Source organism: Thiomonas sp. FB-6, assembly GCF_000377645.1.
Lineage (GTDB): Bacteria > Pseudomonadota > Gammaproteobacteria > Burkholderiales > Burkholderiaceae_C > Thiomonas_A.
On the sequence record NZ_KB898481.1, the window covers coordinates 55,185 to 102,906 of the forward strand.

Annotated in this window: 47 protein-coding genes and 1 tRNA gene (1 of these 48 running past the window's edge); 19 read left to right on the plus strand and 29 right to left on the minus strand. The window is 70.3% G+C overall.

All coding sequences use genetic code 11. From position 1 onward, the window contains the following. The 8 genes from ftsW to lpxC form a co-directional block, all read left to right on the plus strand. Positions 1-101, plus strand: the final stretch of a protein-coding gene (ftsW, locus tag D466_RS0110665) for a putative lipid II flippase FtsW (protein WP_018913707.1). The gene continues 1,129 nt to the left of window position 1, outside the view; only the last 101 of its 1,230 coding nucleotides appear in the window; the start codon falls outside the window, past its left edge; it ends in the stop codon at positions 99-101. Beyond that, positions 101-1,180, plus strand: a complete 1,080-nt coding sequence (murG, locus tag D466_RS0110670; RefSeq protein WP_026285141.1) for an undecaprenyldiphospho-muramoylpentapeptide beta-N-acetylglucosaminyltransferase — start codon at positions 101-103, stop codon at positions 1,178-1,180. Before ftsW ends, murG begins: the two co-directional genes overlap by 1 nt. After that, positions 1,177-2,586 carry a UDP-N-acetylmuramate--L-alanine ligase gene (gene murC, locus D466_RS0110675; RefSeq protein WP_018913709.1) on the plus strand — a complete coding sequence of 470 codons (1,410 nt, stop codon included), beginning with the start codon at positions 1,177-1,179 and terminating at the stop codon, positions 2,584-2,586. The genes murG and murC overlap by 4 nt, the downstream gene beginning before the upstream one ends. A 5-nt stretch (positions 2,587-2,591) precedes the next feature. After that, positions 2,592-3,566, plus strand: coding sequence for a D-alanine--D-alanine ligase (locus D466_RS0110680; protein ID WP_026285142.1), 975 nt, complete (start codon positions 2,592-2,594; stop codon positions 3,564-3,566). 5 nt (positions 3,567-3,571) lie between these two features. Next, the gene (locus D466_RS0110685; protein WP_231385699.1) at positions 3,572-4,408 is read left to right on the plus strand and encodes a cell division protein FtsQ/DivIB; all 837 of its coding nucleotides are present in this window, start codon (positions 3,572-3,574) and stop codon (positions 4,406-4,408) included. Next, positions 4,409-5,656, plus strand: a complete 1,248-nt coding sequence (gene ftsA / locus D466_RS0110690; protein WP_018913712.1) for a cell division protein FtsA — start codon at positions 4,409-4,411, stop codon at positions 5,654-5,656. It begins immediately after the preceding gene. Positions 5,657-5,746: 90 nt separating this feature from the next. After that, the gene (gene ftsZ / locus D466_RS0110695) at positions 5,747-6,943 is read left to right on the plus strand and encodes a cell division protein FtsZ (protein WP_026285143.1); all 1,197 of its coding nucleotides are present in this window, start codon (positions 5,747-5,749) and stop codon (positions 6,941-6,943) included. 428 nt (positions 6,944-7,371) lie between these two features. After that, entirely contained in the window at positions 7,372-8,301 is a 930-nt protein-coding gene (gene lpxC / locus D466_RS0110700; protein ID WP_018913714.1) for a UDP-3-O-acyl-N-acetylglucosamine deacetylase, read from the plus strand. 10 nt (positions 8,302-8,311) lie between these two features. On the opposite strand, the gene D466_RS21435 is transcribed toward lpxC, so the two are convergent. Next, entirely contained in the window at positions 8,312-8,674 is a 363-nt protein-coding gene (locus D466_RS21435) for a DciA family protein (protein ID WP_018913715.1), read from the minus strand. Between the two features lie 250 nt (positions 8,675-8,924). Here D466_RS21435 and secA point away from each other — a divergent pair, with 250 nt between their 5' ends. From secA to D466_RS0110725, 4 genes are read left to right on the plus strand one after another with little or no spacing between them, the layout of a single operon-like run. Next, positions 8,925-11,726: a preprotein translocase subunit SecA gene (gene secA, locus D466_RS0110710; RefSeq protein WP_018913716.1), complete on the plus strand. Its 2,802-nt coding sequence runs from the start codon at positions 8,925-8,927 to the stop codon at positions 11,724-11,726. Between the two features lie 28 nt (positions 11,727-11,754). Beyond that, positions 11,755-12,990 (plus strand): bifunctional glutamate N-acetyltransferase/amino-acid acetyltransferase ArgJ, encoded by a 1,236-nt coding sequence (argJ, locus tag D466_RS0110715; RefSeq protein ID WP_018913717.1) that lies wholly within the window; start codon positions 11,755-11,757, stop codon positions 12,988-12,990. A 2-nt stretch (positions 12,991-12,992) separates the two neighbouring features. Further along, entirely contained in the window at positions 12,993-13,931 is a 939-nt protein-coding gene (locus D466_RS0110720; RefSeq protein WP_018913718.1) for an ATP-binding protein, read from the plus strand. Next, positions 13,928-14,374, plus strand: a complete 447-nt coding sequence (locus D466_RS0110725; protein ID WP_018913719.1) for an NUDIX domain-containing protein — start codon at positions 13,928-13,930, stop codon at positions 14,372-14,374. The genes D466_RS0110720 and D466_RS0110725 overlap by 4 nt, the downstream gene beginning before the upstream one ends. A 28-nt stretch (positions 14,375-14,402) precedes the next feature. Here the strand turns inward: D466_RS0110725 and D466_RS0110730 are convergent, their stop codons facing one another. The 10 genes from D466_RS0110730 to D466_RS0110775 all read right to left on the minus strand — a co-directional run bounded on the left by D466_RS0110730 (position 14,403) and on the right by D466_RS0110775 (position 21,746). Beyond that, on the minus strand, positions 14,403-14,642 hold the full coding sequence (locus D466_RS0110730; protein ID WP_018913720.1) for a DNA gyrase inhibitor YacG: 240 nt from the start codon (positions 14,640-14,642) through the stop codon (positions 14,403-14,405). After that, the gene (gene zapD / locus D466_RS0110735; RefSeq protein WP_018913721.1) at positions 14,633-15,385 is read right to left on the minus strand and encodes a cell division protein ZapD; all 753 of its coding nucleotides are present in this window, start codon (positions 15,383-15,385) and stop codon (positions 14,633-14,635) included. The genes D466_RS0110730 and zapD overlap by 10 nt, the downstream gene beginning before the upstream one ends. Before the next feature lie 183 nt (positions 15,386-15,568). Then, the gene (gene coaE, locus D466_RS0110740) at positions 15,569-16,210 is read right to left on the minus strand and encodes a dephospho-CoA kinase (RefSeq protein ID WP_051083736.1); all 642 of its coding nucleotides are present in this window, start codon (positions 16,208-16,210) and stop codon (positions 15,569-15,571) included. After that, the gene (locus D466_RS0110745) at positions 16,203-17,042 is read right to left on the minus strand and encodes an A24 family peptidase (RefSeq protein WP_018913723.1); all 840 of its coding nucleotides are present in this window, start codon (positions 17,040-17,042) and stop codon (positions 16,203-16,205) included. Before D466_RS0110745 ends, coaE begins: the two co-directional genes overlap by 8 nt. Next, entirely contained in the window at positions 17,039-18,262 is a 1,224-nt protein-coding gene (locus D466_RS0110750; protein WP_026285147.1) for a type II secretion system F family protein, read from the minus strand. The genes D466_RS0110745 and D466_RS0110750 overlap by 4 nt, the downstream gene beginning before the upstream one ends. Positions 18,263-18,295: 33 nt before the next feature. After that, a complete protein-coding gene (gene pilB, locus D466_RS0110755) occupies positions 18,296-20,038 on the minus strand; it encodes a type IV-A pilus assembly ATPase PilB (RefSeq protein ID WP_026285148.1) in 1,743 nt (580 codons plus the stop codon). Between the two features lie 148 nt (positions 20,039-20,186). Then, a complete protein-coding gene (locus D466_RS0110760; protein WP_018913726.1) occupies positions 20,187-20,720 on the minus strand; it encodes a heme-binding protein in 534 nt (177 codons plus the stop codon). Beyond that, complete coding sequence (locus tag D466_RS0110765; RefSeq protein WP_018913727.1) at positions 20,705-20,890, minus strand: 4-oxalocrotonate tautomerase; 186 nt, start codon at positions 20,888-20,890, stop codon at positions 20,705-20,707. The genes D466_RS0110760 and D466_RS0110765 overlap by 16 nt, the downstream gene beginning before the upstream one ends. A 129-nt stretch (positions 20,891-21,019) precedes the next feature. Beyond that, positions 21,020-21,403, minus strand: coding sequence for a c-type cytochrome (locus D466_RS0110770; protein ID WP_018913728.1), 384 nt, complete (start codon positions 21,401-21,403; stop codon positions 21,020-21,022). A gap of 10 nt (positions 21,404-21,413) precedes the next feature. Continuing rightward, positions 21,414-21,746 (minus strand): c-type cytochrome, encoded by a 333-nt coding sequence (locus tag D466_RS0110775; protein ID WP_018913729.1) that lies wholly within the window; start codon positions 21,744-21,746, stop codon positions 21,414-21,416. A 242-nt stretch (positions 21,747-21,988) separates the two neighbouring features. Between D466_RS0110775 and D466_RS0110780 the strand changes: the two genes are divergently transcribed. Further along, the gene (locus D466_RS0110780; RefSeq protein ID WP_018913730.1) at positions 21,989-22,819 is read left to right on the plus strand and encodes an undecaprenyl-diphosphate phosphatase; all 831 of its coding nucleotides are present in this window, start codon (positions 21,989-21,991) and stop codon (positions 22,817-22,819) included. A 51-nt stretch (positions 22,820-22,870) separates the two neighbouring features. On the opposite strand, the gene D466_RS0110785 is transcribed toward D466_RS0110780, so the two are convergent. Next, positions 22,871-23,644, minus strand: coding sequence for a LytTR family DNA-binding domain-containing protein (locus D466_RS0110785; protein WP_018913731.1), 774 nt, complete (start codon positions 23,642-23,644; stop codon positions 22,871-22,873). 3 nt (positions 23,645-23,647) lie between these two features. Beyond that, positions 23,648-24,664 (minus strand): sensor histidine kinase, encoded by a 1,017-nt coding sequence (locus D466_RS21440; protein ID WP_018913732.1) that lies wholly within the window; start codon positions 24,662-24,664, stop codon positions 23,648-23,650. 84 nt (positions 24,665-24,748) lie between these two features. On the opposite strand from D466_RS21440, the gene argH reads away from it, so the two are divergent. Further along, positions 24,749-26,143, plus strand: coding sequence for an argininosuccinate lyase (gene argH / locus D466_RS0110795; RefSeq protein ID WP_018913733.1), 1,395 nt, complete (start codon positions 24,749-24,751; stop codon positions 26,141-26,143). Positions 26,144-26,167: 24 nt separating this feature from the next. Here argH and dcd read toward each other — a convergent pair whose 3' ends face one another. The 10 genes from dcd to D466_RS0110845 form a co-directional block, all read right to left on the minus strand. Beyond that, complete coding sequence (gene dcd / locus D466_RS0110800) at positions 26,168-26,737, minus strand: dCTP deaminase (protein ID WP_018913734.1); 570 nt, start codon at positions 26,735-26,737, stop codon at positions 26,168-26,170. A gap of 28 nt (positions 26,738-26,765) precedes the next feature. After that, positions 26,766-27,086 carry a DUF167 domain-containing protein gene (locus tag D466_RS0110805; RefSeq protein ID WP_018913735.1) on the minus strand — a complete coding sequence of 107 codons (321 nt, stop codon included), beginning with the start codon at positions 27,084-27,086 and terminating at the stop codon, positions 26,766-26,768. 56 nt (positions 27,087-27,142) lie between these two features. Continuing rightward, on the minus strand, positions 27,143-27,664 hold the full coding sequence (locus D466_RS23325) for a histone H1-like DNA-binding protein (RefSeq protein WP_038165986.1): 522 nt from the start codon (positions 27,662-27,664) through the stop codon (positions 27,143-27,145). 432 nt (positions 27,665-28,096) lie between these two features. Further along, a complete protein-coding gene (locus tag D466_RS0110815) occupies positions 28,097-29,314 on the minus strand; it encodes a ribonucleotide-diphosphate reductase subunit beta (protein ID WP_026285152.1) in 1,218 nt (405 codons plus the stop codon). 118 nt (positions 29,315-29,432) lie between these two features. Next, positions 29,433-32,321, minus strand: a complete 2,889-nt coding sequence (locus D466_RS0110820; protein WP_038166019.1) for a ribonucleoside-diphosphate reductase subunit alpha — start codon at positions 32,319-32,321, stop codon at positions 29,433-29,435. Positions 32,322-32,777: 456 nt separating this feature from the next. After that, positions 32,778-33,374, minus strand: coding sequence for a 1,6-anhydro-N-acetylmuramyl-L-alanine amidase AmpD (gene ampD, locus D466_RS0110825; protein ID WP_018913739.1), 597 nt, complete (start codon positions 33,372-33,374; stop codon positions 32,778-32,780). After that, a complete protein-coding gene (locus tag D466_RS0110830) occupies positions 33,364-34,821 on the minus strand; it encodes a sigma-54 dependent transcriptional regulator (protein ID WP_018913740.1) in 1,458 nt (485 codons plus the stop codon). The genes ampD and D466_RS0110830 overlap by 11 nt, the downstream gene beginning before the upstream one ends. Before the next feature lie 24 nt (positions 34,822-34,845). Further along, on the minus strand, positions 34,846-36,534 hold the full coding sequence (locus D466_RS21450; RefSeq protein ID WP_018913741.1) for a PAS domain-containing sensor histidine kinase: 1,689 nt from the start codon (positions 36,532-36,534) through the stop codon (positions 34,846-34,848). Continuing rightward, positions 36,518-36,745 carry a PP0621 family protein gene (locus tag D466_RS0110840; protein ID WP_018913742.1) on the minus strand — a complete coding sequence of 76 codons (228 nt, stop codon included), beginning with the start codon at positions 36,743-36,745 and terminating at the stop codon, positions 36,518-36,520. Before D466_RS0110840 ends, D466_RS21450 begins: the two co-directional genes overlap by 17 nt. A gap of 9 nt (positions 36,746-36,754) precedes the next feature. After that, positions 36,755-37,576 (minus strand): inner membrane protein YpjD, encoded by an 822-nt coding sequence (locus D466_RS0110845; protein ID WP_018913743.1) that lies wholly within the window; start codon positions 37,574-37,576, stop codon positions 36,755-36,757. Positions 37,577-37,673: 97 nt separating this feature from the next. Here D466_RS0110845 and ffh point away from each other — a divergent pair, with 97 nt between their 5' ends. Continuing rightward, positions 37,674-39,035, plus strand: coding sequence for a signal recognition particle protein (gene ffh, locus D466_RS0110850; protein ID WP_018913744.1), 1,362 nt, complete (start codon positions 37,674-37,676; stop codon positions 39,033-39,035). Positions 39,036-39,085: 50 nt separating this feature from the next. On the opposite strand, the gene D466_RS0110855 is transcribed toward ffh, so the two are convergent. Together D466_RS0110855 and D466_RS0110860 are read right to left on the minus strand one after the other, a co-directional pair. Then, on the minus strand, positions 39,086-39,799 hold the full coding sequence (locus tag D466_RS0110855) for a transglycosylase SLT domain-containing protein (protein ID WP_018913745.1): 714 nt from the start codon (positions 39,797-39,799) through the stop codon (positions 39,086-39,088). 16 nt (positions 39,800-39,815) lie between these two features. Continuing rightward, positions 39,816-41,537 carry a proline--tRNA ligase gene (locus tag D466_RS0110860; protein ID WP_018913746.1) on the minus strand — a complete coding sequence of 574 codons (1,722 nt, stop codon included), beginning with the start codon at positions 41,535-41,537 and terminating at the stop codon, positions 39,816-39,818. A 152-nt stretch (positions 41,538-41,689) separates the two neighbouring features. Between D466_RS0110860 and D466_RS0110865 the strand changes: the two genes are divergently transcribed. Further along, positions 41,690-42,256 carry an RNA pyrophosphohydrolase gene (locus D466_RS0110865; RefSeq protein WP_018913747.1) on the plus strand — a complete coding sequence of 189 codons (567 nt, stop codon included), beginning with the start codon at positions 41,690-41,692 and terminating at the stop codon, positions 42,254-42,256. After that, the gene (locus D466_RS22820; protein ID WP_081629920.1) at positions 42,253-42,816 is read left to right on the plus strand and encodes a CNP1-like family protein; all 564 of its coding nucleotides are present in this window, start codon (positions 42,253-42,255) and stop codon (positions 42,814-42,816) included. The genes D466_RS0110865 and D466_RS22820 overlap by 4 nt, the downstream gene beginning before the upstream one ends. 49 nt (positions 42,817-42,865) lie before the next feature. Here the strand turns inward: D466_RS22820 and proB are convergent, their stop codons facing one another. The 4 genes from proB to rplU all read right to left on the minus strand — a co-directional run bounded on the left by proB (position 42,866) and on the right by rplU (position 45,753). After that, the gene (proB, locus tag D466_RS0110875) at positions 42,866-44,020 is read right to left on the minus strand and encodes a glutamate 5-kinase (RefSeq protein WP_018913749.1); all 1,155 of its coding nucleotides are present in this window, start codon (positions 44,018-44,020) and stop codon (positions 42,866-42,868) included. Further along, positions 43,998-45,080 (minus strand): Obg family GTPase CgtA, encoded by a 1,083-nt coding sequence (gene cgtA / locus D466_RS0110880; RefSeq protein WP_018913750.1) that lies wholly within the window; start codon positions 45,078-45,080, stop codon positions 43,998-44,000. The genes proB and cgtA overlap by 23 nt, the downstream gene beginning before the upstream one ends. A gap of 79 nt (positions 45,081-45,159) precedes the next feature. Further along, entirely contained in the window at positions 45,160-45,429 is a 270-nt protein-coding gene (rpmA, locus tag D466_RS0110885; RefSeq protein ID WP_018913751.1) for a 50S ribosomal protein L27, read from the minus strand. 12 nt (positions 45,430-45,441) lie between these two features. Continuing rightward, positions 45,442-45,753, minus strand: a complete 312-nt coding sequence (gene rplU / locus D466_RS0110890; RefSeq protein ID WP_018913752.1) for a 50S ribosomal protein L21 — start codon at positions 45,751-45,753, stop codon at positions 45,442-45,444. A gap of 278 nt (positions 45,754-46,031) precedes the next feature. On the opposite strand from rplU, the gene D466_RS0110895 reads away from it, so the two are divergent. Further along, positions 46,032-46,961: a polyprenyl synthetase family protein gene (locus D466_RS0110895; RefSeq protein WP_018913753.1), complete on the plus strand. Its 930-nt coding sequence runs from the start codon at positions 46,032-46,034 to the stop codon at positions 46,959-46,961. A gap of 115 nt (positions 46,962-47,076) precedes the next feature. Next, a tRNA-Pro gene (locus tag D466_RS0110900) sits at positions 47,077-47,153 on the plus strand. Positions 47,154-47,722 lie beyond the last annotated feature (569 nt).

Below are 47,722 nucleotides of genomic sequence, written 5' to 3' on the forward strand. Positions count from 1 at the left end.
GCTACGGCGGCTCGGCCACGCTGGTCTCGCTGGTCGCGCTGGCCCTGCTGCTGCGCGTGGACTACGAGAACCGCGTGCTCATGCGCGGGGGGCACGCATGATGGCGGCCACGGCGATCAAGCGCGCCCTGATCATGGCCGGCGGCACCGGCGGGCACATCTTCCCCGGGCTGGCGGTGGGCGAGGGCCTGCGCGCGGCCGGCTGGGACGTGGCCTGGATGGGCGCGCCCGGCGGCATGGAGTCGCGCCTGGTGCCGGCGCAGGGCTACCGCATGCGCTGGGTGGATTTCGGCGGCGTGCGCGGCAAGGGCGCGGCGCGCTGGCTGCGCCTGCCGGCACAGCTGCTGCGCGCGCTCGCGCAGGCGGCACGCGCCCTGCGCGAGGAGCGTCCGCGCGTGGTGCTGGGCATGGGCGGCTACATCACCGTGCCGGGCGGCCTGCTGGCGCGCCTGTTCGGCGCGCGCCTGGTACTGCACGAGCAGAACGCCGTGGCCGGCATGAGCAACCGCCTGCTGGCGCGCCTGGCCGCGCGTGCGCTGTGCGCCTTCCCGGGCGCGTTGCCCGGCGCCGAGTGGGTGGGCAATCCGGTGCGCCGCGCGATCCGCGAGCTGCCCGAGCCGAGCCAGCGCTATGCCGCGCGCGGCGGCCCGTTGCAGCTGCTGGTGGTGGGAGGCAGCCTGGGCGCGCGCGCCCTCAACGACATGCTGCCGCGCGCGCTGGCGCTGATCGAGCCGGCCCTGCGCCCGCGCGTGGTGCACCAGAGCGGGCGCGGGCAGCTGCAGGCGCTGCGCCAGGGCTACGCCGAGGCCGGCGTGGAGGCCGACTGCCGCGAGTTCATCGACGACATGGCCGAGGCCTATGCCCAGGCCGACCTGGTGGTGTGCCGCGCCGGCGCGTCCACCGTCACTGAAGTGGCGTGCGCCGGCGTGGCCGCGCTGTTCGTTCCCTTTCCCTTCGCGGTGGACGACCACCAGAGCGCCAACGCGCGCTACCTGGCGGGCCCGGGCGCGGCGCTGCTGGTGCAGCAGTCCGAGCTCGACGCGCCCCGCCTGGCCGCGCAGTTGCGCGCGCTGGACCGCGCGGCGCTGCTCGCCATGGCCTGCAAGGCGCGCGAGCTCGCGCGCAGCGACGCCGTCGAACGCATCGTGGCCGTCTGCGAGGCGCTGGATACCCCGACATGAAACACGCCATCCATCACATCCATTTCGTCGGCATCGGGGGGGCCGGCATGAGCGGCATCGCCGAGGTGCTGCTCAACCTGGGCTATCAGATCAGCGGCAGCGACCTGGGCGAGAGCGCCGCGGTGCGGCACCTGCGCGAGGCCGGCGCGAAGGTGTCCATCGGGCACGACGCCGCGCACGTGGCCGGAGCCGACGCCGTGGTGGTGTCCACCGCGGTGGGAGCCGACAACCCCGAGGTGCGCGCGGCGCGCGCGCGCCGCATTCCCGTGGTGCCGCGCGCGGTCATGTTGGCCGAGCTGATGCGCCTGAAGCGGGGCATCGCCATCGCCGGCACCCACGGCAAGACCACCACCACCAGCCTGGTGGCCAGCGTGCTGGCCGAGGGCGGGCTCGATCCCACCTTCGTCATCGGCGGGCGACTCAACAGCGCCGGCACCCACGCCAAGCTGGGCGGGGGCGAGTACATCGTGGTCGAGGCCGACGAATCCGACGCTTCCTTCCTGAACCTGATGCCGGTGATGGCGGTGGTCACGAACATCGACGCCGACCACATGGACACCTACGGCCACGACATGGCCCGGCTGCGCCAGACCTTCGTGGAGTTCCTCGGGCGCCTGCCCTTCTACGGCGCGGCGGTGCTGTGCATCGACGACCCCGGCGTGCGCGCCATCCTGCCCTTCCTGTCCAAGCCGGTGACGCCCTACGGCCTGGGCGAGGATGCGCAGGTGCGCGCGGTGGACGTGCGCGCGGTGGGCACCGGCATGGAGTTCACCGTGCTCAGGCGCAACGGCGTGGTGCTGCCGCCGCTGCAGGTACGCCTGAACCTGCCGGGGCTGCACAACGTGCGCAACGCGCTGGCGGCGGTGGCGGTGGCCGCCGAGCTCGGGGTGGACGACGCGGCCGTGTGCAAGGCGCTGGCCGAGTTCCGCGGCGTCGGCCGCCGCTTCCAGCGCCTGGGCGAGATGCCCGCGGCGGCCGGCGGCAACTACACCCTGATCGACGACTACGGACACCACCCGGTGGAAATGGCTGCCACCCTGGCCGCGGCGCGCGGCGCCTACCCGGGGCGGCGCATCGTGCTGGCCTTCCAGCCGCATCGCTACACCCGTACGCGTGACCTGTTCGAGGACTTCGTGAGCGTGCTCGGCAGCGCCGACGCCGTGCTGCTGACGGAGGTGTACGCCGCCGGCGAGGCCCCGATCGTGGCCGCCGACGGGCGCGGGCTGGCGCGCGCGCTGCGCGTGGCCGGGCGCATCGAGCCGGTGTTCGTGGAGGACGTGCGCGCGCTGCCCCAGGCCATCGCCGAGTTCGCGCGCGACGGCGACGTGGTGCTGTGCATGGGCGCGGGCTCGATCGGCGCGGTGGCGGGGCAGATCGCCGCGCAGGCGCGGGAGGGACAGGCGTGAACACCATGGCGACTTCCGCCCAGGCGAGCGAGTTCGGGCGCGTGGCGGTGCTGTTCGGCGGACGCTCGGCCGAGCGCGAGGTCTCGCTCATGTCCGGCGAAGGCGTGCTGCAGGCGCTGCGCAGGCGTGGGGTCGACGCTTTCGGCTTCGACCCCGCCGAGCAGTCCCTGGACCGCCTGCCGGCGCTGGGCGCGCAGCGCGTGTTCATCGCGCTGCACGGCCGTTACGGCGAGGACGGAACGGTGCAGGGCGCGCTGGAACTGCTGGGCCTGCCCTACACGGGCTCCGGCGTGCTGGCCTCGGCGCTGGCCATCGACAAGCACATGACCAAGCGCCTGTGGCATTGCGAAGGCCTGCCGACGCCCCCGTGGCGCCTGGTGGGCAGCCTGGAGCAGGCGCGCGAGGCCGCGCGGGAGCTGGGCCTGCCGCTGATCTTCAAGGCCAGCCACGAGGGCTCCACGCTGGGGCTGGCGCGCGCCGACACCACGGCCGAGGTGGACTGCGCCTACGCCGAGGCCGCCCGCTACGACAGCTCCGTGCTGGCCGAGAGCTTCATCTCCGGCGACGAGGTGACCTGCGCCGTGCTGGGCGAGGGCGAGCAGGCGCACGCGCTGCCCCTGGTGCGCATCCAGGCCCCCGGCGGCAACTACGACTTCGAGCACAAGTACTACAGCGACGACACGCGCTACTTGTGCCCGGCGCAGCTGCCCGAGGGCGAGGAAGCGGTCATCGCCGAGCTCGTGCTGCGCAGCTACCGCGCGCTGGGCTGCCGCGGCTGGGCGCGCGCCGACGTGATGATCCGGGCGCGCGACCGCGCGCCCTTCCTGCTGGAAATGAACACCAGCCCGGGCATGACCGGGCACTCGCTGGTGCCCATGGCCGCGCGCGCGGCCGGCATCGGCTACGAGGATCTGTGCCTGCGCATCCTGGCCGGCGCGCGCCTCGACCAGGCGCCGCGCGCCGGGGGGGATCTCCGGTGAACACCATGCTGCGCCAGGAACTTCCGCTGGACATCCGGCTGATGCATTTCACCAGCCGCGCGCTGGTGTGGCTGTTCGTGCTCGGTGCGCTGGCGGCGGGCGGCAACTGGCTGCTGCAGCGCCCGTGGTGGTCCATCCGCAGCGTGCGCGTGGAAGGCGTGCTGCAGCATGTCAGCGCCACCTCGCTGCGCAGCCAGGCCTTGCCCAGGGTGCAGGGCAACTGGTTCACGGTCAGCCTGGGGGCGGTTCAGCAGGCCTTCGAGCAGGTGCCCTGGGTGCGCAAGGCGGTGGTGCAGCGCGTATGGCCGCTGTCGCTGCTGGTGCGCCTGCAGGAGCAGCAGCCGGTGGCGCTGTGGCTGGATGCTTCCGGCAGCGCGGTGAGCCTGGTCAACGCCCAGGGCGAGAGCTTCGAGGCCAACCTCGGCGAGGTGCAGGACCTGGGGCTGCCGCGCTTTTTTGGCCCGCCCGCCAGCCAGCAACAGGTCACCGCGATGTACCGCGACCTGCAGCAGCGCTTCGCGCCGCTGCGCTGGCGCATCGCTTCGCTTGGGCTGGGCGCGCAGGGCGACTGGCAGGTGCAGGTCGCGCAGGGTCCGAGCATCGACCTGGGCAACGACGACGATCCCCAGGCCTTCGCCGAGCGGCTGCAGCGCTTCGTGCGCCTGGAGCCCGGCGTGGCCGCGCACTACGGCCGTGCCGTGGTGTCGGCCGACCTGCGGTATGCGAACGGCTTCGCGGTGAAGCTGGCGAAGGACGACAGCGGCGCGGGCGTGGCCGCGCATGGAGCCCGCGGCGCGTCGCGAGGCACGGGCAGCAAGAGCAAGTCGAGGGGAGCTCGGTAAATGGCGAAGGAATACAAGGATCTGGTGGTCGGCCTGGACATCGGCACTTCCAAGGTGTCGGCCATGGTCGGCGAGATCCTGCCCGGGCAGGATCAGGCAGCCGGCACGCTGAAGATCGTCGGCATGGGGCAGGCCTCGACCGCCGGCATGCGCCGGGGCGTGGTGGTCGACATCGAGGCGCTGGTGCAGTCCATCCAGTTCGCGCTGAAGGAAGCCGAGCTGATGGCCGACTGCCGCATCACGCGGGTGATCACGGGCATCACCGGCAGCCACATCCGCGGCCAGAACTCCGAGGGCATGGTGGCGATCAAGGACCGCGAGGTGGCGCCCAACGACGTCATGCGCGTGATCGAGACCGCCAAGGCGGTGAACATCCCGGCCGACCAGCGCTTGCTGCTGGTGGAGCCGCAGGAGTTCATCATCGACGGCCAGGAGGTTCGCCAGCCGGTGGGCATGAGCGGCATCCGCCTGGAGACCAAGGTGCACATCGTCACCGGCGCGCAGACAGCGGCCGAGAACGTGATCAAGTGCGTGCGCCGCTGCGGCCTCGAGGTGGACGCGCTGGTGCTGCATCCGCTGGCCTCCAGCCACGCCGTGCTGACCCCCGACGAGAAGGAACTCGGCGTGGTGCTGGTGGACGTGGGCGCCGGGGTCACCGACGTGGCCATCTACACCGGCGGCTCGATCCGCCACACCGCGATCATCCCGATCGCCGGCGAGCTCATCACCAGCGACATCGCCATGGCGCTGCGCACGCCCACCAAGGACGCCGAGGACATCAAGATCGAGCACGGCGTGGCCAAGCAGCTGCTGGCCGGCGTGGACGAGCGCCTGGAGGTTCCGGGCCTGGGAGACCGCGGCCCGCGCATGTTGTCGCGCCAGGCCCTGGCCGGAGTCATCGAGCCGCGCGTGGAGGAGATCTTCTCCCTCGTGCAGCAGGTGGTGCGCGAATCCGGCTACGAGGAGGTGCTGTCCTCCGGCGTGGTGCTCACCGGAGGCGCGTCCCTGATGCCCGGCATGGTCGAGCTGGGCGAGGACATTTTTCTCAAGCCGGTCCGCCTGGGGCTGCCGCAGTACAGCGGCCCGCTGGCGGACATGGTGCGCAGCCCGCGCAATTCCACCGCCATGGGCCTGTTGCTGGAGGCGCTGACCCAGCGCCAGCGCGGCGCCCGCGCGGCGGGGACGAAGTCGGGAAGCGCAGGGGGGCTTTTCACCCGCGTACGCGAATGGTTCGCGGGGAATTTCTGAATCGTGATCGTTTCACGGGGGCCCGCCGTTCGCGGCGGGCGAATGGCAGCAGGTAGTTGAAGTCTTTCCTTATCCGGACGGAGGTGCATCATGGCGTTTGAAATGATCGAGGACCTTGGCGACAGCGGGTTCGACAGCGGCACCAACATCAAGGTGATCGGCGTGGGCGGCGGCGGCGGCAACGCCGTCGAGCACATGATCGCCAGTGGCGTCAAGGGCGTGGAGTTCATCTGCGCCAACACCGACGCGCAGGCGCTCAAGAGCTCGAACTCGCAGCGCTTCATCCAGCTCGGCCGCACCGGCCTGGGCGCCGGCGGCAAGCCGCAGGTCGGGCGCGACGCCGCCGAGCAGGCGCAGGCGCAGATCCGCGAGACCCTGACCGGGGCGCACATGCTGTTCATCACCGCCGGCATGGGTGGCGGCACCGGCACCGGCGCGGCGCCGGTGGTTGCGCGCATCGCGCGCGAGATGGGCATCCTGACCGTGGCCGTTGTGACCAAGCCCTTCGAGTTCGAGGGCACCAAGCGCCTGGGCCACGCCGAGAGCGGGCTGGAAGAGCTGGAGAAGAACGTCGACTCGCTGATTGTGGTGCTCAACGAGAAGCTGCTCGAGGTCTACGGCGACGACATCTCGCAGAAGGAAGCCTTCGCGAAGGCCAACGACGTGCTGAAGAACGCCACCGGCGGCATCGCCGAGATCATCAACGTGCCGGGCATGATCAACGCCGACTTCGAGGACGTGAAGACGGTGATGGGCGAGCCCGGCAAGGCGATGATGGGCACGGCGGTGGCCAGCGGCGCCGACCGCGCGCGCCTGGCGGCCGAGCAGGCCGTCGTGTGCCCGCTGCTCGACGGCGTGGACCTGTCGGGCGCCAAGGGCGTGCTGGTGAACATCACCGCCGACGACTCGCTCAAGCTGAGCGAGACCCGCGAGGCGATGAACGCGATCCGCGCCTACGCGTCGCCGGATGCCCACATCATCTTCGGCACCGTCAACGACCCGTCGATGGGCGACTCGCTGCGCGTGACCGTGCTGGCCACCGGCCTGTCGCGCGCCAAGGCCGCCGCGAAGGCGGCGCCGACGCTGACCGTGCTGCGTACCGGCACGGACGCGACGCCGCTGAGCATGGGCGCGGCGCTGGGCGGCAACGGCGTGGACAGCAGCCAGATCCCGGCGATCTGGCGCAACCCGCGCGGCAACGCTCCGTCCGCGCACGTCAACGCCCTGATGCAGGGAGGCATGGAGGAAATGGAAATTCCCGCCTTCCTGCGCAAACAGGCTGATTAATGGACGACCCCCACGCTCGCTGCGCTCGCTGTTCCACGTCGCCGCCTGCAGGCGGCTCCGATTCGCCACCGTCCAAGCTGCCGCAGGGCAGCTCGGAGCCGCGGGGCTCATCCCCCGCGGGGCTCGGCCGGCTTGGGGCGGCCCTGCGCCGACCGAGGTCGCCGCGGCGAACGTAGCGGCGTTCGAGGGATCGCCCATCCGTCCGCAAGGCGCGTCATCGGCGCGCCGTCAGGGCCTCTCCCCGTGGACCTGACGGCGCGTCGCCGCCACGCCAGCCCCCGCGCCCCCGGCGCGCGCACTGCCTCCTGCGCGCGCAACGGGGGCGCCGGCGTCGCCGGCAGGCAGGCGAGCGCGAGTTTGGTTACAATAAACGAAAACAATAAGAAAGTAGATTCCGATTGAAAAAACCAGAGTCCAGAGGCCCGTCGATGCTCGCGCAGCGCTCGATTCGTTCCGCCACCCGCGCCGTGGGCGTGGGCCTGCACAGCAGCGAGCGCGTGGAACTCAGCCTGCTGCCGGCGCCGCCCGACAGCGGCATCGTGGTGCGCCGCGTGGATCTGCCCCAGCCGGTGAGCATCCCGCTGAGTCCGCAGGCGGTGGTCGACACCCGCATGGCCACCACGGTGGGTGCAGGTGGCGTCAAGGTGCACACGGTCGAGCACCTGCTGTCGGCCTGTTGCGGCCTGGGCGTGGACAATCTGGTGATCGAGGTGGACGCCGAGGAGATCCCCATCCTCGACGGTTCGGCCTCCTCCTTCGTCTATCTCCTGCAGTCCGCCGGGCTGCAGGACCAGGACCGGCCCCGGCGCTTCGTGCGCGTGCGCAAGCCGGTGGAAGTGCGCGTGCAGGAGCGCGACGGCGAGAAATGGGCCCGCCTGGAGCCGCATGACGGCTTCCGGCTGGATTTCGCCATCGAATTCGGCCACCCGGCCATCGACCGCACCGCGCAGGACTTCCGTTTCGAGTTCTCCATGCCCGAGTACGTGCGCGAGATCGCCCGCGCGCGCACCTTCGGCTTCATGCGCGACGTCGACGCGCTGCGCGAGATCGGGCTGGCCCAGGGCGGAAGCCTGGAAAACGCGATCGTCATGGACGAGTCACGCATCCTCAACCAAGGCGGGCTGCGTTTCGATGCCGAATTCGTCAAGCACAAGATGCTCGACGCCATCGGAGACCTGTACGTGATCGGCCACCCCATCCTGGGCGCCTACAGCGCCTACCGCAGCGGCCACGCGCTGAACAACGCGCTGCTGCGCGCCCTCGGCAGCGACCCCGAGGCCTTCGAGATGGTGGTGTTCGACGACGAGACCGAGGCCCCCGCGGGTTTCCGCGCCTCGGCGCGCAGCCTGCTGTACTGATTCGGGGCCTTCACAGCCGTTCGCGCAGCGCCCGCAGGCGCTCGCGCACGGCGGCCGGAGCGGCGCTGGCCTGCGCCGGCGCCTCGGCACGCACGCCGCCGCCCTGGGACTGGGGAGCCGCCACGCGAACCTGGATGCGATCGACGGCCCAGCCGGCCTGGCGCAGGCGGCGCAGCAGCAGCGGCACGTACAGCTTCAGCTTGGCCGCCACCGCCGAGGAACTCGCGCCGAGGGTCCAGCAGCCGTCGGCGAAACGCCCGGGCTGCACCGCGCCGGCCATGTCCGCCCCCAGGGCGCGTGCCAGTTCCTCGCCCATGCGCCGCGAATCCAGCGCCTGTTGCTGCAGGCTCAGCAGCAGCGGGGTGCGCTGCATCCATTGGTGAAGCGTTGCGGTGCGCACGGCGCTGCCCGCCGCCGTGCGGCGCCTCGGGCCGGGGGGCTTGGCGGGAAGCTTGGCAGGGACGGGTTCGCGGGCCATTTGCCCCGTATTGTCGCCCGAGCGGCCATGACGACGGGCATGCAGCGCTGGCGACTAGAATGGCTGTTTTGCGTCCAGGCCGTAGGGGTCCGAACCCCTGGCGCGAGGCGGTCGCCGCCCTGCGTGGCCGCCCATGCCCAGATCCATGCCCGCCACCTTCCTGACCCGCCTGTTCGGCAGCCGCAACGAACGCCTGCTGCGCCAGTACCGGCGCAATGTGCAGCGCATCAATGCGCTGGAGCCGCAATTCGAGAAGCTCAGCGACGAGCAGTTGCGCGCCAAGACGGTGGAGTTCCGCGAGCGCGTCGCCGCCGGCACCAGCCTGGACGAGATCCTCTGCGAGGCCTTCGCGGTGGTGCGCGAGGGCGGCAAGCGCGCGCTGAAGATGCGCCACTTCGACGTGCAGCTCATCGGCGGCATGGCGCTTCACTCCGGCAAGATCGCCGAGATGCGCACCGGCGAGGGCAAGACCCTGGTGGGCACGCTGGCGGTGTACCTGAACGCGCTGTCGGGCACGGGCGTGCACGTGGTCACGGTCAACGACTACCTGGCCCAGCGCGACGCCGAGTGGATGGGTCGCCTGTACCGCTTCCTCGGCCTCAGCGTGGGCATCAACCTGCCCAACCAGTCGCGTGAGGACAAGCAGGCCGCCTACGCGGCCGACGTGACCTACGGCACGAACAACGAATACGGCTTCGACTACCTGCGCGACAACATGGTGTTCGAGCCCGCCGAGCGCGTGCAGCGCGGGCTGAACTACGCGCTGATCGACGAGGTCGACTCGATCCTGATCGACGAGGCGCGCACGCCGCTGATCATCTCCGGCCAGGCGGAGGACAACACCGATCTGTACCTCAAGCTCAACGGCGTGGTGCCGCTGCTGGACCGCCAGATCGGCGAGGAGGATCCGGTGACCGGCCAGGGCGTGGAAAAGCCCGGCGACTTCACCGTGGACGAGAAGAGCCACCAGGTCTACCTGACCGAGTCGGGCCACGAGAAGGCCGAGGACATCCTCACCCGCATGGGCCTGATCCCCCCGGGAAGCACCCTGTACGACGCGGGCAACATCGCGCTGGTGCACCACCTGTACGCGGCGCTGCGCGCCCACCACCTGTACCACCGCGACCAGCACTACGTGGTGCAGGGCGGCGAGGTGGTGATCGTCGACGAGTTCACCGGGCGCATCATGTCCGGGCGGCGCTGGTCCGACGGCCTGCACCAGGCGGTGGAGGCCAAGGAAGGTGTGACGGTGCAGAGCGAGAACCAGACCCTGGCCTCGATCACCTTCCAGAACTATTTCCGCATGTACGCCAAGCTGGCGGGCATGACCGGCACCGCCGACACCGAGGCCTACGAATTCCAGGAGATCTACAACCTGGAAACCGTGGTCATCCCGACCAACCGCTCCAGCCAGCGCAAGGACCACCAGGACAAGGTGTACAAGAGCGCCGCCGAGCGCGACCGCGCGGTGGTCGAGGACATCAAGGACTGCTATTCCCGCGGCCAGCCGGTGCTGGTGGGCACCGGCTCCATCGAGGCCAGCGAGCACCTGTCGCAGTTGCTCAACCGCGAGAAGCTGTCGCACCAGGTGCTCAACGCCAAGCAGCACGCGCGCGAGGCCGAGATCGTCGCGCAGGCCGGGCGCCCGGGCATGATCACCATCGCCACCAACATGGCGGGTCGCGGCACCGACATCGTGCTCGGCGGTAACGTCGAGAAGCAGTGCGAGTTCATCGTCGCCGATGCGAACCTGGACGACGAGGAGAAGCAGCGCCGCGTGACCGCGCTGCGCTCCGAGTGGCAGTCGCTGCACGACCAGGCCATCGCGCAGGGCGGCCTGCACATCGTCGGCACCGAGCGCAGCGAGTCGCGCCGCGTGGACAACCAGCTGCGCGGGCGTTCGGGCCGCCAGGGCGACCCGGGCTCCTCGCGTTTCTACCTGTCGCTGGACGACCCGCTGATGCGCATTTTCGCGGGCGATCGGGTGCGCGCGATCATGGACCGCCTGAAGATGCCCGAGGGCGAGGCCATCGAGGCCGGCATGGTCACGCGTGCGATCGAATCCGCGCAGCGCAAGGTGGAGGCGCGCAACTTCGACATCCGCAAGCAGCTGCTGGAATACGACGACGTCTCCAACGAGCAGCGCAAGATCCTCTACCAGCAGCGCAACGCCATCCTGGACAGCCAGGAGGTGGCCGAGCAGGTCGCCGACCTGCGCACCGGCAGCGTGGCCGACCTGGTGCACACCCACGTGCCCGAGCAGAGCATGGAGGAGCAGTGGGACGTGCCCGCGCTGGAGCGCGCGCTGCGCGAGGAGCTGCAGGCCGACATCGAGCTCAAGGCCTGGATCGAGGCCGACCAGACGGTCACCGACGAACAGGTGCTGGAACGCGTGCTGGGCGAGGTGAACGCGCGCTACCAGGCCAAGGTGGAACTGGTGGGGGCGCCCAACTTCGCCGGCTTCGAACGCATGGTGCTGCTGCAGGCGCTGGATCAGCACTGGCGCGAGCACCTGGCGGCGCTGGACTACCTGCGCCAGGGCATCCACCTGCGCGGCTACGCGCAAAAGCAGCCCAAGCAGGAATACAAGCGCGAGGCCTTCGAGCTGTTCGGCCAGATGCTCGACGCGGTCAAGAACGAGGTCACGCGCACCCTGATGACCGTGCAGGTGCAGACCCAGGAGCAGGCGCAGAGCGCGGCCGAGACCATCGAGCAGCGCGCGCAGAGCCTGCACAACCTGGCCTACCAGCATCCGGAGGCCATGGGCGGCATGCTCGTCGGCGACGAGGGCGACGACGCGCAGGCGCAGGCCGAGGCGGCGATCGCCGCGGCCGCCGCTCCCGGCGTGCAGCAGGTGGTGAACGAGCTGCCCAAGGTCGGCCGCAACGACCCCTGCCCCTGCGGCAGCGGCAAGAAGTACAAGCAGTGTCACGGCCGACTGTCGTGATCATCCAGACTTCCAGGGAGGGGCGGCGATGGCCGTGAATCTGCAGGCACCCGATCCGGCCGCGCTGCACGCGGTGGCCGGCGTGCGCATCGGCGTGGCCGAGGCGGGCATCCGCAAGGCCGGACGCCGCGACCTGACCCTGCTGGCCTTCGATCCCGGCACCCGCGTGGCCGGCGTGTTCACGCGCAACCGCTTCTGCGCCGCGCCGGTACAGGTGTGCCGCGAACACCTGGGCGAGGCGCGTTGCGCCGAGGTGCGCGCGCTGGTGGTGAACACCGGCTGCGCCAACGCCGGCACCGGCGCGCAGGGCCTGGCCGACGCCCGCGCGAGCTGCGAGGCGGTGGCCCGGCTGATGGGCGTGTCCGCGCGCCAGGTGCTTCCCTTCTCCACCGGCGTGATCCTCGAGCCGCTGCCGCTGCAGCGCCTGCGCGACGGCCTGCCGCGCGCGCTGGCCGACCTGCGCGAGCAGGCCTGGGCCGACGCCGCCGCGGCCATCATGACCACCGACACCGTGCCCAAGGCCGCCAGCGAGCGCGTGCTGATCGACGGCGTGGCGGTGCACGTCACCGGCATCGCCAAGGGCGCCGGCATGATCCGCCCCGACATGGCGACCATGCTGGGCTTCATCGCCACCGACGCGGCGGTGGCGCCGGCGCTGCTGGCGCAACTGGTGCGCGAGGTGGCCGACGGCTCCTTCAACTGCGTCACGGTGGACGGCGACACCTCCACCAACGACTCGCTGGTGGTGGCGGCCACCGGAGCCTGCGGGCTGCCCGAGATCGCCGACGCCGCGTCGCCGCAGGCGCGTGCGCTGCGCGCCGCGCTGCTGGGCGTGGCGCAGCGCCTGGCGCAGGCCATCGTGCGCGACGGTGAGGGGGCCACCAAGTTCATCACCATCGAGGTGCAGGGCGCGCGCAGCGTGGCCGAGGCGCGCCGCGTGGGGTACGCGGTGGCTCATTCGCCGCTGGTCAAGACGGCCTTTTTCGCCAGCGACCCCAACCTGGGACGCATTCTCGCGGCGGTGGGCTATGCCGGCGTGGACGACCTGGACGTGGACGGCGTGGAACTGTTCCTCGACGAGGTGCACGTGGCCACGCGCGGCGGGCGCCATCCGGACTACCGCGAGGCCGACGGCCAGCGGGTGATGGCCAAGCCGGAGATCCTGGTGCGCATCGTGCTGGGCCGCGGCGAGCACGCCGCCACGCTGTGGACCTGCGACCTGTCGCACGACTACGTGTCGATCAACGCCGATTACCGGAGCTGAGCATGGCACGCAAGCCTGCCGCTTCGGCGCGTGCCGCTTCGGCGCCTGCAGCCGCCGCCCCGGTGGCCGATCCCATGGCGCGCCTGGCCGGCCTGCTGGAGCAGGCCGAGCGCGTGCTCGGCCGCCTGGAACAAACGCTGGCCCCCGGCCTCGCGGCGCCCGACTGGGAGGCCGCCAGCGCCTTCCGCTGGCGCCGCCGCGGCTCGCAGGCCTGGCTGCAACCGGTGCCGCAGCCGGCGGTGATGCGTTTCGCCGACCTGCAGGGCATCGAGGAACAGAAGGCGCGCCTGGAGCGCAACACCCGCCAGTTCGTGGCCGGGCGACCGGCCAACAACGCGCTGCTGACGGGCGCGCGCGGCACCGGCAAGAGTTCGCTGGTGAAGGCCTGCCTGCATGCCTTCGCGCCCAAGGGGCTGCGCCTGATCGAGATGGACAAGGCCGACCTGGTGGACCTGCCCGAGCTGGTGGAGCTGGTGCGCGCTCGGCGCGAGCGGTTCATCGTGTTCTCCGACGACCTGTCCTTCGACCAGGGCGAGCCCGGCTACAAGGCGCTGAAGTCGGTGCTCGACGGCTCGGTGGCGGGCACCGCCGACAACCTGCTGATCTACGCCACCTCCAACCGGCGCCACCTGCTGCCCGAGTACATGCACGAGAACCTGGAAGCCACGCACAGCGAAAGCGGCGAGGTGCATCCCGGCGAGGGCACGGAGGAGAAGGTCTCGCTGTCCGACCGCTTCGGTCTGTGGCTGAGCTTCTATCCCTTCGACCAGGAGCATTACCTGCGCATCGCCGAGCACTGGCTGCAGGTGTTCGGGCTGAGCGAGCAGCAGGCGCGCGCCGCGCACGCCGAGGCCTTGCTGTGGGCGCTCGAGCGCGGCTCGCGCTCCGGGCGCATTGCCTGGCAGTTCGCCCGCGACTACTGCGGGCGGCGCAGGAAGTGAAGCCGCCGGGCGACGCCGAGGCGCCGCGCACACCGGTGCCGGTGGCCGTGGGCGTGCTGCTGCGCGAGGACGGGAGCTTCCTGCTGGGCAGCCGCCCCGAGGGCAAGCCCTGGGCCGGCTATTGGGAATTCCCCGGCGGCAAGATCGAGCCGGGCGAAACCCTGGTGCAGGCGCTGCGCCGCGAGCTGAGCGAGGAACTGGCCATCGACATCGAGGACGGCGAGTTCTGGAAGTCCTGCATCGTCGACTACCCGCACGCGCGCGTGGACCTGCGCTTTTGCAAGGTGCGGCGCTGGAGCGGCGAGCCCAGGCCCTGTGAGGGCCAGCAACTGGCCTGGCAGCAACTGCCGGTGCAGGTGCGCCCGGTGCTTCCGGGCACGCTGCCGGTGCTGCGCTGGCTGGCCGAGGAACGCGGCCACCAGGGCCCCACCCACCACGAGTAGCCAGCCCGGCCCCGCAGGCCGGCTGCGCTCAATGCCTGGGCGCGCCCAGGCGCGCGGCCGGCGCATCGGGCATGTCGTCGTCTGCCTCGGTGGGCTTGGCGGCCACCCGGTAGCTCTCGCTGGACCAGGCGCCGAGGTCGCCGTTGCGGCAGCGCTCGGAGCAGAAGGGGCGCCAGGGGTTGTCGACAGAGTAGGGCGTGGGCGTGCCGCAGCCGGGGCAGGGCACGATACGCGCGGCCGGGCCGGGGCGCTGCGGATTCACGGACATAGGGCCAGCTCGAATTGCACGTCGCTGTCCACCGGCTTGAGCTTCCAGTCGGAGTCGGGACGCATGAAGCGCACCGAGACCATCAGGCGGTGGCCGGTGATCTCCGGGATCACGCCCAGGGTTCCGTCCACGCGCAGGCGCATCAGCTGGTAGCTGCGTCCGCCCAGGTTCTGCTGGTAGCTGCCGCTCTGGGCCACGCTCTTGTGGGGCATGCCCCCATCACGCAGCATGCGCAGCAGCACCTCCACGGCCGTGGCCATGGGGTTGAACACCTCCATCCAGCGCATCAGGTCCTCGCGCCGCTGTTCTTCCGGCAGGTGCTGCCAGGCGTAGTAGGCGGGAAGATCGAATTCGCAGGTGCCGCCGGGAATGCCCGCGCGGCTGCGGATGGACATCAGCCATTCGTTGTCCAGCAGGCTCTGGCCCGGCTTGCCCAATTGCTGGCCCAGGCGCTGGAAGGAGGAGTCGATCTCCGCCAGCACCTCTTCCAGCGTGATCTCCGACACCGACGGATTGCCGCGGTAGCTCAGGTATTGCTGGCGCTGGCGCTCGAGGTCCTTGAGGATGTCGCTCTTGAGGTCCTGGCGCGAGGTGACGTCCATGATCTCGAACATGGACAGCAGCGCGTGGTGATGGTCGAAGGGGTGGCCCCTTTGCATCAGGAAGGCATTTCGACGCAGCAGGTATTCGAGCCTGAGCAGGGTGCGAACACGCTCGGTCAGCGGATATTCGTACAGGATCACGGGCCAGGACGAGTTGGGGCCCGGCGGGCGGCCGGGCAGGGTGCGGCGAAAGCAGCTGTGAGGATAGTGGGTAACGGCACCGATGCGTCGCCCTGCGGGCGCCTCATCGGCAAGGGTGGCCAGGCGGTTGCGCGGCGCGGGCAGGCCTGCCGCGGGTCATTGTCACGCATGTGCCGCGGGAATTCAAATGCGGGGCCGGCCGGCCAGCATGCGGTGGTGCAAATCCAGCGCCTGCCGGCGCAGCGAGTCGAGGTCGCCCGAGTTGTCGATGACCTCGTCGGCAGCGGCCAGGCGGTGTTCGCGCGTCGCCTGCGCCTGCAGGATGCGCCGCACCTGCAGCGCCGACAGCCCGGATCGCCGCATGACGCGCTGCACCTGCAGTTCGGGCGCGCAATCCACCACGACGATGCGGTCCACGCGCTCGCGCCAGCGCCCCAGCGATTCCACCAGCAGCGGCACCACGAACACGAGGTAGGGGCCCGGCAGCTTGTCGGCCAGCTCGCGCAGGCGCGCGCCGATCAGCGGATGCAGGATGGATTCCAGGCGCGCGCGTTGGGTGGGGTCGGCGAAGGCCAGCTCGCGCATGCGCGAGCGGTCGAGCGCCCCGTCGGCTCCGATCGCGGCCTCGCCGAAGGCTTCGCGGATGGCCTCGATCGCCTCGCCTGCGGGCGCGGTCAGCGCGTGGGCGATGGCGTCGGCGTCGATCACCGCCGCGCCCCATTCCCGCAGCATGTCGGCCACCGCGGACTTGCCCGAACCGATGCCCCCGGTCAGCCCCAGGCGGGCTCGCCGCGCGGGCGCCGGCCGCGCGCCGGGCTCAGACACCGCCCAGCACCCAGCCGACCAGGCGCTGCGGGCCCAGGAACAGGGCCAGCAGCCCGGCGGCGGCCAGGAAGGGGCCGAAGGGCATCGGGCGGCCGCGCTGCAGGGCGCCGGTGGCCTGCAGGGCCAGGCCGATCACCGCGCCGCAGATGGCCGACAGCAGGATGATGGGAAGCAGGGCCATGGCGCCGAACCAGGCGCCGAGCATGGCGAACAACTTGAAGTCCCCGAAGCCCATGCCTTCCTTGCCGGTGAGCAGCCGGAAGCCCTGGTACACGCACCAAAGGCTGGCATAGCCGATGGCCGCGCCCGTCACCGCCTGCGGCAGGAAGCCCGGGTCCAGCCAGGCGTGCAACAGCAGGCCCAGCCACAGCAGCGGCAGCGTGATGCCGTCGGGCAGCAGCGTGGTGTCGAAGTCGATCAGCGCCAGCGCCAGCAGCCCCCAGGCCAGCACCACGCCGCCGGCGGTCCAGGCCGACACGCCGTGAAGCGCCACCAGCGCCGCGGCCAGCACGGCGCCTGCGATCTCCACCAGCGGGTAGCGCGGCGAGATGCGCGTGCCGCAGGCCGAGCAGCGCCCGCGCAGCAGCAGCCAGCTGAGCACGGGGATGTTCTCCCACCAGGCGATGGCGTGGCCGCAGGCGCCGCAGCGCGAGCCCGGGCGCACCAGATCGAAGGCCTCGGCTTCCTCGGGCGGCAGCTCCAGCGTGGCACGTGCCTCGTCGCGCCAGCCGCGCTCGAGCATCACCGGCAGGCGCAGGATCAGGACGTTCAGGAAGGAGCCGACCAGCAGCCCGAGCAACGCGGCGACGAAGACCGCGAAGCCCACGCTCACCCCACCACCTTGCCGAGGTTGAAGATCGGCAGGTACATGGCGATCACCAGGCCGCCGATGAGGACGCCCAGCACGACGATGATGATCGGCTCGAGCAGGCTGGACAGCGCCTTGACCAGTTCGTCCACCTCGGACTCGTAGATGTCGGCGACCTTGCCGAGCATCGAGTCCAGCGAGCCGGATTCCTCGCCGATCGAGGCCATCTGCAGCACCAGCGGCGGAAACACGCGGGAGTTCTGCATCGACAAGGTCAGGCTGGTGCCGGTGGAGACTTCCTGCTGGATCTTCTCGGTGGCCCGCTGGAACACGATGTTGCCGGAGGCGCCCGCCACCGAGTCCAGGGCTTCCACCAGCGGCACGCCGGCGCCGAACATGGTCGACAGCGTGCGCGTCCAGCGAGCCAGCGCCCCCTTGAGCACCAGTTGCCCGAACACCGGCAGGCGCAGCAGGCCGCGGTCCACCAGTTCCTGCACGCGTTCCGAGCGTTTCCAGCTCTGGAAGCCGAAATAGCCCCCCAGCACCAGGACGCCGGCCATCACGTACCAGTAGTGCACGAAGAAGTTCGACATCGCGATGACGATCAGCGTCGGCCCCGGGAGCTGGGCGCCGAACTGGGCGAACACGTCCTGGAAGGTGGGCACCACGAACAGCATGATGATGGTGACCACGATCATCGCCACGATCATCACTGCGATCGGGTAGGTCAGCGCCGACTTGATCTTCGACTTGATCGCCTGGGTCTTCTCCTGGTAAGTCGCCAGGCGGTCGAGGATCAGCTCCAGCATGCCCGCCTCCTCGCCGGCCTCGACGAGGTTGCAGTACAGGTGGTCGAAGTACTTGGGGTACTTGCGGAAGGCCGCCGACAGGCTGGTGCCGGTCTCCACGTCGTTTCGGATGTCGGTGACCAGGCGCGCCATCGAGGGGTTGGGATGGCTGCGCGCGACGATGTCGAAGGACTGCAGCAGCGGCACGCCGGCGCGCAGCATGGTGGCCATCTGGCGCGTGAAGGTGGTCAGGTCCTTGGACTTGATCGAACGCCCGCCGCCGACCTTGCGCTTCTTGAGCTTGGTCACCAGGATGCCCTGGCGGCGCAGCGAGGCGTTGACGATGTTCTCGCTGCCGGCACGCATCTCGCCGCGCTGGATGCGCCCCTGGCGGTCCTTGCCCTCCCAGACGTAGAGGAATTCCTTGGCGCTACGCACCGCAGCTGTCGTGCTCATCGTTCCCCCCAGCGGCGCGTCGCCCGCGTCCCGTTATTCATTGGTCACCGCGAGCACCTCCTCCAGGGAGGTCAGGCCCAGGCGCACCTTCACCAGCCCGGATTCGCGCAGCGTGCGCACCCCCTCGACCCTGGACTGCGCGGCGATGTCCAGCGCGGTTCCATGGTTCAGGATGATGCGCTGGATCTCCTCGCTGATCGGCATGGCCTGGTAGATGCCCAGGCGCCCCTTGTAGCCGCTGCCGCCGCAGGCGCTGCACTTGCCCGGCTTGTAGGGCTTCCAGCTGCCGTCCAGTTCGGACTCGGCGAAGCCGGCCTCGATCAGCGCCGCGGCCGGCACGTCCGCCGGCGTGCGGCACTGCTGGCACAGCTTGCGTGCCAGGCGCTGCGCGGTGATCAGGATCACGCTGGAGGCGATGTTGAAGGCCGGCACGCCCATGTTCATCAGGCGGGTCAGCGTGGTCGGCGCGTCGTTGGTGTGCAGCGTGGAGAACACCATGTGGCCGGTCTGCGCGGCCTTGATCGCGATGTCGGCCGTTTCCAGGTCGCGGATCTCGCCCACCATGATGATGTCCGGATCCTGGCGCAGGAAGGCGCGCAGCGCGGTGGCGAAGTTCAACCCCGCCTTCTCGTTCACGTTGACCTGGTTGATGCCCGGCAGGTTGATTTCCGCCGGGTCCTCGGCGGTGGAGATGTTCACGCCGGGCTGGTTCAGCAGGTTCAGGTACGAATACAGCGAGACGGTCTTGCCGCTGCCGGTGGGGCCGGTGACCAGCACCATGCCGTAGGGACGGCGGATGGCGTGCATCACCCGCTCCTTCTCGTCCGGCTCGTAGCCCAGGCTTTCGATGCCCATCTTGGCCATCGAGGAGTCCAGGATACGGATCACGATCTTCTCGCCGTGCAGGGTCGGCAGCGTGCTGACCCGGAAGTCGATCGCGCGGTCCGGGCCGAAGCGCAGCTTCATGCGCCCGTCCTGGGGCACGCGGCGCTCGGCGATGTCCAGGCGCGAGATCACCTTGATGCGCGAGGCCAGCTTCTCCTTGATGGCCACCGGGGGCTGCGCGATCTCGCGCAGCTCGCCGTCGACGCGGAAGCGGATCCGGTAGAAGCTCTCGAAGGGCTCGAAATGCAGGTCGGACGCGCGCATGTTCACCGCGTCCACCAGCATCTTCTGCAGGAAGCGCACGACCGGAGCGTCGTCGACGTCGGCCGCGTTGTCCTTCTCGGCCGCCGACTCCGTGCCGTCGTCCAGGTCGGCCAGGTCGAAGTCGTCGCCGGCCAGCGCGGCGATCTGCGAACTGGCGCTCTGGGTGTTCTGGTCGATCCAGCGCTGCAGCTTGTCGAACTCCACGACCACCAGGTCCACGGCCGACTGCGACTGGAACTTGATCTTGTCCTCGGCCTCGTGGTCGGCCGGGTCGGCGGTCGCCACCACCAGCTTGTTGCCGCGCTTGATCAGCGGCATGACCTTGTAGGCCTTGATGATCTGGGTGTCGATCAGCCCGCTGGGCACGCGCGCCGGGTCGAAGGCGTCGAGGTCGAGCAGCGGCAGCGCGAAGGTGCGGCTGATCCAGTGCGCCAGTTCCGAGGCCCCCATGCCGCCGCTGCCGATCAGCTCGGCGATGAAGCTGCTGCGGCTCTCCACCGCGCGCTTCTGGATCTGCTCGGCCCCGGCGCGCGCCAGATGCCCGGATTGCACCAGGGCGTTGGCCAGCCCCGATAGTTGCAAGGGGGACCGGCTGTTGGGAGGCGAGGCTTGAAGTACGGTGGACATGGCGCGGGAGGGGCGACCCTCACATGATGCTGGCTGGCGCCCGGCTTGTAAATCCGGCCACTCCGCCAGCGGATCGAATCCTCAAATTATGTCGCAGGATCGCAAGAATGCCCCATTTTGCCGCGTGATGGCCCGATTCGTGCGGGATTCAGGGCTGGCGCATTTCCAGGTCGTCCTGCAAGGATTCGGCTCCGGCGCGTGCGCAGCCCTCGTCGGTGACGCCGCTGGGGGCCCCGCTGACGCCGATAGCCCCGTACAGGGTGCCCGCCGCGCTGATGGGCACCGCGCCGGCCTCGAACAACAGGCCCGGCACATGGGCCAGGCCGCCCGCGCCGCGCGCCTGCAGGCTGGAGGTGGCACTGTTGAAGGAGGCCGCGGTGTAGGCCTTGCGCCGGCTCACGCGCAGGGTCAGCTCGGGCGCCAGCACGTCGCGCAGCATGACCTGCGGCAAGCCGTCGCGGTCGACCACGGTGACGCCCACCTGCAGGCCCTCGGCGCGGCACTTGGCCAGCGCCGCCTGCGCCGCCTTCAGCGCGGCATCCAGGCTCAGGCGCTGCACGCCCAGCGCCAGCGGTTGCTGGGCCGCGCCGGCCGCGCGGGCCGCCGGCAGCGCGCCCGGCGCGAGCAGCAGGGCAGCCGCCAGCGCGGGGCCGGCGATGCGCGGGTTCAGCGTTCGCTCCATAGCTTGCCTCCGGTGGCCCAATGGCCGCGCGAGACCTCGTTGAGGATGATGTCCACCGCCTCGGGGGAACACTGCAGGGTGTCGACCACTGCCTGGGTGATCGCCTCGACCAACTGCTTTTTCAGCTCGGGGCTGCGTCCTTCGAACATGTCGACGCGGATGGAGGGCATCGTGGGGGCTCCTGCTCGGTTTCGTGGAGGTTGGCGTACGGGCCATTATCCACGCGGCGCCGGGCAAAAAAAACCGCCCCGGAGGGCGGTTGCGCGCGCGCGGCGCGGACGCGGCGCTTCGCGGGCGCCTCAGGGGCGCGGGTCGCGCGCCTTGTCCGGCTCGTACAGCGGGCTCTTCAGGCTGGACACGTAGGCCGCGATGTCGTGCAGTTGCTGCGTGTCGAAGCGGGCCACCATGCCGGCCATGATCGGGTTGTCCCGGCCGTACAGCGGGGTCTGGTGCTTCGCCTGGTACTGCTGCATCGCGTGGAACAGGTAGGACTCGGGCTGGCCGGCGATGATCGGGTAGGTCGGCGACACCGGCTTGTCCAGGCCCGCGCCGTGGCAGGCGATGCAGCCGCCCTGGTTCACCAGGTCCTCGCCCTTCTTCAGGTCGGCGGCGTGCGCGGTGCCCAGCGCGGCCAGCGCGGCGGCCACGCCCAGCAGGGACAGTCGAGCGAACATGTGGTTCATCGGGGTTTCCTCAATGGGTGCCGCCAGCCTTGGGCTGGGAGTAGTAGGCCGCGATGTCGGCGATTTCCTGGTCGGTCAGCGAACTGGCGATGGCGCGCATGGTCTGGTTGCGACGCTGCCCGCTGCGGTATTCCTGCAGGGCCTGCGCGATGTAGCCGGCGCTCTGGCCGTTGAGCATCGGCACCTCGTAGACCTCGGGGAAGGCGACACGGTAGCCGGTGGAGTTGTGGCAACCCTCACACATGAACACGTCCTGCTTGCCGGTGGTCGCGTTGCCCTGGATGGTCTGGGCTTGGGCACCGGCAGCAAGCAGGAGCGTGACGGCAAAGATCAGCTGTTTCATCGCGGGCTTGACTCGGTTATGGTTGGACGAAGGGGCAGCCCTGCGGCGCGCCGCGGGGAACCGAATCCCTGGGATTATAGGGAGCCGCCCCGCGGCCCGGCTGCCGGCCGCGCCCCATCGCATCGCATTTTGACGCCGCGCAGGCGGCCCGGCTTTCCGGCCGGCGCGCCAAAGCTGCAAGAATGCGCCTTGCGCGTGCCCCGGGCGGTTCCGGCGCGCGCGATCCCCCCGACGGAGTCCGCATGAATTCCCATCTCTACCTGCTGGCCATGGCGGCGCTGCAGGGCGTGACCGAGCTGTTCCCCATTTCCAGCCTGGGCCACAGCATCCTGGTGCCGGCGCTGGCCCATTGGCCCATCGACCGCGAGGCCGACTGGTTCCTGCCCTTCGTGGTCGTGCTGCACCTGGGCACGGCGCTGGCGCTGCTGCTGTATTTCCACCGCGACTGGACCGCCCTCATCGGCGGCTGGCTGCGCGCGCGCGGCGGCACCGGCAACGAGCAGGCGCGCACCCTGTGGCTGCTGGTCGTGGGCACCATTCCGGCCGGCATCCTCGGCCTGCTGCTGGCGCACCGCATCCGCGACCTGTTCGGGGGCTTCGCCTTCGCCGCGGTGGCGCTGATGCTCAACGGCGTGCTGCTCATCGCCGGCGACCGCCTGAAGAACCGCAACGCCAGCGGCAGCCTGGGCCGCCTGAGCTTCGGGCGCGCACTGTTCATCGGCGCGGCGCAGGCGCTGGCGCTGATTCCCGGCTTCTCGCGTTCCGGGGCGACCCTGGTGGCCGGTCTCGGCGCCGGCCTGGAATACGAGGCCGCCGCACGCATGTCCTTCCTGCTGGCCACGCCGATCATCGCCGCCGCCGGCGTGCTGGAGGTGCCCAAGCTGCTGCACGCGCAGATGCCCCCGGGCATGCTCGGCACGGTGCTGATCGCCGGCCTGCTGTCGGGCGCCTGTGCCTGGCTGTCCACCTGGTTCCTGATGCGCTGGTTCCGCGGCCACGAGATCCGCGCGCTGCGCCCCTTCGGCGTGTACTGCCTGGCCTTCGGCGCGCTGGCGCTGCTGCTGGGCCTCTGATCGTCCCCGGCGCACGGCCCCGCCGGGGCGGCCCGGCGATGCCCGGAGGGCTCAGTCCTGGCGCAGCAGCGCGCGCAGCAGCGCGAGCTGGCGCCGGCTGACCGGCAGGCGCTCGGGCACCCCGCGCAGGCGCAACTGCCATTCGGCGCCTTCCGGACCCTCGGCGCCTTCGGCCGGATCGGGGCGAGCTCCGCCCGGCGCCGGCCCGGCGCGCTCCAGGCTGGCGATGGCCTGCACGGCCACCAGCACCGCGCGGTGCGCGCGCACGTAGCGCGCGCCGTAACGCTGTTCGAGTTCGCCCAGCGCCGGCTCGGCCAGGTAGCTGCGCGACGCGGTGCGCACCAGCGTGTATTTGTCCTGCGCGCGGAAGTACAGGATCTCCGCCAGGGGCACGCGCAGCAGCGCGCCCCGTTCGACGATGGACAAGGCGTCGTCCGGCGCGCCATCGGGCGCGCGTGCCGCGCGCCTCTGCGACACCCGCGCCAGCGCCTGGCGCAGGCGCTCCAGCGCCACCGGCTTGGTCAGGTAGTCGTAGGCGCCGTGCTCGAAGGCGCTCAGCGCGTGCTGGTCGTGCGCGGTGACGAACACCACCGCGGGTGCCGCCGCCCGCAGCTCGAGTTCGGCCGCCAGGCGCAGCCCGCTGTCGCCCGGCATCTGGATGTCCAGCAGCACCACGTCGTAGCCGCGGCTGGCCAGCAGCGCGCGCGCGCCGGCGGCGTCGGCCGCCTCGTCGATGCGCCCGGGCGCCGGTTGCTCCAGGCGGCCCAGCAGGCGGCGCAGGCGCGCGCGGGCGAGGGCTTCGTCGTCGACCAGCAGGATGTTCATGGTCTATGCCGGCCGCAGCGGCAGCCGCAGGCGCACGCGCCAGCGCTCGCTGCCGGGCTCGGCGCCGCGCAGCGGCCCATGGCGGATCTCCGCCTCCAGGTCGTAGAGCAGGCGCAGGCGCTGGCCGATGTTGGCCAGCGCGACCCCGGTGCCGCTGTGGCGCGTGTCGGCGCCGCGCGGCGTGTAGTCGTTGCGCACGTCGATTTCCAGGTGCGCGCCCCGGCGGCGTATGCCCACGTCGATGCCGCAGGGGCGCGAACTCGACTCCACGCCGTGGCGTACCGCGTTTTCCAGCAGCGGCTGCAGGGTCAGCGTCGGCATGCGCAGGTCCAGGCAGGCCTCGTCCACTTCCCAGGCCAGGCGCATGCGCGGGCCGAAGCGAACGTCCTCGATGTCCAGGTAGCGCCGGGCCAGCTCGATTTCCTCACGCACGCTGCTGAGCTGGCCGCCGCGTCCGACGCTGGCGCGGAACAGGGCGGCAAGGTCGTCCAGCACCTGTTCGGCGCGTTCGGGCTGTTCGTGCACCAGGGCGGCGGCGGCATTGAGCGCGTTGTACAGGAAATGCGGGCGGATGCGGGCCTGCAGTTCGTCCAGGCGCGCGCGCACCTGCGCCGGGTCGAGCGCCTGCACGCGCAGGCGCTGATGCTGCAGCAGCAGCGCGGCGAGCAGCGCGCCCAGCGCGGCGCCGCGCCAGTCGGGCAGGGCGTCGGACTGGGCCCAGGCCAGCGCGGCCTCCACCAGCCACGGCGCGGCGGCCCCCCAGGCCACGGCCACGGCCGCCTGGCGCCGCGCGCCGCGCCACAGGCCGGCGCCCCCGCACAGCAGCAGCAGCCACAGCGCCACCGCCGGTTGCGCCACCGCCAGATCGTGCAACAGGGCCGTCTCCCAGGCGGCAGCGGTGGCCCCGGCGCCGAATCCCAGGGCCAGCGCGGCCAGGTTGGCCAGCGCGAGGGCGCGCAAGGCCGCGCCCGCGCTGCACAGGTCCGCCGCGGCGCGCGCGTCGCCGCGGGAAGGGGTCAATACAATGCCAGCTTGGTCCATGCCCTGGCGGCGCAGCGTGTCGCGCCGGCCGTGCCCTTCCGATTGTCCGATTCCCGTGATCCCATGAGTTCCTCCCTCGACCGCAAGAGCCAGGCCTGGTCGGCGCTATTTTCCGAGCCGGTCGATGCCCTGGTGCAACGCTACACGGCCTCGGTCGGTTTTGACAAGCGTCTGGCGCCCTTCGACATCCAGGCCTCGCTGGCGCACGCGCGCATGCTGGCGTCGCGCGGCATTATCGGCTCGCAGGATCTGGCCGACATCGAACGCGGCATGGCGCAGGTGCGCGAGGAAATCGAGCAGGGACGCTTCGAATGGAAGCTCGAACTGGAGGACGTGCACCTGAACGTCGAGGCGCGCCTGACCCAACTCGCCGGCGATGCCGGCAAGCGCCTGCACACCGGGCGCAGCCGCAACGACCAGGTGGCCACCGACATCCGGCTGTGGCTGCGCGATGCGGTGGACCGCATCCAGGTGGCGCTGCGCGCGCTGCGCCTGGCGCTGGTCGAACTGGCCGAGCGCCACGCCGACACCATCATGCCCGGCTTCACCCACCTGCAGGTGGCGCAGCCGGTGAGCTTCGGCCACCACCTGCTGGCCTATGTGGAGATGTTCGGCCGCGACGCCGAGCGCCTGGCCGACGCGCGCCGGCGCATCAACCGCCTGCCGCTGGGCGCGGCCGCGCTGGCCGGCACCAGCTATCCGCTGGACCGCGAGATGGTGGCGCGCGAACTGGGCTTCGAGGCGATCAGCCGCAACTCCCTGGACGCCGTCAGCGACCGCGACTTCGCCATCGAGTTCTGCGCCGCCGCCAGCCTGATCATGGTGCATGTGTCGCGCCTGAGCGAGGAACTCGTGCTGTGGATGAGCCAGGCCTTCGGCTTCATCCGCCTGCCCGACCGCTATTGCACGGGCTCGAGCATCATGCCGCAGAAAAAGAATCCGGATGTGCCGGAACTGGCCCGCGGCAAGTCGGGCCGCGTGATCGGGCACCTCAGCGCGCTGCTGGTGCTGATGAAGGGGCAGCCCCTGGCCTACAACAAGGACAACCAGGAGGACAAGGAGCCCTTGTTCGACACCGCCGACACCTTGCTGGATACGCTGAGCCTGTTCGCCGACATGATGGCCGGGCTGGAGGTGGACGCGCAGGCCATGCGGCGCAGCGCGCTCAAGGGCCACGCCACGGCGACCGACCTGGCCGACTACCTGGTGAAGAAGGGGCTGCCCTTCCGCGACGCGCACGAGGCAGTCGCGCTGGCGGTGCGCGAATGCGCGGCCAGCGGGCGCGACCTCGGCGAGCTCACGCTGGCCGAGTTGCAACGCCTGCACCCGGCGGTTCAGCCCGACGTGGCCGAGGTGCTGCGCCTGGAAGGTTCGGTCGCCTCGCGCGACCTGCCCGGCGGCACCGCGCCGCGCCAGGTGCGCGAGCAGGTGGCGCGCCTGCGCGCCGAACTCGCCTGAGCCCGGCGCGGGGTACACGGCGGATCAGGTCCTGGGCAGCGTGACCCCGCGCTGGCCCTGGTACTTGCCGCCGCGGTCGCGGTAGCTGGTCTCGCAGACCTCGTCGCTCTCGAAGAACAGCACCTGCGCGCAGCCCTCGCCGGCGTAGATCTTGGCCGGCAGCGGGGTGGTGTTGCTGAACTCCAGGGTGACGTAACCCTCCCATTCGGGCTCGAAGGGCGTGACGTTGACAATGATTCCGCAGCGCGCGTAGGTACTCTTGCCCAGGCAGATGGTGAGTACGTTGCGCGGAATGCGGAAATATTCCATGGTGCGCGCCAGGGCGAAACTGTTGGGCGGGATGATGCACACGTCCGCCTGGATGTCCACGAAACTGCGCGGGTCGAAGTTCTTCGGGTCGACCACGGTGCTGTGCACGTTCGTGAATACCTTGAATTCATTGGCGCAGCGAATGTCGTAGCCGTAGCTGCTGGTGCCGTAGCTGACGATGCGGTGCCCGTCGGGCGCATGCCGGACCTGCCCCGGTTCGAAGGGCTCGATCATGCTCTGCTCCTGCGCCATGCGCCGGATCCAGCGGTCGGATTTGATGCTCATGGTGTGCGGTCGGTAGATGGACGGTGGCTCATTGTGCCTGGGCCAGCAAGGGCCCGATGCGTGCGAGGACCTGGGCCGGCTCGAGTTCCACCAGCAGTTGCTTGCGCCGCGACTTGTCGCCGCGCAGCACGCGCACGCGGCTGACCGCGCAGTGCAGCTGGGCGGCCAGCCACTCGCGCAGCGCCTCGTTGGCGCGGCCTTCGAGCGCCGGCGCCGCCACGCGCACGCGCAGCGTGCCGTCGTGCAGGCCGACCAGTTCGCTGCGCCTGGCACCGGGTTGCGCGCTGACCAGCACCACGCAGCCGTCGCGGTGGGCCAGCAGCCAGGATGGAAGGGACGTGCCCGTCATGCACAAAAAAGCCTGGGCCTTTCGGCCCAGGCTCGGTCACGCACGATCAGCGGGTCTCAGGGACGATCGCCGGTCGGGAAGGGCCACGCGGCCGCCGGGCTCAGCGCGGTCTTCGCGGCGGGCGCGGCTTCCTTGGCCGCGGGGGCAGGCTTTTTCGCGGGGGCGGGCTTCTTGGCCGCGGCCTTCTTCGCGGGAGCCTTCTTCGCCGCGGCCTTCTTGGCGACGACCTTCTTCGCCGGGGCCTTCTTGGCGGCGGCCTTCTTGGCCGGCGCGGCCTTCTTGGCGACGACCTTCTTCGCCGGGGCCTTCTTGGCGACGGCCTTCTTGGCCGGCGCGGCCTTCTTGGCGACGACCTTCTTCGCCGGGGCCTTCTTGGCGACGGCCTTCTTGGCCGGCGCGGCCTTCTTGGCGACGACCTTCTTCGCCGGAGCCTTCTTCGCCACGGCCTTCTTGGCCGGCGCGGCCTTCTTCGCCACGGCCTTCTTCGCCGGCGCGGCCTTCTTGGCGACGACCTTCTTCGCCGGAGCCTTCTTCGCGGCGGCCTTCTTGGCGGCCGGTTTCTTGGTTGCAGTTGCCATGTTGATTCTCCTAGTTCACGTGTTTTAGAGGTCCAACCTCACCGGTCATATCCAAAGCTCCTCATGGCCCCGCCTCCCGGCGGTCTCCGATACGGGACATTTGCAGATGCGCCGATGGGCAAAACCCCGTCCGCACCAGCGCTGGCGCGTCCGAGGCCATCCACGGCGGGCCATGCGGCCGGCACCGTGCATGTGGGGTGGCCGCCGTGCACGCGGGCCGGCAGGCCCTGTGCGCGCGCGGCGGCTCGCGGCTGCGTCGCGCCGGCGGTACCTCGGCCGGCAGGCGGGCGCGTGGTGGCGCGGCCATGCTGGGCGGGTACTGCGAGGCGGGACGAGCGGCGAAACTTCAACGAGGTGATCCTGAAAAACAAAGGAGGGCCGGCAACCACACGACCACGGTGGCAGCGCAGGCTGGGATGGGCGCCAGGCGCATCATTCCCAGGACAGGGCTCCGCCCGATTGGTATTCGATGACCCGCGTCTCGAAGAAATTCCGTTCCTTCTTGAGGTCGATCATTTCACTCATCCACGGGAAGGGGTTCTCCTCGTTCGGGAACATGGGATCGAGACCGATCTGCTGGGCCCGCCGGTTGGCGATGAAACGCAGGTACCCCTTGAACATGGAGGCATTCAGCCCCAGCACTCCGCGAGGCATCGTGTCCTCGGCGTAGGCGTACTCGAGCTGCACCGCGCGCTGGAACAGCGCGGTGATTTCCTCCTTGAACTCGCGAGTCCACAGGTGCGGATTCTCGAGCTTGATCTGGTTCACCAGGTCGATGCCGAAATTGCAGTGCATCGACTCGTCACGCAGGATGTACTGGTACTGCTCGGCGGCACCGGTCATCTTGTTCTGCCGGCCCATGGCGAGGATCTGGGTGAAGCCCACGTAGAAGAACAGGCCTTCCATCAGGCAGGCGAACACGATGATCGAGCGCAGCAGCTCCTGGTCGTTGCGCTCGGTGCCGCCAAAGGCCGAGGTGCGGAAGGACGGGTTGGTCAGCGTGTCGATGAACGGGATCAGGAATTCGTCCTTGTCGCGGATCGACTTGACCTCGTGGTAGGCGTTGAAGATCTCGCCCTCGTCGAGCCCGAGGGACTCGACGATGTACTGGTAGGCGTGGGTGTGGATGGCTTCCTCGAAGGCCTGGCGCAGCAGGAACTGGCGGCATTCGGGGTTCGTGATGTGGCGGTACGTGCCCAGCACGATGTTGTTCGCCGCCAGCGAGTCGGCGGTGACGAAGAAGCCCAGGTTGCGGCTGACGATGCGGCGCTCGTCCTCGCTCAGCGCGTGCGGATCCTTCCACAGCGCGATGTCCCGCGACATGTTCACTTCCTGCGGCATCCAGTGGTTGGCGCAGGAGGACAGGTACTTGTCCCATGCCCACTTGTACTTGAAGGGCACGAGCTGGTTGACGTCGGCGCGGCAGTTGATGATGCGCTTGTCCTCGGCACGCACGCGCGCCTCGGAGGCCGCACGCTGGCTGTAGGACTCGTCGGTGTGCGCGCCCGCGCCCGGCGTTGCCGGCGCGGAGGATGCGGGGGTGACGGGGACTGCCGTCTGCAGCGACGGCGAAGCGGAGAGAGAAGCGTCCGCCATGCGGCCGGTTGAAGGTCCGCTAGTGCTTGCGGTGTTGTCGTCCCAATGGAGCATGTCTTTCCCTTCGTTCAATTATCAGGTGTTCATGACAAAGCATCAACACGAGAGAGTGTCATGCAATCCAAACCAATCAATTGCACACATTACTTTGATGCCAAAATCCAACGAAGGATCACTGGCAGGCCTCGCAGGTCGGATCGTCGATGGCGCAGAACTTGATGTCGCTGCCCGCGGTCGGCGGCATCACGGCCTCGGCTAGCGCGGCCGGCGCGGCCTGCACCGATGCGGCCTCGGACTGCGGCACCGCGTTCAGGCGCCCGCTGCGTACGGTGGACTTCTCCGCATGCGTGGCGCTGGTGGTGCGCAGGTAGTAGGTGGTCTTCAGGCCGCGCAGCCAGGCCAGCTTGTAGGTCTCGTCGAGCTTCTTGCCCGAAGCGCCCGCCATGTAGATGTTCAGCGACTGCGCCTGGTCGATCCACTTGCTGCGCCGTGCCGCCGCCTCGATGATCCAGGACGCGTCGATCTCGAAGGCCGTGGCGTACAGCGCCTTCAGGTCGGCGGGGATGCGGTCGATGGGCTGCACGCTGCCGTCGAAGTACTTCAGGTCGGCCACCATCACCTGGTCCCACAGCCCGCGCGCCTTCAGGTCGCGCACCAGGTACTGGTTGATCACCGTGAATTCGCCCGACAGGTTGGACTTCACGTACAGGTTCTGGAAGGTCGGCTCGATGCAGGCGTCGACCCCGATGATGTTGGAGATGGTCGCGGTCGGGGCGATGGCCACGCAGTTGGAATTGCGCATGCCGTGCTCGCGCACGCGCTGGCGCAGCGCGTCCCAGTCCAGGCTGGTGGAATCGTCCACTTCCACGTAGCCGCCGCGCTGCTCGGCCAGCAGCCCGAGGGTGTCGTGCGGCAGGATGCCGCGGTCCCACAGCGAGCCGGTGTAGCTGCTGTAGCGCCCGCGCTCGGCGGCCAGTTCGGTGGAGGCCCAGTAGGCCTGGTAGCACACCGCTTCCATCGAGCGGTCGGCGAACTCCACCGCCTGCTGCGAGCCGTAGGGAATGCGCGCCATGTGCAGGCAGTCCTGGAAGCCCATGATGCCCAGGCCCACCGGACGGTGGCGCAGGTTGGAGTTGCGCGCCTTGCCGACGGCGTAGTAATTGATGTCGATCACGTTGTCGAGCATGCGCATGGCCGTGGCCACGGTGCGCTTGAGCTTGGCCTGGTCCAGGCCCCACTGGCCCTGCGCGTCCTGGTGCAGGTGGGCCACCAGGTTGACCGAGCCCAGATTGCACACCGCGATCTCGCTGCCGCTGGTGTTCAACGTGATCTCGGTGCACAGGTTGCTCGAGTGCACCACGCCGACGTGCTGCTGCGGGCTGCGCACGTTGCAGGCGTCCTTGAAGGTGATCCAGGGGTGCCCGGTCTCGAACAACATGGTGAGCATCTTGCGCCACAGCTGGCTGGCCGGGATGGTCCTGTGCAGCTTGAGCTCGCCGCTGGCGGCGCGCTGTTCGTAGCGCAGGTAGGCCTGCTCGAAGTCCTGGCCGAAGCGGTCGTGCAGGTCGGGCACGTCCGAGGGCGAGAACAGGGTCCAGTTGCCGCCTTCCATGACCCGCTTCATGAACAGGTCGGGGATCCAGTTGGCGGTGTTCATGTCGTGGGTGCGCCGGCGGTCGTCGCCGGTGTTCTTGCGCAGCTCCAGGAACTCCTCGATGTCCAGGTGCCAGGCCTCCAGGTACGCGCACACCGCGCCCTTGCGCTTGCCGCCCTGGTTGACCGCCACCGCGGTGTCGTTGACCACCTTCAGGAACGGCACCACGCCCTGCGACTTGCCGTTGGTGCCCTTGATGTGGCTGCCCAGGGCGCGCACGCGGGTCCAGTCGTTGCCCAGGCCGCCGGCGAACTTGGACAGCAGCGCGTTTTCCTTGATCGCCTCGTAGATGCCGTCCAGGTCGTCGGCCACCGTGGTCAGGTAGCAGCTCGACAGCTGCGAGCGCCGGGTGCCGGCGTTGAACAGCGTGGGCGTGCTGGCCATGAAGTCGAAGCGCGACAGCACCTCGTAGAACTCGATGGCCCGAGCCTCGCGGTCGATTTCACCCAGCGACAGCCCCATGGCCACGCGCATGAAAAAGGCCTGCGGCAGCTCGATGCGCCGGCCGTCCTTGTTGTGGCGGGTGTCGGCGCGGTTGGTCAGGAAATAGCGGTCGTACAGGGTCTGCAGGCCCAGGTAGTCGAATTCCAGGTCGCGCTCGGGCTTCAGGGCCGCGCCCAGGCGGGCCAGATCGAACTGGCCCAGGCGCTCGTCGAGCAGTTCCAGCTCGATGCCCTCGCGCACGAAGTGGGGGAAGTACTCGGCGTAGCGCTGGCCCATCTGCGCCTGGGTCGCCTCCTCGCCCAGCACATCCCTGCGGATGGTGTGCAGCAGCAGGCGCGCGGTGGCCTTGGCGTAGCCGGGGTCGCTCTCGATCAGCGTGCGCGCGGCCAGGATCGCGGCCTTGTAGACCTCGTCCAGCGGCACACCGTCGTACAGGTTGCGCTGGGTCTCGGCCAGGATGGGGTCGGGGCGCACGTCGGCACCCAGTTCGGCGCAGGCCGAGCGGATCAGGTCCTGCAGCGCCGTCAGGTCCAGCGGGCGGCGCACGCCGCCGTCGGTGACCTGCAGTTCCTGCTGCTGCGGGGCCGCCTGCTCGCGGTTGCGCGCGCGTTCCTGCGCGCGGCGCTCGCGGTACAGCACGTAGGCGCGCGCCACCTCGTGGTGGCCGGCGCGCATCAGCGCCAGCTCGGCGTGGTCCTGGATGTCCTCGATGTGGAAGGTGCCGCCGCCGGGCCGGCTGCGCATCAGCGCGCGCAGCACGGACTGGGTCAGCTCCTCGACCTGCTCGCGCATGCTGGCCGAGGCCGCGCTCGAGCCGCCCTGCACGGCGAGGAAGGCCTTGGTCAGCGCGACCTGGATCTTGGCCGGTTCGAAGCCGACGACCGAGCCATTGCGCCGGATGATCTTGTAATCGCTGTAGGCCTGGCCCGCGGCGTCCTCGCCGGGAGTGTGCGGCGCGGGCATCGCGGCCTGGGTCTGGGGAATGTCGGTGCTCAGATTCACGCAGGGTCTCCTGAAAAGCGGGCCGCGCAGCCTCGGGGTTCCACGGCGCGCGGCACGGATGCGGTACCCGCCGCGGACGCTCGCGCGCTTGCGTCCGGGGGGATGGGCGGCATCGTGCGCGGACTCTTCGAGCCGCCGCGCCGACGATGCGGGGAGCGGGTCTTCGCGGCGCATGCCCGTGGTGCCGCGATTGACCTTGTGGGGCACTATATCTAGCGTTCGGACGGGGCGCAATACCCTATACCTAGCGCCAACCCGCCCCACAGCCTGGACACCGGCTATGCACAGGTTTTTCCACAGGGGCCGATTCGCGCGCACGCGGCGCGGCGCCTCGCCGCGCGGGCTCTGCCGCATCCCTGGGCGCGCCATGCCGGCTGTTGCGCGCACGGAACGCCGGCGCCGGCCCGCGCGCCGCTTTCAGGCGAACGGGGGCAGCGCCGAGTCGGGCAGCGCGCTGGCGCGGCGCACGAAGTCCCAGTCGAAATGCGGACCCGGATCGGTCTTGCGCCCGGGCGCGATGTCGCTGTGCCCGGCGATCGCGCGCACCGGGTAGGCCTCGAGCAGGGCGCCCAGCAGCGCCCCCAGGCTGTCGTACTGGGCCGGCGCGTAGGCCTGCGCGTCGCAGCCCTCGAGTTCGATTCCCACGCTGAAGTCGTTACAGCGCTCGCGCCCCCACATGCGCGACACGCCGGCGTGCCAGGCCCGTTGCTCGCAGGAAACGTACTGCCTGAGCTCACCGTCGCGGCGGATGAAGAAGTGCGAGGACACGCGCAGCCCGTGCAGCCCTTCGAAGTCGGCGTGCTCGGCGGGGTCGAGCCGGCCCATGAACAGGGCGTCGACATGCCCGGTGCCGAACCGGCCCTCGGGCAAGGAGATTCCGTGCAGCACGATCAGCTCGACCTGCGAAGCGGCCGGGCGCGGGTCGAAGTGGGGCGAGTCGCGGCGCAGCGCGTGGCGGTACCAGCCGGCCTCGAACAGCGCGGCGGCGGGCGGGCGGGCGGGCTCAGCGATCATCGAGGTGCAGGCGGCGCAGGCGCCATTGCAGCTGGCGCGGCAACAGGCCCAGGCGCCGCGCCGCGGCGTCCAGGTCGTGGCCGCCGTCGAGCAGCGCCTGGCGCAGTTCCTCGCGCTCGATGTCGTCCAGGCAGGCCGCCAGGCGCTCGAGTTCCTCGTCGTCCCCGGCCGGCACGCCCGCGGCCGCCGGCGCTTTGCCGTAGGCCGCGGGCGCCGCCGGCTCCTGCACCCGCGCGTCGGGCCAGGCGCCCGCTGCGGCGGCCGCGGCCTGCGAAGGCTCCGTGCGGTCGGCATCGGGCTCCAGGTCCGCGGCGCCGATCAGGTCGCTGGCGGCCATCGCGGCGGCGCGGTGCAGCAGGTTCTCCAGTTCGCGCACGTTGCCGGCGAAGCCGAAGCGGCGCAGGCGCTCCAGCGCCGCGGCATCCAGGCGCAGCCCCGGGCGTTCGTGGTCGTGGCGAATGCGCGCCAGCAGCGCCTCCACCAGCAGGGGCAGGTCGTCCAGGCGTTCGCGCAGCGGCGGCATGGTCACCGCGATCACGTTCAGCCGGTAATACAGATCCTGGCGAAAGCTGCCTTCGGATACGCAGCGCTGCAGGTCGCGATGGGTGGCGCTGACCAGGCGCACGTCCACCGGCGTCTCGGCGGTCTCGCCGATGGCGCGGATCTTGCGCTCCTGCACCGCGCGCAGCAGCTTGGCCTGCATCGACATCGGCAGTTCGCCGATCTCGTCGAGGAACAGCGTGCCGCCGGCGGCCGCCGCGAAAAAGCCCTCGTGCGCGCTGGTGGCCCCGGTGAAGGCGCCCTTGCGGTAGCCGAAGAACTCGGCTTCCAGCAGGTGCTCGGGGATGGCGCTGCAGTTGACGGCGACGAAGGGGCCGTCCGCGCGGTTGCTCAGTTCGTGCAGCGCGCGCGCGGCCAGTTCCTTGCCCGTTCCGGATTCCCCCTGGATCAGCACCGGCGCCATGCCCCGCGCGCAACGCCGCAGCGTCTGCTTGACCGCCAGCATCGGCGCCGACTCGCCCACCATGGCCTGCAGCGCGGCCGTGGTCGGCAGCGGCGGCGGGGCGTCGCGGTGGCCCAGCGCCGAGCGCACCACCTGGCGCAGCTGCGAGAGCTCCACCGGCTTGGTCAGGTAGTCGAAAGCGCCCATCTTCAGCGCCTGCACGGCGCTGGCCGCGCTGCCGTAGGCGGTGGCCACGACGATGCGCTCGGCGCGCCGCTGGGTCTGCGCCCAGGCCAGGATGTCCGTGCCCTCGCCGTCGGGCAGGCGCATGTCGACGATGGCCACCTCGTAGTCGTGGCGCGCCAGGCATTCCAGGGCCTGCGCCACGCTGCCGGCCTCGTCGGCCTGCCAGCCCTCGCGCAGCAGCGTGAGCACGTAGAGTTCGCGCAGGTCGGGCTCGTCGTCGACGACGAGCATGCGGATCGGGGGGGCGCTGTCGGACATCGTGGGATTGCTCGGCTGGCTCGCTCAGTCGCCCGCGGCCGGCGCCATCACGCCGATGACGAACTCGCCGTGGGTGCCGCCTTGCTGCACCACGCGGTAGAACAGTCGCGTGCCGTAGCGCGAGCACAGCTCCTGGCAAATATAGAGGCCCAGGCCCGTGCCGCGGCTGTCGGTGGTGAAAAAGGGCTCGAAGATCTGCGTGCGCAGCGTGGGGGCCACCAGCGGCCCGTCGTTGGCCACCGCCAGTTCGCGCAGGCGCGGGCCGCCGCGCAGCGAGATGCGGATGGCGCCCGGGCCGCCGCTGGCGAAGCGCTGGGCGTTGCCGAGCAGGTTGACGATCACGCGGCGCAGCTGCTGGGGGTCGAACTCCAGCGTGGCCTGCGCGTCCTGCGCCTCCAGCACGATGCGCCCGGGCGCGTCCGCGTCGAATTCCGCCACCAGTTCGCGCAGCATGCGCATGGGTTGCAGCACCACCGGCGAGCGCGTGCCCGAGCGTCCCAGGTCGAGCACGTCCTCGACGATGCGGTTGAGCCGGTCCACGTTCTGCGAGATCAGCTCGGACATGCGCATGCGCTGGGTTTCGCTCAGGCCGTGTTCGGCGGCCAGCTCGTTGGCGTGCGCGATGGCCCCCAACGGGTTGCGGATCTCGTGCGCGAGCGCGGCCACCAGGCGGCCCAGCGCCGCCAGCTTGTCCTGCTGGATCTGGTTGCCGATGTCGCGCATGTCCTGCACGAACACGACGTAGGCCGGCCCGCCCGGCAGGTGGCGCAGCGGCTGCACGCGGGCGCGCAGCTGCACCCCGTCGACGTTCTCGAACTGCAGGGGCGCGGCCGCGCGCACGCTGCCGGCGACCTCGCGCAGCCGGTCGCCCAGCGCCGCCAGCGCCGGGTCGGCGAAGTCCCAGGCGCCGGGCGCCAGATCCTCCGGCGTGCCCGGCAGGCCCAGCAGGTTCGCCGCCGCCGGGTTGGCGGCCTCCACGCGCATCCGGGCGTCGACCACCAGCACGCCGTCGGGATGCTCCAGCAGCACGTGTCGGTTGATGGCCAGTTGCCGGCCGGCACGGATCTCGCTGCTGCGCGCCCGCTGCTCCTGGCGCACCAGGCGCCGCGACAGCTGCCAGGCCAGCGTGCCCATCGCAAAATAGGCGGCGCCGACGAAGCCCGCCGCGAACAGCTGCAACTCGCTCCCGGTGGTCCAGCCCTGCAGCCCGGCCAGCGCCTGCCCCAGCAGCAGCAGGCTGACCGCGGCCGCGGTGGCCAGCGTGAAGCGCAGCGTGCCCCACACGCCGGCGGCGAGCACCGGCAGGGTGTAGCTCAGCACCAGTTCGTGCGCGGTCGGGCCGGCCAGCCACTGCAGCAGCGTGTAGGCCAGCAGGTCGAACAGCACGGCCGACAGCACCTGCCAGGCGAAGCCCCGCGTGGTCAGCAGGCTGAGCAGCCACTGGGCCAGCACGCCCAGCACGTACAGCGCGGCCACCGCCATGCCGATGCTGCCGCGGTGCTCCCCCAGTGCGTTCAGGATGAACCAGCCGAGCAGGATGCTGCCCATGACCAGGCGCGCCGCGCCCAGCACGCGGAAGGAGCGCACGCGTTCGCGCGAGGGCATGCTGCCGGCGATCAGGCGCGAGGCGAGGGAATCGGGCGAGCGCGGCTGGCGGCGCTCGAAGGCGAAGCCGCTGTCCGGGCCGGCCGCGTGCTCAGCCCGGCCGGGCATGTTCGGCGCAGCAGTAGGGGCGCTGCTGTGCATCCCACACGCAGCGGCTGGCCGGCACGTTGACTCCGCAGCGCGTGCATGCGTGCATTGGCTCCGGCGCGCTCAGGCGTTGCGCCTTGCGCTGTTGGTGCGAGGCTTGCTGCGACGCACGGTTCTTCTTGTGCAGCATCAGCACCACGATTACGACGATGAAAATCAGCAGGTATTTCATCGTGCGCTCTCAGCGGTGCAGGATGACCTGGAGCACGAAACGCGAGCCCACGTAGCTCAGCAGCAGCAGCGCCGAGCCGGAGAACAGCCAGCGCAGCGCGCGGCGCCCCCGCCAGCCCAGCACCCGGCGCCCGGTCAGCAGCACCGCGAACAGCAGCCACGAGGCCACGCCGAACACCGTCTGGTGGTTGAACTCGAAGGGCCGGCCGAACAGGCGTGTGCTGAACAGCGCGGCGAACACCAGCGCGGCGGTGAGCAGCACGAAACCCAGCGCGGCCAGGCGGAACGTGAGTTTTTCCAGGGTCAGCAGCGGCAGCGCCGGGCCCAGGCCGGCCAGCCCCGGGCGGCGCTGGTGCAGCGCGCGCTCGGCCGACCACAGCATGGCGCCGTGCAGCACCGCGGCGCCGAACAGCCCGTAGGCGGCGATGCCCATGGCCCAGTGCAGAGAAAAGGCGATGCCGGCTCCCGGCGGCGCCAGGCGGTAGGGCGGGAAGAACCAGGTCAGCAGCAGCGAGATGGCGGCCAGCAGGCAGATCCACGAGCGCAGGCCCTGCAGCGGGTAGTAAAGACTTTCCACCCAGTACACGGCGGCCACCAGCCAGAAGGTCAGCGACAGCGCGGGAGCGAAGCCGAAATCGGGCTCGTGCATGCCCTCCAGCACCAGCGCGAAGGTGCCGGCATGGGCCAGCCAGGCCAGCAGCATGGCCAGCGACGACAGATCACGCCCGGGCAGGGGCCTGGCCGCGCGCTGCACGGGCAGCACCCGCGGGCGGCCCAGGAACGCCGCCAACAGGTACAGTGCGAAGGCCAGGCCGTTGACTAAAATCCACATGTTTCAAGTTTAACCGAGCCTTCCCGCCGGCAAGCCGGGCCGGTCCAGGTTCCGCGGTGCCGCCCGGCGCCGCACGGCATCTTCGGGTCTCCACCTCATGTTGAACAACCTCAGCCAGCGTCTGTCCCAGGTCGTCAAGACCGTGCGCGGACAGGCCCGCATCACCGAATCCAACGTCGCCGACATGCTGCGCGAGGTGCGCCTGGCGCTGCTCGAGGCCGACGTGGCGCTGCCCGTGGTGCGCGAGTTCACCCAGCACGTGAAGGAACGCGCGCTGGGCCAGGAGGTGGTGGGTTCGCTCAGCCCAGGGCAGGCCCTGGTGGGCGTGGTGCACAAGGAGCTGGCCGCGCTCATGGGCAGCGGCCAGGCGGGGCTGAACCTGGCGGTGCAACCGCCCGCGGTGGTGCTGATGGCCGGCCTGCAGGGCGCGGGCAAGACCACCACCACGGCCAAGCTGGCCAAGTGGCTGGTCGAGCGCCAGCGCAAGAAGGTGCTGACCGTGTCGGCCGACGTGTACCGGCCGGCGGCCATCGAGCAGTTGCGCAGCGTCACCGCGCAGGCCGGCGCCGAGTTTCTCGAGTCCTCCCCCGAGGAAAAGCCCCTGGACATCGCCCGGCGCGCGCTGGCCTACGCGCGCGCCCACCACGTCGAGGTGCTGCTGGTGGACACCGCCGGGCGCCTGGCGGTGGACGAGCAGATGATGCGCGAGATCCGCGAACTGCACGAAGCCCTCGACCCGGTGGAGACGCTGTTCGTGGTCGATGCGATGCAGGGCCAGGACGCGCTGGGCACCGCGCGCGCCTTCCACGACGCCCTGGCGCTGACCGGCGTGGTGCTGACCAAGCTCGACGGCGATGCGCGCGGCGGCGCGGCGCTGTCGGTGCACCACGTCACCGGAGCGCCGATCAAGTTCGCCGGGGTGTCGGAGAAGATCGACGGCCTGGAGGCCTTCGACCCGCAACGCATGGCCGACCGCATCCTCGGCATGGGCGACGTGCTGGCGCTGGTGGAGCAGGCGCAGCGCCACGTCGACGTGCAAGCCGCCGAGAAGCTGGCGAAGAAGGTCAAGTCGGGCGAGCAGTTCGACCTCGACGATTTCCTCGTGCAGTTGCAGCAGATGAACAAGATGGGCGGCCTGCAGGGCATGCTCGACAAGCTGCCGGCCGAGCTGCAGGCGCGCGCCGGGCAGGCCGACATGGACAAGGCCGCGCGCGACGTACGGCGCATGCAGGGCATCATCTGCTCGATGACCGCGCTGGAGCGCCGCAAGCCCGACCTGATCAAGGCCTCGCGCAAGCGGCGCATCGCCACCGGCGCCGGAGTGGCCGTGCAGGAGGTCAACCGCCTGCTCGGTCAGTACGAACAGATGCGCGACATGATGAAGAAGATGAAGGGCGCGAAGATGTTCAAGATGATGCAGCGCATGGGCGGCGGGGCCGGCGGGCTGCTGCGCCGCTGAGCGCCGCGCGCGCCGCCGCCGCGCGCGGCCCCTGCACCGTGCCGCGGGGATCAGCGCGGGGCGCTCGCGGGCCGGGCCGGCAGCGCCTCGGCCAGCAGCGGGGCGCGCACCTGCCATTGCCCGCTGGCCGCCAGCACCGCGTCGGGGTAGGCTGCGCGCCCGCGCGAACCGTTGTAGCGCCCCAGCGCGTAGAACAGGCTGCCGTGCTCCTCGTCCAGGTAGTGGCGCAGGATCACGCAGCCGTAGCGCAGGTTCACCCGCATGCGAAACAGCGCCATCTTGTCGCCGTTGCCGATCTGACGGGTCCAGAACGGCATCACCTGCATCAGCCCCAGCGCCCCGACGGGCGAGATGGCGTATTTGTTGAAGCCGCTCTCCACCTGGATCAGGCCCAGCACGAGCGAGGGCTGCAGGCCGGCGCGGGTGGCCTCGTACCAGATGGTGCGAAGCAGCGCATGTCGGGCGTTCATGTCCGGGATGCGCTTGCGCAGGCGCGAGGATTCGGTGGCCAGCCACAGCAGGTAGCGCACCAGCTTGCGCGGGTCGTGGAAATGCGGGACCGGCGGCGCCTCGTCGGAGATCTGCGCGGCCAGGGCCAGGCGCACGGCGTCGGACAGAGCCTCCTCGCGCTGCGCCCCGGCCCAGGCGCTTGCCGTGGCGAGCTGGGCCGCCAGCAGCAGCGCGGCGGCGGCGCGGCGGGCCAGGCGGACCGGCCGGCCCGGGGGGCTGGACACCGCGCCGCGCGGCGGCCGCAGGGACTTCACGGCAGGGCCGGCCGGCTCAGCGCCGCGAGCGCGAGCGCAGCAGCTGCAGCACCTCGCCGCGCGCCACGCTGGTGGCCGCCTCGTCGCGGCGGTGCTGGTATTCCAGGGTCTGCGCGGCCAGGCCGCGGTCGGACACCACCAGGCGGTGCGGCACGCCGATGAGCTCCCAGTCGGCGAACATCGCGCCGGGGCGCAGCCCGCGGTCGTCGAGGACGGCGTCGAAACCGGCCCCCTGCAGTTCGGCCAGCAGCACTTCGGCGGCCTCCCGCACGGCAGGGCTGCGGTCCATGCCGATCGGGCAGACCACGACCTCGAAGGGAGCCAGCGCGTCGGGCCAGATCATGCCGCGGGCGTCGTGGTTCTGCTCGATGCAGGCGCCCAGGATGCGGGTGATGCCGATGCCGTAGCAACCCATCTCCAGCGGCCGGGACTTGCCGGCTTCGTCGATGTAGTTCGCCTGCAGCGCGTCCGAGTACTTGGTGCCCAGGTAGAACACGTGGCCCACCTCGATGCCGCGGCACATGGCCAGGCGCCCCCGGCCGTCCGGGCTGGGGTCGCCCTCGACCACGTTGCGGATGTCGGCGACCTCCGGCTCGGGCAGGTCGCGGCCCCAGTTGACCCCGGTGTAATGGAAGTCCGGCTGGTTGGCGCCGACCACGAAGTCGTGCATGTTGGCCACGGTACGGTCGGCGATCACGCGCAGCGGCCGGCGCGTGCCGATGGGTCCGATGAAGCCCGGGCGGCAGCCGAACCACTCGACGATCTCCTCCTCGGTGGCCATGCGCGCCTCGGCCAGTCCGGCCAGCTTGCCCACCTTGACCTCGTTGACGGCGTGGTCGCCACGCACCAGCAGCAGCACCAGCTGGGTGCCGGCCTCGCCGTCGGTGGCCAGCACCACCGACTTGACCGTGGCTTGCAGCGCGATACCCAGCAGCTCGGCGACTTCCTCGCACTTGCCGGCGGCCGGCGTGGGCGTGCGCTCCAGCGCCTTGCCCGGCGCCGCGCGCTGGCTCAGCAGCGGCAGGGCCTCGGCCTTTTCCACGTTGGCCGCGTAGTCCGACTCGGGGCTGTAGGCGATGGCGTCCTCGCCGGTGTCGGCGATGACGTGGAACTCATGGCTGAGCGAGCCGCCGATGGCGCCCGAATCCGCCGCCACGGCGCGGAACTCGAAGCCGAAACGCTCGAAGATGCGCCGGTAGGCCTCGTACATGGCCTCGTAGCTGCGCTGCGCGGCTTCGCGGTCGCGGTCGAAGGAATAGGCGTCCTTCATCGTGAATTCGCGCGCGCGCATCACCCCGAAACGCGGCCGGCGCTCGTCGCGGAACTTGGTCTGGATGTGGTAGAAGTTCACCGGCAGCTGGCGCCAGGAGCGCAGCTCGGCGCGCGCGATGTCGGTGATCACCTCCTCCGACGTGGGCTGCATGACGAAGTCGCGCTGGTGGCGGTCCTTCATGCGCAGCAGTTCGGGGCCGAACTTGTCCCAGCGGCCCGATTCCTGCCACAACTCGGCCGGCTGCACCACCGGCATCAGCAGCTCGATCGCGCCGGCGCGGTTCATTTCCTCGCGCACGATGGCCTCCACCTTGCGCAGGCTGCGCAGGCCCAGCGGCATGTAGGTGTACAGCCCCGCGGCGAGCTTGCGGATCATGCCGGCGCGCAGCATCAGCGCCTGGCTGGCCACGTCGGCATCGGCCGGGGCTTCTTTCTGGGTCGAGATGAAGAATCGGGAAGCGCGCATGAAATCGGCGTGAGTGGATGGGGACGGGCAGGGCGTGAAGCCAGCATCGGCGCGCCTCGGGCGCCCGAGGGCCGAAGCCGCGCGGCGTGTAGGTCGCGGGCGCCGGCTTGCCTATAATCAGAAGACATTCTAGAAGAACGGGGGCACTGGCCATGTTGGATCGAGAGGGTTATCGTCCCAACGTCGGCATCATCCTGCTGAACCCCAGGAACCAGGTGTTCTGGGGCAAGCGCATCAGCGGCCATTCGTGGCAGTTCCCGCAGGGCGGAATCCATGCCGGCGAGAACCCGGAACAGGCGATGTACCGGGAGTTGTTCGAGGAAGTGGGGCTGCGGCCCTGCCATGTGCATGTGCTCGGCCGCACTCGCAATTGGTTGCGTTACGAGGTTCCGCAGCAGTACCTGCGCCGCGATCACCGCGGCGTCTACAAGGGGCAGAAGCAGATCTGGTTCCTGCTTCGCCTGACCGGGCGCGACAGCGATGTGTGCTTGCGCGCCACAGACCATCCCGAGTTCGATGCATGGCGTTGGAACGATTACTGGGTCGCGCTGGACAGCGTGATCGAATTCAAGCGCGACGTGTACCAGCAGGCGCTGAGCGAACTGTCGCACCTGCTTCCGCGCACGGAGCCGCGCACGCGCTATCTGCGTGCCCATGTGCGCCATCAGCGCCACCAGGCGGAGCCATCCGCGGTGCCGGCCGAGGCCAGCGGCGAATGAGCGCCGCCGCCCGGAGCGCGCGGTTGTGCGCGGCGCTGGCCTGCGCGCTCGGTGCGCTGCTGCCCGTGGCGGCCCAGGAAGCGCCAGGCGGCATCGAGGGCCTGCCCTCGCAGGGGCCGCAGGTCAAGCCCGGCGCCATCGTGCACTTTCCGGCCCAGGTTCCCGCGGACGACTCCGGCCTGGTCGAGGTGCCGCTTCCCTCGGCCTCGGGGGAGATGCGTTTCATGGTCGACCCGGGCAGCGTCAGCCGCGCAGAGCCCTCGCTGGTGCGCTACACCCTGGTCGCGCGCAGCCGCTCGGGCTACCGCAACATCAGCTACGAGGGCCTGAACTGCGACGACAACACCTGGCACATCTACGCGACCTGGGATGCCGCCGGCAAGCGCTGGGCAGCCAATGGCGACAAGACCTGGGTGCGTGCCAACGTGGTGTCCAATTCCGACGTGCACGGCGTGCTCGACCACGACTACTGGTGCAAGGGCGCGATGGCCGCAGGCGATGCGAAGGAACTGATGCAGCGCCTGCGCAGCGGGCTGCAGCCTTACTTCGTCGCGCATTGAGGCCCGCCGGGCCTCGCCGAGGCCCGGCGGGCGCTGCCCGCGCGGGCCTTCAGCCCTGAGCCTGACGCAGCACCAGGTTGTCGCGGTGGATCAGCTCCGGCTGCTCGATGAAGCCGAGGATGGAGACGATCTGCGCGGTCGGCGCGCGCCGGATCAGGCGCGCCTCGGCGGCCGCGTAATTGCTCAGGCCGCGGGCGATTTCCGCGCCTTGCTGGTCGAGCACCGCGATCACGTCGCCGCGCTCGAACTCCCCGGCCACCTCGACCACGCCCACCGGCAGCAGGCTGGCGCCGCCCTCGCGCAGGCGCCGCGCGGCGCCGTCGTCGACGGTCACGCGGCCGCTGACCTGCAGGTGGTCGGCCATCCACTGCTTGCGCGCGGCCAGCTTGCCGGCCCCGGCGTGCAGGCAGCTGCCGATGGCCTCGCCCTCGGCCAGACGCAGCAGCACGCGGGGCTCGCGCCCGCTGGCGATCACCGTGTGCGCGCCGCTGCGCGCCGCGCGTTGCGCGGCCAGCACCTTGGTGAGCATGCCGCCCTTGCCGATGGCGCTGCCGGCGCCGCCGGCCATCGCCGCCAGCGCGGGGTCGTCGGCGCGCGCATCGCGCACCAGCGTGGCGCCGGGGTCCTTGCGCGGGTCGGCCGAGTACAGGCCGCTCTGGTCGGTGAGGATGATCAGCGCGTCGGCCTCGACCAGGTTGGTCACCAGCGCGCCCAGGGTGTCGTTGTCGCCGACCTTGATCTCGTCGGTGACCACGGTGTCGTTTTCGTTGATCACCGGCACCACCTGGTGCGCCAGCAGCGTGAGCAGCGCGCTGCGCGCGTTCAGGTAGCGGCGCCTGTTGGCCAGGTCGGCATGGGTCAGCAGGATCTGCGCGCAATGCCGGCCGCGCGCGCTGAAGGCCGTCTCGTAGGCCTGGGCCAAGCCCATCTGGCCCACCGCGGCGGCAGCCTGCAATTGCGGGATCTCGCTGGGGCGCCGGCTCCAGCCCAGGCGCTTCATGCCTTCGGCAATGGCGCCGCTGGACACCAGGATGACCTCCTTGCCCAGCGCGTGCAGGCCGGCGATCTGTTCCACCCACCGGGCGACCGCCGCGTGGTCGATGCCACGGCCTTCGTCGGTCACCAGGCTGGAGCCGACCTTGACCACCAGGCGGCGCGCCTGGGGGATCAGGGAGGAGGTGTCAGGATTCGTCGAGGGGGTCATGGACGGCAAAGCGCGGATCCTGCGGGTCGACCGCCGCCTCGCCGTCCTGCACCTGCGGGCGCAGGCTCTGGTCGATGTCGCGCAGCAGCGGCTCCAGGCCCTCGCGCGTGAGCGCAGAAATCGCGTACATCGGCCCCTTGTAGCGCAGCCGGCGGCGGATTTCCGCGACGCGTTCGGCGCGCTGCTGCTCGTCGAGCATGTCGAGCTTGTTGAGCACCAGCCAGCGCGGCTTGGCAGCGAGTTCGGGGTCGTACTTCTTCAATTCGGCCACCACGCTGCGCGCGTCGCGCACCGGGTCGGCCTCGGGGTCGGGCGGAGCCACGTCCACCAGATGCAACAGCAAGCGCGTGCGCTGCAGGTGGCGCAGGAACTGGTGCCCCAGTCCGGCACCCTCGGCGGCGCCTTCGATCAGGCCCGGGATGTCCGCCACCACGAAGCTGCGCCCGGGGCCCACGCGCACCACGCCGAGCTGCGGGTGCAGCGTGGTGAAGGGGTAGTCGGCGATCTTCGGGCGCGCGTTCGACACCGCGGCGATGAAGGTGCTCTTGCCGGCGTTGGGCAGGCCCAGCAGCCCGACGTCGGCCAGCACCTTGAGTTCGAGCTGCAGGCGCCGCTGCTCGCCCAGCTGGCCCGGGGTGCTCTGGCGCGGCGCGCGGTTGGTGCTGGACTTGAATCGCAGGTTGCCCAGGCCCCCGGCGCCTCCCTGCGCCAGCACCACGCGCTGGCCGGCGGTGGCGAGGTCGGCCAGCAGTTCGCCGGTCGCTGCGTCGCGCACCAGGGTGCCCACGGGCACGCGCAGCAGCATGTCCTCGCCGGCGGCGCCGAACTGGTCCGCGCCGCGGCCGTGCTCGCCGTTGCGCGCGCGGTACAGGCGCTGGTAGCGGAAATCGATCAGGGTGTTGAGGTTCGAGTCGGCTTCGACGTAGATGTGCCCGCCGCGGCCGCCGTCACCCCCGTCGGGCCCGCCGAAGGGGATGAATTTCTCGCGGCGAAACGACATGCAGCCGTTGCCGCCCTTGCCCGCGAATACCTCGATGTGCGCTTCGTCTACGAATTTCATGGCAGGCTGGCGCTGGGATTCGAACGGGAGGGAAAGTCGGTGCCGGCGGCGCTTGCGCGTCGCCGGCACGCAGCCGGCTTCAGGCCTGCTCGGCCAGCGGCGCGACGTTCACGAAGTGGCGATCGAACGCGCCCTTGCGCGCGAAGTTCACCTTGCCGTCCACCAGCGCGAACAGCGTGTGGTCCTTGCCCACGCCGACGTTGGTGCCCGGGTGAAAGCGCGTGCCGCGCTGGCGCACGATGATCGAACCGGCCGAGATCTCCTGGCCGCCGAACACCTTCACGCCCAGCCGTTTGGCCTCGGAATCGCGGCCGTTACGCGTGGAGCCGCCGCCCTTTTTCTGTGCCATTTCCTATGCTCCTCAAGCAGCGATGCTCTCGATGTGCAACTCGGTGAAATTCTGCCGGTGGCCCTGGTGCTTCTGATAGTGCTTGCGACGCCGCATCTTGAAGATGCGAATCTTCTCGCCACGACCGTGCGCCAGAACCTTGGCCTTCACCGCGGCCCCCGCAAGCAGCGGGGTCCCGAGCCGGGTGTCGGCGCCGTCGAATACGGCGAGCACCTGGTCGAGCACGATGTCCTGGCCAACGTCTGCGGCAATCTGTTCTACCTTGATCTTGTCGCCGGCAGCGACCTTGTACTGCTTGCCGCCGGTTTTTATGACCGCATACATGGGACAAACTCCTGAAAGAATGAAGCTGATTCGACTCCTTCCGGGCGCAGTGCTCGCGCAGGGCAGGGTGACGAACCGGGCATCATAGCAGAGTCGGGCCCCGGCGCCCAGACGGGCCAGGCGATCCGGGCCCTCGTCGGCCAGTCCGGCCGTCGCGGCCGCGGCTCATTAGAATTTCGAGGCTTTTTACCTCCCATCGTGTCGTTCCGCCAACCCGCACGCCGTTCGTGACCTCCTCCGCCTCGATTACGTCCATCCTCGCCCCCCTCTCCCAGGACATGCTGGAGGTCGACGCGTCGATCCGGCGGGCCCTGGCCTCCGAGGTGCCGCTGATCAGCGCCATCGGCAGCTACATCGTGGGCGCCGGCGGCAAGCGCCTGCGCCCGGCGCTGCTGCTGCTGGTGGCGCGTGCCCACGGCTACGCGGGCGAGCACCTGCATGATCTGGCGGCTGTGGTGGAAATGATCCACACAGCCACGCTGCTGCACGACGACGTGGTCGACGAGTCCGAACTGCGCCGGGGGCGCCAGACCAGCAACGCCGCCTACGGCAACGCCGCCAGCGTGCTGTCGGGCGATTTCCTGTACTCGCGCTCCTTCCAGATGATGGTGGCCGCGGGCGAACTGCGCATCCTGCGGATCCTGGCCGACGCGACCAACGTGATCGCCGAGGGCGAGGTGCTGCAGCTGATGAACATGCACGACCCGGAAATCACCAGCGAACAGTACATGCGGGTGATCCACGACAAGACCGCCGCGCTGTTCGAGGCCGCCGCGCGCATCGGCGCGGTGCTCGCCGGCTGCGACGCCGCGGCTGAGCAGGGCGCGGCCGGCTACGGGCGCTCCATCGGCCTGGCCTTCCAGCTCATCGACGACGCGCTGGACTACAACGGCAACGCCGAGGAAATGGGCAAGAACGTCGGCGACGACCTGCGCGAGGGCAAGCCCACGCTGCCCCTGATCGTGGCCATGCAGCGCGCGCAGGGCGAGCAGCGCGAACTCATCCAGCGCGCCATCCGCGAAGGCGACACCGACAGCCTGCCGAGCATCCTCGAGGTCGTGCGCTCCTGCGAGGCGCTGGACGAGGTCTACGCGGTGGCGCGCACCGAACTGAACAATGCCCGTGGCTTGGCGCAGGCCATGCCCGAGGGGCCCTTCCGGGACTCGCTGCTCGCGCTGTGCGACTACAGCCTGCAGCGCAATGCCTGAGCGCTGCCTGCGCGCCTTGTCAGCGCTTCGCGCAGTCTGCTAGACTGCTTGGCTTTCGTGCGCAGGCCCGGCCTGGGGGCGAAAATGCAGCGAAACTGCAAGGTGTACAAATTTTCGGGGTGTAGCTTAGCCTGGTAGAGCGCTACGTTCGGGACGTAGAGGCCGGAGGTTCGAATCCTCTCACCCCGACCAGATTCTCTTGAGAAATCAAGAACTTGCAACGGCCGCAGACTCTGCGGCCGTTGTCGTTTTCGGGGTGCTGTGCCAAATCTGTGCCACATCAGCCAGGTTGGCGCGGCGCGTAGCGCCTCGGAATAAACGCTGTGGCTACAGGAGTCTCCACAACCCACCTGGAGATTTCCTCATGGCAGAACTCAGCAACCGCAGCCGTTTCCACGTCACGGTGCGCAACCGCGACGACCTGGCGCGCCACTTCCCCTTCACGCAGATGTCGGCGGCCCGGGCCTGTGTGCGCCGATGCAATTCTGAGCCACCGTGCCGACCCAATAGTGAGCCAGGGATGGGAGCCGGTCTGATGATGTCCGGCGGTGGATAAGTGTAGGTCGTGGCCTGGGTCGGTGATCTCCTGGTGGTCGGTTTGATCGAGGGGGAAGCCGTGGAGGGCGTAGCCCGGAACGGCTTCCCCCTCGGTGTCTTAGGTGGTCTGTGCTGGCGCCTTGCGAGCCTGTTCCCGGCTCTTGATCCGCGTCCTGGCGTCGGCACTGGAGCGCATGAAGCGGATCGACTCGTTGCCGGTCTCG

Excerpts from the sequence above, each read along its gene's own strand:
- murG (WP_026285141.1), top strand. The coding sequence starts at position 101 with ATGGCGGCCACGGCGATCAAGCGCGCCCTGATCATGGCCGGCGGCACC.
- murC (WP_018913709.1), top strand. The coding sequence starts at position 1,177 with ATGAAACACGCCATCCATCACATCCATTTCGTCGGCATCGGGGGGGCC.
- D466_RS0110680 (WP_026285142.1), top strand. The coding sequence starts at position 2,592 with ATGGCGACTTCCGCCCAGGCGAGCGAGTTCGGGCGCGTGGCGGTGCTG.
- D466_RS0110685 (WP_231385699.1), top strand. The coding sequence starts at position 3,572 with ATGCTGCGCCAGGAACTTCCGCTGGACATCCGGCTGATGCATTTCACC.
- ftsA (WP_018913712.1), top strand. The coding sequence starts at position 4,409 with ATGGCGAAGGAATACAAGGATCTGGTGGTCGGCCTGGACATCGGCACT.
- ftsZ (WP_026285143.1), top strand. The coding sequence starts at position 5,747 with ATGGCGTTTGAAATGATCGAGGACCTTGGCGACAGCGGGTTCGACAGC.
- lpxC (WP_018913714.1), top strand. The coding sequence starts at position 7,372 with ATGCTCGCGCAGCGCTCGATTCGTTCCGCCACCCGCGCCGTGGGCGTG.
- D466_RS21435 (WP_018913715.1), bottom strand. The coding sequence starts at position 8,674 with ATGCAGCGCACCCCGCTGCTGCTGAGCCTGCAGCAACAGGCGCTGGAT.
- secA (WP_018913716.1), top strand. The coding sequence starts at position 8,925 with ATGCCCGCCACCTTCCTGACCCGCCTGTTCGGCAGCCGCAACGAACGC.
- argJ (WP_018913717.1), top strand. The coding sequence starts at position 11,755 with ATGGCCGTGAATCTGCAGGCACCCGATCCGGCCGCGCTGCACGCGGTG.
- D466_RS0110720 (WP_018913718.1), top strand. The coding sequence starts at position 12,993 with ATGGCACGCAAGCCTGCCGCTTCGGCGCGTGCCGCTTCGGCGCCTGCA.
- D466_RS0110730 (WP_018913720.1), bottom strand. The coding sequence starts at position 14,642 with ATGTCCGTGAATCCGCAGCGCCCCGGCCCGGCCGCGCGTATCGTGCCC.
- D466_RS0110750 (WP_026285147.1), bottom strand. The coding sequence starts at position 18,262 with ATGAGCACGACAGCTGCGGTGCGTAGCGCCAAGGAATTCCTCTACGTC.
- pilB (WP_026285148.1), bottom strand. The coding sequence starts at position 20,038 with ATGTCCACCGTACTTCAAGCCTCGCCTCCCAACAGCCGGTCCCCCTTG.
- D466_RS0110760 (WP_018913726.1), bottom strand. The coding sequence starts at position 20,720 with ATGGAGCGAACGCTGAACCCGCGCATCGCCGGCCCCGCGCTGGCGGCT.
- D466_RS0110765 (WP_018913727.1), bottom strand. The coding sequence starts at position 20,890 with ATGCCCTCCATCCGCGTCGACATGTTCGAAGGACGCAGCCCCGAGCTG.
- D466_RS0110770 (WP_018913728.1), bottom strand. The coding sequence starts at position 21,403 with ATGAACCACATGTTCGCTCGACTGTCCCTGCTGGGCGTGGCCGCCGCG.
- D466_RS0110775 (WP_018913729.1), bottom strand. The coding sequence starts at position 21,746 with ATGAAACAGCTGATCTTTGCCGTCACGCTCCTGCTTGCTGCCGGTGCC.
- D466_RS0110780 (WP_018913730.1), top strand. The coding sequence starts at position 21,989 with ATGAATTCCCATCTCTACCTGCTGGCCATGGCGGCGCTGCAGGGCGTG.
- D466_RS0110785 (WP_018913731.1), bottom strand. The coding sequence starts at position 23,644 with ATGAACATCCTGCTGGTCGACGACGAAGCCCTCGCCCGCGCGCGCCTG.
- argH (WP_018913733.1), top strand. The coding sequence starts at position 24,749 with ATGAGTTCCTCCCTCGACCGCAAGAGCCAGGCCTGGTCGGCGCTATTT.
- dcd (WP_018913734.1), bottom strand. The coding sequence starts at position 26,737 with ATGAGCATCAAATCCGACCGCTGGATCCGGCGCATGGCGCAGGAGCAG.
- D466_RS0110805 (WP_018913735.1), bottom strand. The coding sequence starts at position 27,086 with ATGACGGGCACGTCCCTTCCATCCTGGCTGCTGGCCCACCGCGACGGC.
- D466_RS23325 (WP_038165986.1), bottom strand. The coding sequence starts at position 27,664 with ATGGCAACTGCAACCAAGAAACCGGCCGCCAAGAAGGCCGCCGCGAAG.
- D466_RS0110815 (WP_026285152.1), bottom strand. The coding sequence starts at position 29,314 with ATGCTCCATTGGGACGACAACACCGCAAGCACTAGCGGACCTTCAACC.
- D466_RS0110820 (WP_038166019.1), bottom strand. The coding sequence starts at position 32,321 with ATGCCCGCGCCGCACACTCCCGGCGAGGACGCCGCGGGCCAGGCCTAC.
- ampD (WP_018913739.1), bottom strand. The coding sequence starts at position 33,374 with ATGATCGCTGAGCCCGCCCGCCCGCCCGCCGCCGCGCTGTTCGAGGCC.
- D466_RS0110830 (WP_018913740.1), bottom strand. The coding sequence starts at position 34,821 with ATGTCCGACAGCGCCCCCCCGATCCGCATGCTCGTCGTCGACGACGAG.
- D466_RS21450 (WP_018913741.1), bottom strand. The coding sequence starts at position 36,534 with ATGCCCGGCCGGGCTGAGCACGCGGCCGGCCCGGACAGCGGCTTCGCC.
- D466_RS0110840 (WP_018913742.1), bottom strand. The coding sequence starts at position 36,745 with ATGAAATACCTGCTGATTTTCATCGTCGTAATCGTGGTGCTGATGCTG.
- D466_RS0110845 (WP_018913743.1), bottom strand. The coding sequence starts at position 37,576 with ATGTGGATTTTAGTCAACGGCCTGGCCTTCGCACTGTACCTGTTGGCG.
- ffh (WP_018913744.1), top strand. The coding sequence starts at position 37,674 with ATGTTGAACAACCTCAGCCAGCGTCTGTCCCAGGTCGTCAAGACCGTG.
- D466_RS0110860 (WP_018913746.1), bottom strand. The coding sequence starts at position 41,537 with ATGCGCGCTTCCCGATTCTTCATCTCGACCCAGAAAGAAGCCCCGGCC.
- D466_RS0110865 (WP_018913747.1), top strand. The coding sequence starts at position 41,690 with ATGTTGGATCGAGAGGGTTATCGTCCCAACGTCGGCATCATCCTGCTG.
- D466_RS22820 (WP_081629920.1), top strand. The coding sequence starts at position 42,253 with ATGAGCGCCGCCGCCCGGAGCGCGCGGTTGTGCGCGGCGCTGGCCTGC.
- proB (WP_018913749.1), bottom strand. The coding sequence starts at position 44,020 with ATGACCCCCTCGACGAATCCTGACACCTCCTCCCTGATCCCCCAGGCG.
- cgtA (WP_018913750.1), bottom strand. The coding sequence starts at position 45,080 with ATGAAATTCGTAGACGAAGCGCACATCGAGGTATTCGCGGGCAAGGGC.
- rpmA (WP_018913751.1), bottom strand. The coding sequence starts at position 45,429 with ATGGCACAGAAAAAGGGCGGCGGCTCCACGCGTAACGGCCGCGATTCC.
- rplU (WP_018913752.1), bottom strand. The coding sequence starts at position 45,753 with ATGTATGCGGTCATAAAAACCGGCGGCAAGCAGTACAAGGTCGCTGCC.
- D466_RS0110895 (WP_018913753.1), top strand. The coding sequence starts at position 46,032 with ATGCTGGAGGTCGACGCGTCGATCCGGCGGGCCCTGGCCTCCGAGGTG.